Here is a 57671-nt window from a genome sequence, read left to right on the forward strand (position 1 = left end):
CTCTGACGTGATGAACAGGTCTTTCAAACCTAAATCAATACCCACCGTCTTTTTTCTGATTGGCATTGGTTTAGACTCAAATTCACAGAGCATGGAGGCAAAATACCGTCCGGCCCTGTCCTTGCTAATTGTGATGCTGGAAGGCTTTGAAGGTAGCTCTCTGCTCCACTTGATAGCCAGTGGCTCTTTACTCTTGGCAATGAACAACTGACCGTTTTTCATACTGAAAGCAGAAGCCGCAAAAGTAGCACTTTGCTTTGAATGCTTCTTTTTGAAAGTCGGGTACTTTGCTCTACCTTCCCAGAAATTTTTAAAGGCCGTTTGTTGGTGCCGTAATGATTGCTGGATAGGCACAGAAGAAACATCTTTCAACCACTGATATTCAGAGTTATTTTTTAACTCTGTAAGCTGCTTTGAGGCATCGTTGTAATTAACGCTGTTGCCGTTTTTATAGTACTCATCAGTACGCCAGCGGAGGATATGATTGTAAACAAAACGCACACAGCCGAAGGTCTGAGCAAGTAACTTTTCTTGCTCAACGGTGGGGTAAAATCTGTATTTGTAAGCACGCTTCGTTTTCATGCTTACGAGAATAGACTAGAGCATGTAAGAATTTCAAGTATCGTACATAGCCAGCCCTCTACGGGCTGGTCGCTTGTATCCCCCACTTAGGTCAGTGGGGGTATTACGCGGATTTTGGATAAACACCAGCGTGAAAAAATAGGCAGGAGGAGGTTATCCGAGTCGCTCTAATAACACCACCCATGGCGGCATGAATGGTAGTGAGGCCAACAATGCAGGCCATGGCAGGAGGGTCTCAGTAAGTACTGGGGCCTTTTTATTCTTTCCTGCTCCAATTGATTCTGGCGTTTATTCTCATGCAGTTGATTGATATCTTCCCCAACCTTGTTCTGTCGTTTCAATAAATCCGGCTCAGGCACAGGGATACCCATTCGCTGAAGAGCCTGAACGGCTTCCGGTACACCCCAGCGGGCAGCCGTGACATAGTAATGTTCGGCCTGTTGAGAGGATTGAGCCATGCCCACCCCTAACTCATAACAACGTCCCGTATAATAGATATCAAGGGGCAAAAGTGCACCGGTGGACAGCAGCTTCTGGCACGAAAGCTCATTAATGACAAAACTGGAGCTACCCAGAGAGTTCACCGGTTCTCTATCCACCATCACGGAATGACACCCCGTTAGCAATAGAGTAAGAGCCAGCCAGATATATTTTCGAAGTAATAAATGTATCAGCATAAACATAACCCCTTAACCAGTATCTAACTATAGACTAGAGTAGGCGGTTGGTAGCTGGCAGTTGGCAGGGAACGGTGTGAAATCCTATTCCCTATTCTCCCGATGGTTACATTAGTGCATGGTTCTACCCGGCTTCAGATGCTCCGGCTCATGCTTTATTTCTGCTGATAATTAAGACCAAAGTGCGAATAAGCGGAACGGGTCACCACCCTACCCCGGGGAGTCCTCTGCATATAGCCTTGCTGAATGAGGTAAGGCTCCAGTACATCTTCAATGGTATCCCGCTCTTCACTGATGGCTGCGGCAATACTGTCAACGCCCACAGGACCGCCATCAAATCTTTCAATCATCGCCAACAGTAAACGGCGATCCATACTATCAAAGCCTTTGCGATCCACATCCAGCATATTCAAGGCTGCATCAGCCACATCCTGCGAAATACTGCCTGAACATTTTACTTCTGCATAATCCCGAACACGTCTTAATAACCGGTTGGCAATGCGGGGGGTTCCCCTGGAGCGTCGTGCCACTTCCCGGGCACCAGGCTCATCAATATCAACGCCTAAAATACGCGCGGAGCGTATAACAATGGTGGTGAGGTCTTCAACACTATAAAACTCAAGCCGCTGAACAATGCCAAAACGATCCCTTAATGGCGAGGTTAACAGGCCTGCACGGGTGGTTGCCCCCACCAGGGTAAAGGGGGGCAAATCCAGCTTAATGGAGCGGGCAGCGGGTCCTTCACCAATCATAATATCCAGTTGATAGTCTTCCATCGCCGGATAAAGCACTTCTTCTACCACGGCACTCAACCGGTGGATTTCATCAATAAACAGAATATCGTTAGGTTCAAGGTTTGTTAGCAGTGCCGCCAGGTCACCGGCTTTCTCAAGCACTGGCCCTGAGGTTGTCCGGATATTGCTGCCCATTTCATTGGCGAGAATATGGGACAGTGTTGTCTTACCCAAACCCGGAGGGCCAAAAATCAGGGTATGATCCAAGGCTTCACCCCTATTGCGGGCAGCCTTGATGAAAATTTCCATTTGCTCACGGACACTGGGCTGGCCAATATAGTCCGAAAGACTGACCGGACGAATAGCCCGATCCTGGACATCTTCTACCGGCCTCTCCTGGGCCGAAATTAGTCGATCTGCTTCTATCATAGGAAAGCCTGTTTCATGAAGAGTCCAGACTACCATTTAACGGAAGAGAGCCCTAAATATTTTAATAAAATAGTTGTTCTGGCTTGCTGAGAAAAGAGCAGCATAAGGCCATACGCACCATTGACTATAAGCCAATGACCAATAAACCAAATCTATCATTTAAACTCATTTGACAAGCGAAGAAATTAGCCTACTATCCTAGGGTTTTCCATTCACAGGCAAGCAACATCACTGCTTGTACAAAAAGGTTTCAACCACAAAAAAGTGTCATGACGCAGTCTTCTTTGGCATCCGGACTGGCTTATTCTGTGTCCGCCTCATTATTATTTGGAATAACTCCCTGGTATCTCCAGTTTTTAACGCCACTGGATGGTAACACCCTGCTTTGGAATAGAATCATCTTTTCTGCATTGTTTGGATTCATTGCGCTGATGATGACGAAGCAGTGGGCACAATTCCGTCATATTTTCTCAACCCCACGCTACCTGTTAGCTTCCATAACAGGCACTATTATCATGGTGATACAGTGGTGGCTGTTCGTTTGGGCTCCGGTTAACAATCACACCACAGAACTCTCCCTGGGTTACTTCCTACTACCTTTGACCCTGGCTCTCACAGGCAGGCTCTTATATAAGGAAAAACTCAGCTCATTGCAGCAGGCAGCGATCGTCTTTGCCTGTGTTGGTGTCATCCATGAAATTATTCAACAGGGTGAATGGCCCTGGATCGCCATAACCGTTGCGGGCCTATATCCCATTTACTTTATCCTGAAACGCTATACCGGCATTGGCACCGTACCCGGTTTTCTCTTCGAATGCCTGCTGTTTTCACCCATCGCTATTTTTATGCTGGCCTCGGATTCAGATTTCCTCAGCCTGATTTCCAGCAGGCCGGATTTTTGGCTGCTTTTACCCGGCCTTGGTTTTTTATGCAGCATTTCCTTCTTTCTATACATTGCTGCCTCCCGGGCTTTGCCTGTCAGCCTTTTTGGCTTACTCACCTACCTCGAACCGACGATTATCTTTGTGGTGGCCATTGCTATCTTAAAAGAACCCTTCAGCGGTTCACAGTGGATTACCTATGGATTGATTAGTATTGCTGCGGGATTGGTGAGTCTTGATTCAATAAAGCTCTTGAAGCAAAAGGCTGCACTTCAGTATTGATATCCTAGAATTGATGGGGAATAGCATAAGCAGTCTATTCCCTGTGACCAACATTAAATCATACTTTTCAGGGACTGCCTGATCAGTTCCTCACTGGTAATGCCATCACTGTATATTTTGCCCACCACCTTACTGGCCTGTTGTGGCTTATAACCCAGGGTAATCAATGCAGATACGGCTTCCTGTTCCACATCTGCCGAAACAGTACCCACAGGTTCCATACCCAAAGGTGTACCATCCAGCAGTGGGGCCGGTGCCCAGTTATCCAGCTTATCGCGCATTTCTACAATCAAACGCTCCGCCGTTTTCTTTCCGACACCGGGAAGTTTGACCAGGGTGGCGCTGTCGTTTTCATGGACACAACGAACAAATGCTTCGCCCTCGATTCCCGACAGAATAGTCAGTGCCAGCTTTGGCCCCACACCATTCACCTTAATCAGTGTCCTGAATAACTCCCTTTCGTTCCTGTTGGTAAACCCATACAGCAGCTGGGCATCCTCACGAACAACAAAGTGTGTGTATAAAGTCACTTCAGCACCGGCATCAGGCAGTTTATAAAAAACTGACATGGGCGCTTCCACTTCATAGCCTATTCCAGCAACGTCCACCAGCAGCCCCGGTGGATACTTTTCAATTAAGATGCCCTTAATTCTTCCAATCATGCCAATTCCAGTTTCCTGATTATTACGACAGTTATCCTCTCGCTCCCAGCGTCCCAAGTATCTCGCAAAACATAATGCGGCATGCACAAAGCAGGCTTGTTGCTGTTTTTTTAACCACGGAGGCACAAAGGCACGTTTTTTTATTTTCAAACAATAAATCTCTGTGCCTTTGTGCCTCCGTGGTTAATCAAAATATCTTTCGCGACACCCTGGGAGCGAGCCTAAATCACTACAGCCCCTAACACCCTTGTCAGTACCCCTAACTATGCTTCCAGTTCGGGAACTGAATCCCTAAACCATACTCTAATTCATCCTGAAAACACTTATACCTTTCAGCGTACAGCATGTATAACTTAAGACTATTTCTGAGCTCACTATGGAAGTACCTGGCGGCTGCGGAACTGGCCAGTGACTACCATCCCCACGGGGATAGTAAGCAATACCGTCACACCCTCAAAAAACCCCTGGCCAGCATGCAGGCTATACTGGACCGGCATCATCAAGTCAGGCCCCGGCTCGATAAACCCGCAAAAAGCTTTGCCCAATACGTCCGGGGATACAGCAGCCTTCCCTTAAATGACAGGGCACTGGTTGCCTTGCGCAGCGCTTACCTCAATAAAGCACACTATCTTTTGCCCGGGATTGTTGCCGCTGCCCTGGATCACGGGTTAACGCCAAGTGATATCAAGCTTATTGCCAATGGCCGCTTTGCTCCGGGCTGGAGTCATAAGGAACAGTTACTGATTCAAGTAACCGACGACCTCTATCGAAAGCAGAAAATAGAGCTGCGAACCTGGAAAAGGCTATGCCACTTTTACAGCCCCGATCAGATACTGGACATCGTATTGAGCGCTGCGGCCTTCCATTTGTGCTCTCTTACCTAATAAAACGACGGTTACGCCGCCCCGTGGCGCCAGCCATCCTCACCATACTGGCCCGTGTATGTGCATGACAAAGTGCCACAGCCAAGGCGTCCGCAGCATCGGCCTGGGGGGTATCATCCAGGCCAAGGATGGATTTAACCATATGCTGCACCTGAAATTTATCAGCCGAACCTTTGCCCACAACGGCTAATTTAACCTGTCTTGCAGAATACTCCTCAATTTCCAGGCCATGATTCACCGCAGCAACAATAGCAGCTCCCCTGGCCTGCCCAAGCTTCAAGGCAGAGTCAGCATTCTTTGACATAAAAACCTGCTCTACGCCGATACTCCGGGGGCAGTACTGTTCGACAACCGTTGATATGCCCTCATATATTTTCTGTAAACGCTCGGGCAGAGCCGCATCCTTAATACGAATACAACCGGAAGCAATATAGGTGCAACGGGAACCCAGCTCCTCTATCACGCCATAACCCGTAATCCTGGACCCCGGGTCTATGCCCATAAGAATGGCCATCCAATACTCCAGATTCCTCCCATATTTACTCTAAGAGGCTGTTTGAAATTAAATAGACGTAAAAAACCAATCTATAGAATACTGTAGGTGCATACAAAATTACAAAGACCTCACAGGGCATTACCAAAGTAACCTAGGAACACCGCAGAAGTGGGTATAAGCTGTTTTGTGATAAGCGGAAGGTTGGTTACACAATGAGTGAAAATATTCGGGTGCTGGTTACATTAACATCCATCATTACTCTTTTTTTTATGGTAGCAGTCACCATAAATCTCTGAATCCAGATAAAAAGTAAGGGCCAGTTAAATCAAGGACAGGATTTAATTAAAAAACACTCAGTAGCAGCAAAACACGGTGAGCCTGGCAAGAGCAGCGAACCACTCCTGCCATCAATCCGCTTAAACCGGAATCAACCCAGCTGTTCCATCACCTCTGCCGGAATATCTGCATTGGTATAGACATTCTGGACATCATCAAGGTCTTCCAGACGATCCACCAGCTTCATGACTTTTTCAGCACCTGCCAGATCCAGCTCAGTCTGGGTGGCAGCAATCATTGCTACCTCACCACCGGCAGGTTTCAGGCCCGCAGCCTCCAGGGCTTCCTTCACAGAAATAAAATCGGTCCACTCGGTAATGACTTCAATGGAGCCATCATCGTTAGCAACAACATCTTCAGCACCTGCTTCCAGGGCTGCTTCCATCACTGCGTCTTCGTCAGTACCTTCTTCGAAGTAAATCTGGCCTTTCTTGCTAAACAGGTAAGCAACAGAACCATCAGTACCCAGATTACCCCCATGCTTTGAGAAAGCATGGCGTACTTCTGCCACGGTCCGGTTACGGTTATCAGTCAGGCACTCCACCAATACCGCAATACCCCCACTGCCATAACCCTCGTAGATTACCGCTTCCATGTTGGTATCTTCACCACCACCGGCACCCCGGGCGATAGCACGATTAATGGTGTCGCGGGTCATATTAGCGCCCAGCGCCTTATCAACCACTGCACGCAGACTGGGATTATCATCAACATTAGGACCACCCTGTTTGGCTGCAACCACCAACTCCCGGATAATCTTGGTGAAAATTTTCCCCCGCTTGGCATCCTGCGCTGCTTTACGGTGTTTAATATTGGCCCATTTACTGTGACCTGCCATAGCACAACCTCATCACTCAACCACCGATGAAAAACACCGGTGGATTTTAACTTAAATCACGTAAAAATCAGCCCGTAATTATTAATGGCTGACTGCAGATGCCGGATCACGACGGATACGAAGGTTCAGATCCCGCAGTTGGTTCGCATCAACCGTTCCCGGAGCCTGGGTCAACAGACAGGCGGCAGACTGGGTTTTCGGGAAGGCAATCACTTCACGAATATTGTCAGTGCCGCACATGAGCATCACCAGACGATCCAGGCCGAACGCCAAACCACCGTGAGGAGGCGCACCGTACTTCAGGGCATCCAGCAGGAAGCCAAACTTCTCCCGCTGCTCTTCTTCATCAATATTCAGCACACGGAATACGGTCTGCTGCATGGTTTCTTCATGAATACGTACAGAACCACCACCTACTTCGTAACCATTCAGAACCATATCATAAGCTCTGGACAGCGCTGTTGCAGGATTGGCCATCAGTTCGTCTGGCGTGCAGGTTGGGGCAGTAAACGGATGGTGCAGGGCCGTGAGGTTACCTTTATCGTCTTCCTCAAACATGGGGAAGTTAACCACCCAGAGAGGTGCCCATTCACGGGTGAACAGGTTGAGGTCAGCACCCAGCTTGCAACGCAGTGCACCCAGAGCTTCATTAACAACCTTCTCTTTATCTGCGCCAAAGAACACAATATCGCCATTCTGGGCTCCAACGCGTTCCATAATCTGCATGGTCACGTCTTCACCCAGGAACTTGATGATAGGAGATTGCAGACCATTAGCACCATTTTCAATGGCATTCACCTTGATCCAGGCCAGGCCTTTGGCACCGTAAATGCTGACGAATTTAGTGTATTCATCAATCTGCTTACGGCTCAGCTCAGCACCACCGGTTACTTTCAGGGCTGCCACACGGCCTTTAGGGTCTTCAGCCGGGCCTTTGAATACTTTGAATTCGATGCTGGCCATCAGGTCAGCCACATCTACCAACTCCAGAGGAATACGCAGGTCTGGCTTATCGGAGCCATAACGACGCATGGCTTCTTCATAGCTCATCTGTGGGAATTCACCCAGATCTACGCCTTTAATATCCTTAAGCAGTTTTTTCACCAGACCTTCAGTCAGCCCCATGATCTGCTCTTCTTCCATAAAGGAAGTCTCAATATCGATCTGGGTAAATTCTGGCTGACGGTCAGCACGCAGATCTTCGTCACGGAAACACTTGACGATCTGATAGTAACGGTCAAAGCCAGACACCATCAGTAGCTGCTTGAACAGCTGTGGAGATTGGGGCAGGGCAAAGAAAGAGCCTGCATGGGTACGGCTGGGAACCAGATAATCCCTGGCACCTTCAGGCGTAGCCCTGGTCAGTACAGGAGTTTCAATATCCAGGAAACCATGAGCATCCATATAGTTACGGACAGCACGGGTAATCTTGCTGCGTAGTACCAGTTTTTCCTGCATCTCGGGACGACGCAGGTCAATATAACGATGTCTCAGGCGAACATCTTCACCCACATCAGAGTATTCATCCAGAGGGAATGGCGGTGTCTGGGCACTGTTAAGAATCTCCAGCTGCTTACCCAGAACTTCAATCTCACCCGTTCCCATATTGGTATTCACGGTACCTTCAGGACGGGGACGAACACGACCGGTTACTTTCAGCACATATTCACTGCGGGACTTGTCCGCCAGGGCAAAGGCTTCTTCCGTATCCGGATCAAAAACCACCTGAGCAATACCTTCACGGTCACGCAGATCCAGGAAAATAACGCCTCCGTGATCACGGCGGCGATGCACCCAACCGCAAAGGGTGACCTCCTGCCCGTCATGGGAAAGATTCAGTTCGCCGCAATAATGGCTGCGCATAATATACCTCAAAACAAGGGGGTTAATTCAGTTCTAACAGGCTTAATAGATCAAGTCTGCCAAACCATCAGTCACTCGTAGCAGCGCAAGAGCCACATCCACTCTTGCTGTCTTTACTTGGGCAGTGGTTATCACTGGATGCCAGATTTTTCTTTTTACCACCCTTGAAATCCGTTTCATACCAGCCACTGCCTTTCAACCTGAAAGCCGGTGCACTTAACAATTTTTTCAAATCAGCCTTGCCGCAGTCGGGGCAGTCAGTCAATACCGGATCACTGATTTTCTGAATAGCTTCAGTGACTTCACCACAACTCTGACACTGGTACTCATAAATTGGCATGTAAGCGTAATTTCCTTCGTCTGCTGCCACAAGGGGTTGTCGAGAATGGGCCTATCAGCCCCAAAGATCAAACCCGGGGTTAATTTGCCGTATTTTCACTATAAAAAAGCGGGAGATTATACCGCAAAGATGGGACTCTGCGAGAGAACTGATTTCTGAATTACCGATTCACGTCAACAAAAGTCATAGTTTCGCAGCTTGTCAATTTTTTGTCATTAACTTGTCAAGACAAGTATGCAAGACTGACGCCTCAAAACTTCAAGAGCGGTTTTAACCGCCCCAAAAACACTTAAAAAATAAGGGCTACTAGCAGCCCTTAACAATACTAACTGCATAAGAAAACGGGATATACGATGAGGGTATTTAAGCTATCAGCCCTGGGGGCGGCGGTACTTGCAGCAACCGCAGTAACCGCACAGGCTGATTTTTTAAACGACAGCCACTTTGACATTAAGCTGCGTAATGCTCATTTTGACCACAAAGTGGATGATGCTAATCCTGGCGCAACGAAGCAAGATTGGAGTCAGTGGTCTCAGGGTATCGAGGCTAACTTCAAGTCCGGATACCTGGCTGATGTCATCGGCTTTGATGCCTCTTACTACGGCGCCTTAAAACTGGATCATACCGGCATTGAAAAGCACGGCGATATGGGTGGACAGCTGCTGGGCAAGGGTGGTGAAGGTTACCACAAACTGGGTCAGGCTTACGTAAAGGCCAAGCTAGGCGATGAGCACCTGGGCTTTTATGGTCAGGCCGGATACATGTCAGGCAGCAAGGGCCTGATTCTGGGTTCCGGTTCCCGTTCAACACCCAGCTCTTACCGCGGCCTGCATGGAGAAGTCAATGTTGATGATTTCTCTTTCTACGCCAGCTATGTTGACCGTATAGGTTTCAGAACCGAAAGCAGCTGGGATAAATTCACCACCGCAGCCGGTGACATTGTAGATAACGCCTGGCAGGTGGGCGGCACTTACAACGCCAACAATTTCACCTCTGAACTGGTTTACCTTGAATCCAAGGACTACCGCAAGGAGTACATGCTCAACCTGGGATACACCTTCGACATCAATGAAGATATGAAACTGGTGGTTGACGGTAACTTCCACCGGGATCAGGAAAACGGCAACCTGTTTGGCAAATCTTATATTGATAGCGACGGCAAAGCCCAGAAGACCGGTACCTTTGATGACAAAGCCTACCATCTGAACCTGAACACCCAGCTTGTCTATAAAGGCCTGGGCGTTATGCTTTCCTACGCTCAGACAGATGCCGAGAAAACCGGTGAGCTGGGTTACTTCAACTACATGTTTGCAGACAATGAGTACGGTGCCAGCCCATCACAGGTTAGCCGTTATGTTTCTGACTTCATGTACGACGGTGAGAAAGTATGGCAGTTATCCGCCAGCTATAACTTCGCTGACCTGAGCGTACCGGGTCTGGATGCCACCCTGAGCCATACCCGCGGCTCTAACATCAAGGATCCAACCAAAGACAAGATGAGCAGCGAACACGAAACCGACCTGATTGTCAGCTATGCCATTCAGGACGGTACCTTCAAGGGTGTTTCCTTCAAGGCCATCAAAGGCTGGCATACTGCCAACTATGACAGCAAGAAAGATGTGGATACCGAGCACCTGAGGGTCTACCTGGACTACACAATCAATGTATTCTAAAGACTAAAAACAGCTCTGTTACACCAAAAAACGTCGCTTGAAAGCGACGTTTTTTATGTTCGTAGCGTAGCAAAAATGCTTAAAGAAAATCCCTTAATGGGTAAGATCGGGCGTATTCATGGAACCAGAGAGCTGATTGTTGCAGATACCCCACTAACACTGATTTATGTTGCAGAAAAAGAATTGATCAACATACTCTTTGTCTCTCATCATCGGCAACGATGGTCCTGATAACCAGTCTCTATATTTTTTCAGTGAAATAAATGAACCTGCTGAAAGCAGGCCATTATCATATTTAAAAAACGAGGTAGGTGTTCAAGGTCAGATTGTGACTACTACAAATCAGCATCCGGTGAATGATTTGAACATTATTGGTTCCAAAACCATCAAGCCCTGGAATGACGACTAATTTCCCCTTCAGTCCTCTCCCGTTCCTTTTCAGACTCAGCCACCATTGCCAGAGCCTGAGACTCTAATGCCTCAACCGCCTGAAGCAAAGCCAGCCTCTGGCTAGCCCGGGCTGATTCAGTGATCACATCTTCCTGACGGCTTGCGGCAAGATTGATAGCCACCCTGTCTCGCTCATTTTCATCCAATTCTGGCAGCAGTTCGGATAATGTCCGGGATAACCGTGAGTCGGCAGCCTGCACAGTAGCACCAGGCTTCCCCTCATCCGCAGTAGCAGCCTCCCGCAAAAGGTCTGTGAACACCGTCTCAAACCGGCTCATTGCCTCGGATAGTTTATCGGTTAACTGGTCAACTGGCAGGTCATTCAGCACCTTTTCAGTGAACGCCTGAACATCCTCCAGATCAGCAGTACCAAAAAGAGCCAGAACTTCATCAGGCACGTTAATTCCAAACCGGTTCAACTCCAGTGCCAGCCGTTGCTCACTTTCCAGTTCATCATCCCGCTTATGCTGGTTTCTTATTTGCTCTTTTCCCAACTCACTTAATTCTTTCTTTTCCTCCCTGAGCCGCTGACGATCTTTAGCATTTTCCAGAGAGAGCTCATGGTTTTCTACCGAACGTTTGGCACGTTCATCCTCACCGGTTCTGAGAGCCGATGAATCAAAACGCTGCTTAACCCCCTCTGTGACAGCAAAAATCCTGTTCAAATCACTCTGAAGTTCAACGCTCAGTTGTTTTTCATTAGTGCTGATCAGCCCTCTGAGCGTATTAATCCCCACATCCAGCTCGTCAATTTCTGTATCCAGCTGCGCTATTTCCTGCTGGAGCTGGGCAATAGCGGCCTCCAGCGCCGAGTTATCCCCTCCGGCGTCTGCACCTTGTAACTCTTGCTGCTTTTGCTCAAGCAGCACTTGTTTCTCTGACCGTAAATCCGTTTTTTGATTCCATAATGCGAACTTGTCAGCCAGATCCATTCTTTGAAAAATAACGTCCCTTGCCCTCTCAATCTGACCGTCATACTTGGTTAAAAGAGAACCCAGCGCAGCATCTATGCTTTCAGCCCCCGCCATAGTTTTCATATCCGACACAGCCCCTTTGATCAAAAGCAGAATCGATGCAGTATCAGCCACATCCAGTGCCGCAACGTCAATATTACTGAACTGCTTGATAGCCGCCTGAATACCAGAAAGACTGGTTTTAACGGCAAACTCGGTGAAGTTCTGTCCCGTCAAGGAGGACTCTGCCGGAGGAGGATCAAGGTTTGGCAAGTCCCCTTCCCCGGACTCTGAAGCAACCCCGGCCACCACCTCTGAGGTGGTGGCCGTAGCGTAGCCTATAGAGACTTTTTCACCAGAGGCAACTCCTGGCATGTCACTATTGGCAGGTATGGGTGTATTTTTACCTGAAGGAAGAATCCCCCCGTTATCTACTGGTCCAGACATATCAGCTCCTCCCTGAATGCTGACTGATTACTTTTTTTAAACGCTTTATCTGCTGACGCTCATGTTCCCATTGATCACCCTCATTCACCAGGAATTCTGCCTTTTTCAAAAAATCTGACGCTTTCTCAAAGTTATTAAATTCAATCAGGCATTGAACCTTGCAAATATGAGCGCGGGGATCTTTTTTATCGATACTTTCCGCTTGCTCAAACACCATGAAAGCCCGGTCAAATTGTTTTAAGGCCATTAAAGTTGCTCCCAGGCCCAGCAGGTAAGTATGGGCATGATGATCCATGAGCGATAGATAGTGAAATAAAGTGAGCGCATCTCCATATCGTCCTGCGCAATAGTGGCTATAGGCAACCCGATAAATGGTATTCATTTTTTCCTGGTTTAATCCACGGAGTTCTTTAAGGCAACCACCACCGGCAAGAAAGGTTAGCTGAGAAGGATAATCCCCGGAATCCGAATGATCAGAAGGCAAGTTTGGCGCCATTCTCACTGTCTCCCTCTATTTTTATCGTCACTTCCTTTTATTATAAGCGTTCTTAAAGCCAGCCCTCATAGATATTAGTCTACGCATATAAAATCTCATTAATTTCAAAAAGTTATCAATTTACTTGAAAAACTGCTAATTACTGTTTTACTAGTTAGCGATGAAATAACAATGTCAATTATTAATAGAAATTAATAGCTATAAAATGCGGCCACCGCTAATAACACAAAATGGAGTCCAATCCTGATGAAACCTGCCGCTTTTCTCGCGATAAGTGTGCTTTTTCCACCATTGATAGCAGTCAAAGACTCTTACGCCGATGCCAACCCCTCTGCATTTGAGCGCCCTGCTTTTGCGGAATATCAGCCTCTTGAAAGCCAGGAGATACTAATCCCCGCTTATTACACGGGGCTTGATGACAACCATCCTATTTGTCAAAAGGATAGGAGTCACAAGCTATGCCTGGCCTTGAGCGCTGAAGAAAATGTTTACAGACCTGATAGTGAAAGAGCATGGAAGGCGGGAATACATTATGACTTCAGTGAAATTATCACGCCTGGGCTAACCCTGGATTACTATTTTCCAAAAGCCGTAGATAATGAATGGATGAGCAAAAAGAAAAATGAGGAAAATCAGAATAAATATAAACACAGTATAAAATTAAGATATGCTTTCCAAACACAAGCATTAAAAGGATTAAGCCTTAAATTTGAATACTCCCAACACTATAGCAATCAAAACACTGACTCTCAAAAAAACAATGATAAAATAATGCCTTATAAAGATAATAATAAGTCGGACATGGGGCTATATATCAATTATACAATTAATGTCTTTTAATTGTTTTTTCAATTACCCTTGCATAATTCCCTGTTTTTAGATAAGAATTAATCAGTACGCCTGTGGGGAGGTTTCAGAGTATGTAAACCCATACTTTTTAAGGATGGAGAAACCGAGGCGACAATTAATAAACAGCAAGGAGCTAAACAAAATGAAGCTTGCACGTTTAAATGCCCTAAGCGCTGCAGTGATGTTAGCCTCAACCGCTTATGCTAACGATTTCATTGATGACGCCAGCCTGGATATCCACCTCAGGAATTATTACAAACATGACCTGAAAGATGATAAAGGTGTCAATGATAATAAGTCACAAATTGCCTGGACACAGGCAGTACGTATCAATCTGAGTTCTGGCTATTATGCCAACCTTGTGGGTGTTGACCTGGGTGTCCATCATGCCCTGAAACTCAGAGGTACAGATGGACGGGGGGATACCGGTCTCCTTTTGGAAACCACAAATAGTGATGGAAAAGAATATGTGGGTTACGGCAAAACATCCTATGCCATTAAGTTCAACCTAATGGATATGGGGGTTGCAAAATACGGTCGTATGTATATGGATACTCCATTGCTGAGCGACTCGGATTCCCGGTCATTACCCAGCCTCACCGAAGGGTTTTATGCAGAAGGCGCCTTTGGGGCTGCCAGTGTTTACGGCATTATTGCTTTAAAAGAAAACCCCAAGGGTCAGTCTGGCTTTGATAACTATGGCTATGTCAAGGGCAATGATAAGGATAAGCAGTCCGTCCAGATCATTGGTGGCGGCTATGATTTTGGCCATGGCTTCTATGCCAACCTGGCCTATGGACAACAGAAGGAAATTGCCAAAAAGTACTTTGCAGATCTCAACTATTCCACCGAACTTGAGGGGGTCGGGGTTGATGTGGGCATCCAGTATGGCAAAAATTCAATCAGTGGCAAGTCCAAAGACGATATAGACAAAAATGTCGCCAAGTCGGACACCAACCAATATGCCTGGGGAGCCAAGGCAATAGCTACCTATGGAGCAGCTTCCATTGGGGTGACCTATACCGATGTCGAAAAGACCGATATTGGCAGTTACCAATTTGAGTGGGGCATGACAGAAATGTCAGATGGAGATCAGGTCATGGACTCCAGCGGCTATTTTGGCTACAACGCTCTACAATACAGTGATTTTAACAAGAGTGGGCAAAAAGCCTGGGGTATTAATGCCAGTTATGACTTCGATGCACTGGTAGAGGGACTCAGTGTCTACGGTGCCTATGTAAGCGGCAAGGTTAATGAAAAAGGCAATGTGGGCAGTGATGACCCCGACAGCTGGACAGAAAAAGAGTACAACCTGGGCGTATCCTATGCCGTTCCCATGGTGGAAGGCCTTTCCGCCCATGTCCAGTATGCCCACAACACTCAGGAAGACAAAGGCACCCCGAAAAATAACCAAAAGAAAGATGTTGTCACTACAGACACCCGGGTTATCATCAAGTATGACTTGGCTGTTTTCTAGGCAATAGCCATAACATACCTGTCTTCCAAGACTTTCTTTCGAAACAACCATGGCTTACCCCTGATAAGGGTAAGCCTTTTTAATTCAAAAATTTTAAATATCAGCTATTTATTTCACGTTAATAAAAAAATTAAATGACATGCCATAATATCCAAATCTGTTAAAAACAGTTAGCACAAAAAATAAAGGAGGCATAAGCCTCCTTTATTAATTAGTGATCACTGCCCCGATATTAAGAAACAGCAAATTCCTTAAGCTTCTTAAGAGGCCTTACTTTCACCTGGACAGTAGCAGGCTTGGCCGCCACATCCATCAACTCACCTGGCTTGAAAGGATTAGGCACACCTTTACGGGCCTTTTGAGCGGGCTTTTTCTTGGTGACTATTTTCAATAGCCCCGGCAATACAAACTCGCCACATCCACGCTTCTTTACATGCCGCTCGATAATATCACCCAGCTGCTCCATCACCGCATTCACTTCCTTACGACTAAGGCCAGTATTCTCTGCGATTTCTGCCAGCATTTGAGTCTTATTATATCTTTCCTTAATGACGGATGACTTTTTAGCTGCCATGCTACTCTCCTGATGAATTTCCATTTTTTCTAGGATGTGTAATTCAGTTAATTAACCAAATTACGATCTGCCACTACACCAGGCTGATTTAGGCACCTCTCTGTAAACACCACAGAACCCACTGCAGCAAGTTAAAGAATACATACCCTGTTAAGTTTATGCTCTTTACACCTATAACTTAAACAGCACAGATCCGAGGCACATAGGAACACTATAATATCAGCATTTTTATACGTCGAGCATTTTTTTACTGCTTTTCAAAAGGTTTTTTTGGTATACGACAAAAATATTATCTAAATCCATATAGCCCATCGATTATATATACTGCTTATACCGAATAAAAGTATTTTCATCGGCTATTTTCTTGTACTAAAAAATCAGCAATAACTATATTTCAGATTCACGATAACAGCGTGGTCATCCATATAACAAGCATTACTCATCACAATGGTTTGAGCTCTCAGCCAGATAGAGTTACATTAAAACAGGAAAAGACATTGTATTTAGCGCAGCAGCCAATGCTTGTTTATCCCATGACAGTGATATCAATACACTGCATGCTATAGTTGACTGCTTCGCATCAATCTTCTTCATGAGAGTTTACATAATAACGAAAGGGACCATGTCTTGAAGCACTTGAAATTCATTCATGCCCTAATGGGCATATTATCACTGGCATTATTTGTGATCTTATCAACTGTTCCAGCAGTTGACTTGCCCGTGGGAGAACTACAACTACCTGAAGGCAAGCATGTCTATATCGCATTGCTATCCGCTGCGATTGGCAACCTGTTTTTGGGATGTTATATCACCATCCGCGCCAAACCGAAGCAGTTTATACAATGGATCGCATCCTTTTTAACCCTGCTCAGTGTATTTAGTGCGGTCAATGCCCTGCTTTACCCCCATATCCGGCTATCCGGGCTGCCACTGGAGCAGATAACACAGTTTTTGATTGTACTGGGCGCAACCCTGCACCTGATCATCAACCTGGATGCATTAAATCCTTATAACCATCCAGTAGCTACGGATGACCACAGGGAAACCGGCACCGTTAAATGGTTCAATATTACTAAAGGCTTTGGCTTTATCACCCGTGACCGGGGGGACGATGTCTTTGTACACTACCGGGCGATCCGGGGTGAAGGACACAGAACCCTGACAGAAGGGCAAAGAGTGGATTTTGTGGTGGTCAAGAACAACAAGGGGCTACAGGCAGAAGATGTTATTGCGGCAGCCAGAGGTCGGTAATAACCAGAAAAAAACGGGGATGGAGAATAGCTATACGTCTATTCTCCACTAATCCACTCAATAGTGTGGCGGCACTTCATTGGCCGGAGCCTCAACTTTGGAATTATCCAATACAGCTCGATACAGCGCTTTCAATTTTTCCATTTCCTCCCGCAGCTGAATAATATCCAGCTGCTGCCGGGTCACCACATCATTCAGCTGGGCAATGGTATCTTCCTGAAAGCTTAGTTGTGTTTGCAGGTCAATTAACACATCATCCATAATGCCGCCCCTTATCATTCAATGGCTGAAATGATTCACCCAGTAAAGGCACTAATCGAACCATGACCTCATTAACTTCATTCTGTCCATAAGGCTGTGCAGGAAATCGCCCCCAAACAGGCCCGGGCCAGGCCTTATCACTGCTATAGCGAACTATATGATGGACATGAAGTTGCCGCACTGCATTACCCAACGCCGCCACATTCATTTTTTCACCCGCAAAGTGTTCCTTGAGGGCACGAGCCAATCCTGAAGACTCTTGCATAAACTGTTGCTGCTGCTCCCCGGTTAAGTCATGCAGCTCTTCCATACCCGCAATCCTTGGAACCAGGATAAACCAGGGATAGTTAGTATCATTGAGCAGCAATAACCGGCACAGAGGAAAATCGCCCATAATAAAACAGTCCTGAACCAGCTGCTGATCCAGCTCGAATAATGGATCCATACTTCATCCCGAAAAATAAATCGCTACTATAGCAGCTATTCCCGTGACATCAATTAAATCACTGCAACAGCAAGGCTTACAGTAAATTCCAAATGGAGTGATTTCGCACAAAATAACGTCTACTTTTGATAGGGATACTTTATCAATGGCTGTCTCTCATGGCTTATCCATTCCAAAAAAGTCGTAAGCATCTTTGTGCAAACAGTTTAATTACTACGATTTCTGAAAGTTATGAGCAAATTCCAGATGTCCGACCAAACAAGGATTCCAGAAAAATAACAATACATGATGCCTCCATGTCCGCTTTTGCCATGATGCATCTCAAGTACCCATCGCTCCTCTCGTTTGAGCGTGATAAAACAGAGCAAGAAGTAAGGCATAACCTTGAGCACCTGTATCAGATAAAAAAACGTGCTCCCTGTGATACCAGTATGCGGGAAATCCTGGATCCAATAGATCCCGTAGAGTTCAAAAAGCCTTTTAAGACATTGCTGTCTAACGTCCAAAGGGGCGGATTACTGAAGGCATTCGAATTTCACTGCGGGAACTTGAAAAATCACTACTTGCTCCCGATCGATGGAACTGGGCTATTTTACTCCTGCAATAATAAAAAACCTTGTCAGGAGTGCTGTACTAAAAATAAGGGAAAGGCCAACGAAGCTCACTACCACCAGTTAATGGCAGCATGCATTGCTCACCCGGATCAAAAAACAGTCTTGCCATTGGCACCGGAAGCCATAGTTTGCCAGGACGGTTCGACCAAAAATGACTGTGAAAAAAATGCCATTAAACGGTTGTTTGCCACCATACGAGAGCATCACCCACGTCTAAAGTTCGTTATTCTTCTGGACAGTCTTTATGCTGACAACCCCACTGTCCAACTGATTAAGAGTTATGGCTGGCATTACATCATTGTCGCGAAAGATGGCAACCATGCCTCGCTGGTTGAAGCGATGGATGAGCTGGATAAAGAAGGAAAAGTTCACCGTGCTGAAAAAGTTAATGAAGAGACTGGAATTAAGTGGTGGTTTCGCTATGCCAATGACGTCAGGCTGAACAAGGCAAAATATGCAGAACAGGTTAATGTGCTTGATTTTGTCGAAACCGATAAAAAAGGTAAACAGCATATCTGGTGCTGGGTGACTGATATTCCGCTTAACGAAGAAACCATAGAACCCGTCATGAAAGGAGGGCGCTGCCGATGGCATATTGAGAACCAGACGTTTAACACCCTGAAAAATCAAGGCTACGATCTCGAACATAACTACGGTCACGGTGAGAAGCACTTAGCCACAAATCTGGCCTATCTGACGATGCTTGCTTTTCTCGTAGATCAAATACAGGAACTGTGCTGTCCCCAGTTTCAGGAAGCTTTAAGAACCCGCTCAAAAGGAGTCCGTATAGCATTATGGAAATGGATACAGGGCTATTTTTTGCATTGGCTGATAAAAACGTGGGAGGGGCTTTTTTACACAGTAACTCATGGTATTGAAGAGAAAAGGGTGATTCCATTCGATACATCATAACCGGCCATATCGTAGCTACGTTCAGGGGTGACATTTTTTCTTTAAAGCTCCGCTTTGTTAATTGGCGGCTCAGTTTTGATCGGCTTCATTATTTTTGCTGCCTTATTGTCAATACCAACGATCATCGACGTTCATCATGCGGGAATAGCTGCTACTATAGCTGAGCCAACTCACTACCGCACCATTACTAAGGTGAAAAAAAAACAGCGACCCCTTAAAATGCCTGTTTGTTTTTGATTGGATACCGGTTAGAACACACATGCGAACCAGTCAGTATTTGATTCCTACCTTAAAGGAAACCCCTTCCGATGCCGTGGTTGTCAGCCACCAGCTGATGCTGCGCGCCGGAATGATCCGCAAACTGGCCTCCGGCCTCTACACCTGGCTGCCAATGGGCCTGAAGGTTCTGAAGAAAGTCGAGCAAATTGTTCGTGAAGAGATGAACCGCGCCGGCGCCCTGGAAACCCTTATGCCGGCAGTACAACCGGCCGAGCTCTGGCAGGAAAGCGGTCGCTGGGAACAATACGGACCGGAGCTGCTCCGCCTGAAAGACCGCCATCACCGGGACTTTGTCATTGGACCTACCCATGAAGAAGTCATCACGGACCTGATGCGTAATGAGCTAAAAAGCTATAAGCAACTGCCCATCAACCTGTATCAGGTGCAAACCAAATTCCGTGATGAAATCCGCCCTCGCTTTGGTCTCATGCGTGGCCGTGAGTTCCTGATGAAAGACGGCTACTCCTTTCATGCCAATACTGACTGCCTGAAGCAGGAATTCCAGAATATGCATGAAACCTACTGCCGGATCTTTGAGCGGCTGGGCCTGGATTACCGTGCTGTGGAAGCAGACAGTGGCTCCATTGGCGGCACAGGTTCCAGGGAATTCCATGTACTGGCCAAATCCGGGGAAGATGCCATCGTCTTCAGCGATGGCAGTGATTATGCCGCCAATATTGAAAAAGCCGAGGCACTGGCTCCCACCGAAGAGCGGGCAGCCCCTGCCCAGGAAATGGCGCTGGTTGATACCCCTGACGCCAAAACCATTGAGCAGTTGGTCAGCCAGTTTGACCTGCCTATTGAAAAGACCGTTAAAACCCTGATTGTTGCAGCCGCTGAAGAAGCAGAAAGCGACTATATTGCCCTGCTGGTTCGTGGTGATCACGAACTCAATGAAATTAAAGCGGAAAACCTGCCCGATGTGGCATCCCCCCTGCGATTTGCCACAGAAGAGGAAATTTGCAACATCATGGGGGCTGGCCCAGGCTCCTTAGGCCCCGTTAACAGTAAAATCCCCTGCATTGTTGACCGCTCCGTTGCTGTCATGTCTGATTTCAGCGCTGGCGCCAATATTGATGGCAAACACTACTTTGGCATTAACTGGGAGCGTGACTGCCAATTTGACCAGGTGGAAGACCTGCGCAATATCGTTGAAGGCGATCCAAGCCCCTGCGGTAAAGGCAAGCTATTTATCAAGCGGGGCATTGAAGTAGGCCATATCTTCCAGCTGGGCACCAAGTACAGTGAAGCCATGAATGCCACTGTCCTGAATGAAAATGGCAAAGCCGTTACCCTGGCCATGGGCTGCTATGGCATTGGCGTATCCAGGACAGTAGCCGCAGCCATTGAACAAAACCACGATGATCGCGGTATTATCTGGCCCGATGCCATTGCACCCTTCCAGATTGCCCTGGTGCCTCTGAAAATGGAAAAATCGGAAGCTGTCCGTGAAGCGGCCGAAAAACTCTACAAAGAGCTGACTGAAGCCGGTTATGAAGTGCTTATGGATGACCGCAAGGCTAGCCCTGGCGTAAAATTTGCCGATATGGAACTGGTTGGCATTCCCCATCGTGTGGTTCTTAGCGACCGTGGACTGGCCAATGGCATGGTGGAATACAAGCACCGCACCGCCACAGACAAGGAAGATATTGCCCTGGATGATATCCTTCAACTGCTTAAGGAAAAGGCAGTACGCTAACCCCCTGAACCTGGCAGTAGCATGGATCATGCTACTGCTCTTTCTTTTTATTTATCCTTCCCCCACCCCGGGGCAGCAACCTGACAGAAAACTCCATAACCTGCTCAAACAGGCTGCCAGGGAAATTTCCAGCTTTGGCGACCCCTTTGATGCTGAAGTCTGGCTAACGGACATGTCTGGACGAATGGAGCCGTTTATAAAAAATCCGGAACAACGCATTACCTTACTAAAAAAAATTCATCAGGAAGCCAGGCGAAATCAATTACCTCCAGAGCTGGTTCTTGCTGTCATTCAAACGGAGTCAGCCTTTGATCGCTTTGCGGTATCTTCTGCCGGAGCCCAGGGACTGATGCAGGTCATGCCTTTCTGGAAAAATGAAATTGGTCACCCCCGGGATAATCTCACCGTTACTGAAACCAATCTCCGCTATGGCTGCCAGATTTTAGGTGATTACCTGAAGAAAGAAAAAGGCAACCTGACCCGTGCCCTGGCACGATATAATGGCAGTATCGGCCAGTACTGGTATCCCGAACGGGTATATAGCAACCTGGAAAAGTACTGGACTACCCCACAGTAAAATCAAACATTTCCTGCAAAGGCACATCAACCACACTAACAGCGGTTACCTTGGCCATCCGCGGCCCCTGATGTAACCATTTCTCAAGTTCGGCCAACGGCTCAGGTTCACCGCACATGAGGACTTCAACCCCACCATCAGGCAAATTTTTTGCCCACCCGGTAATCCCCAGAGTCATGGCCTGCTGCCGGGTTGCCCCCCTGAACCAAACGCCTTGAACGCACCCTTTCACCAGGGCACGTCTGCATTGTTTAGCCACCTGCTTTTACCTTTTGCTGCTGTTCACTGATATACCCCTTAATACTTTCACCGGTCTGCGGTCCATAAAGCGTATCAACCAGCTTGCCTTCCGGATTAATAATATAGGTTGCGGGCAAAACCTGAGGGGATTTTACACCGAGCAGAGGTAACGGATTTTCCTCTATAACAGGAAAAGCAATAGCCATGGACTTCACTTTGTCTTTAAGCGGCTGCCCCTTCTCTTCATCAAAGTCATAGCCAACCACTCTAATTTCACCTTTACCGGACAGACTGTTGAGGTGGGGTATTTCCTCCCGGCAGGGATCACACCATTCTGCCCATATATTCAGGGCAAGCCATCGCCCCTGGCTGTCCTTCAGGTTGATTTTCTGGCCATCAATCGCATTGAAATCCGGCTTCTGGCAGCCTGCAATAATTATGAAGAGAAAAGCAACCCATCCCCCCCTGAAGAAACGCATCTGCCTCATAGCCTGGATTCCTGTCTTTAACTTGAATTCAATGGTTAACGTCGACACCCGTCCAGCATACGAATATAGTTCATTCGCTCAAAGACTTCAGGATTACTGACGGACTGCTGACTCATAACCCCCTGCATTTCCCTGATGGACTCAAAACCCCGGCGCTCCATCCAGCTCTCCAGTCCATTCAGAAGCGTTGTCAAATAACCTGCTCCATTTTTAATCAATGCAGAGGCCAGCATCACCACATCAGCTCCAGCCAGTAGATACTTGACAATATCTTCGTGATCGTGAGCCCCGGTGGTCGCCGCTAAGGAGGCCTTGATCTTGCCATGAAGCACAGCCATCCATCTCAGTGGCACTCTAATTTCACCGGAATGGCTCACAGGCCAGTGGGATTCAACCTCCAGGGTCTGCAGATTAAAATCCGGCTGCAACATACGGTTAAACAGCACCAGTGCATCAACACCCACTTCATCAAACTGCCGGGCCATATTGCCAAAAGCGCTGAAATAGGGATCCACTTTCATGGCTATGGGTATCTTGACAGCCTGCTTAACACCCCGGGCAATCTCCAGGTAAAGCGCCTCAACATCCCTGCCAGAAATATCCAGACTGGGTGGGTTATAGTAAACATGAAGCTCTATCCCTTGAGCTCCCGCTTCTTCTACCTGCCTTGCGTAGTCTATCCAACTACCAGCTTTACAGCCATTCAGGCTGGCAATCACTGGAATATCAACAACAGAACGTGCTTTTTGAATCATTTCCAGATAGCGTACAGAACCGGAATGGAAACTATCTCCCCCTGGCATAAACGACAGAGACCCAGCAAAGGCGTCATCCCGACTAAGGGATATCATCTCCTCCAGCTCCTGTTCATGCTGCAGCTGCTCCTCAAACAGGGAGTACAATACCACTGCGGAAGCTCCTGAGTCTTCCAGCCTTCTAATACTATTCACAGTAGACGACAGCGGACTTGCTGCTGCCACTAACGGATTTTTCAACTCCAGCCCCATGTAACGGGTGGTTAAATCCATTGTTTTGTTCTCCCCATAAACACAAAGCCAACGTGATATTGACTCTATTTTATAACTTGATCAGTGAATTGCAGGCTCCCGGGACAGAACCAGGCCAACACTTAAATGGCGTATTTTACCCATAACATAACAATCAGCATAGGCAAGTACCTGAGAAAGTCAGAAACCGGCTGTCACTTTATAAATAATCTGGAAGATCTACTGTGAATTCACTCACATGGCAGTTCTTATATATTGACATTACAACCCTTGATCAATATACAATCAAACTCACCAGAGCCGCCACTGCAAGCAGTTATTTTCCCATCAGTAGCTGTAGGGCATTTCAAAAAAGACAATTGCCAAAAAATGAATGGTGGGTTAGTTATATTTATATTTATTTATAGCCCCCCTACAAATAAAAATATGATATTACCTGTTTTTTTATTTTTATTGTAAGTTATATTCCTGTTGTCAAATAAATCAGGTTTACAGTAATGATTAATATGAAAAAACCAAGCAGTTTCAATACAGTTTGGACAGGAATTGTCTCGTTTATATTTTTTTTATGTACCCACCACGCTATCGCTGCCCCAGCAGAAGACAACCCTTTATTAAAAGATGTGGTTTTAACAAAACACGGTGAACTCACAGCTACTTTTGCTGACAAAAGAGTTGCTATATTCAGATATGAAGACCCTAATAAAAAACAAGATTTTTTCAATGAGATTATTTTCACTAATCTAGAAAATACAGAAATGCTTGGCTTCAGGATCAAGCTTGGAGCAGATGACTTACTATTCCCTGGTCCAGACGCTTATATGGATGCAAGCCAATTACCATCAGATGCAGTTACATATCAACATCTGCCTTCAGCAATATGGAGTATTATGGAAGCATTTGCAAGATCCACAGCGAAAAAACAAAAAGAATTATTTGAAAAATTGGCTTTTAGAAATTTATTAAATCATGAAGAAAGTAGTGAAGAAGAAGACGATGATGATGAAGATGAAGATGATTCAGCGATTAAAAATAAAGAAAGAAAAACAGTTGATCTTGATGATTTAGTTAAAAACGACCTACTTCCTGAATATTTAGTGGAAAAACAAGATAATGAGGAGTATCTAAAACTAGTATCAGTAACAGCCAAAGCAGGAAGTGATGACACTATTGAAATAAAAGCCGATGATAAGCTTTTCCACCAGACGTTCAAAGCCACTAAAGGGCTTCTGGCAGAAAATTATCCTGATGAAGATATAGAGATTAGCACTTTAACAGTTCCAGTCACTACCCCTGAAGAAGAGCAATCTCCTTTTAACTACTTACTTTCAAAGCTTGAAATCGCTCTAGGTTTTAGCCTAACTCCCGAACCTACATTAAATGTAGTCCTTGACCCAAAAAACTATGATTTGTTCAAACAAGACTTACCAACAGGAGTATTTATTCCGATTATCGCCATAATAAATCGCTTACCCGAAGATAAGACTAAAGAACAACTTGAATTATTAACAGTAACTGAAGCTAAACGTTTTGTGAATAAAGTAACTGAATTCCATGAAATAGCCCGAGAGCTGTTACCAACTCGGACAGAAGATGGAGTTTCCCATAAGAAAAAAGACGAAAGTGAAGAAGTAGAAGAAACCCCTCCTAGTAAAAAAACAAAATCATCAAAGGGTCGCTCTTCAAAGAAAATAGTAGCTGCTGAGTAACTCATGGCGCAAGCCTTGGGCTAGTCCGCTAAATTATTTTTGACTAGAATAGGGTAATTCCTAATCACCGGATAGGAACTACCCTATTCACTATTATCAAAGCAAACTAGTACTTCGCCTTTGTGGAGGAAATCCTTCCAAAATTGCAGAAACAGCCCGATTTATTTTTTCAGTTCGTTCTCCAGGCGTTGCCTTATCTATCACCCTTGAACGGGAGCGGCCTCGCCAGGTTAGCTCCCTGCTTTTTGGATCAATAATATCAATCACCAGGCTACCTTCTTCATACTCAGTCACACGGGTTTCAGATCTTAGCCCCATTCCCCAGGTGTTAAAGCCATAGCCCATGGAAGTGGTAATATGCTCTTCGTTTCTGCGGGTTTTGACAGCGGTAAAATAGCTAACCAGAAAGTCAGCCTGACCTGGATTATCAACCATCTTGAAGCCTTTTGCCTTAAGCTCCTGATCCACTGCCTTCCTGACTCTCTTATCCATCAGCCCGTCCAGCTGGTATGCTTTTTCTTCCACCTCTTCACTTTGATCAAGCCAGGCATAGCTCTTCATCCCGGTCAGTATGGCAGAGGTATCATAATCCCAGTCTACATTGGGACCTGCACAACCCGTTACCAATAGAACCAGTAAGAACATTCCCGTCAATTGTATTTTTTGGTATCGCATTTTAGTGGCCCCCTATCAGGAATACCGGATCATGGCTATTCTACTGAATATTTTCTGCGAATAGGGAATTACACAGTCCCCCTTACAAAAGATTTGCAGTACATCAAAAGTCATTGGTACTCTTTCTCCCAGAATAATGATAAGGGTTCCTGCCATGAGCATCACAATTTACCATACCCCCCGTTGCTCCAAGTCTCGTCAGACATTAGCCTTGTTTCAGCAGCACGGAGTTAAACCAAAAGTGGTTCTCTATGTGGTAAAAAATAACAAAGCCTGTATTGGCAGACCCCTTGAGTCAGTACTGGAGATTATTTAACCATGGCCTTGTCGTTAGCAGCCAAGGCTGGTGCAGGTTTCAAACTATGCCTGGGACTTTACCTGAGCCTTATAGTGACACTCCTGATGCAAACAGGACTGGCAGACTTACCGATCTCCACCCGCTTGACACTCATGGTAATACAGGTTGTACCATTATTATTACCTCTTCCGGGGTTGGTTAAAATGCACCCCAGATCATCAGCCTGGCTCTGTTTTATTCTGTGTTTTTACTTTATTGGCGGTGTTCAGAAAGCCTGGATCAGCCCCCAGATCATTTATGGCTGGCTTATAACAGGCTTAAGCTGCGCTTTATTTATAGTAGCCATGATGTTTACCCGCTGGCGGGGGAAGCTGGTCAATCAGATGGATGGTCAATAATACCCATAGCCTATAGGAGCCAGTCAAAAGACATTGGCTCCCCCCTTCAGTACTTCATAGTAAATTCACTTACCTGCTTTCCACTGCCTCTACCCACCCGCTTATATAGCTAATCCTCATCAAAAATGATAATGACTTATTAAAATCATATGAAGTATCACCATCGTTTTCCAAATCCTTAATAAGTTTAATGTGATCCTTAATGGTCTTATTATTTCCTTGCTCTTCATCAAGCCTGCTCTTCATCGTTCTCAACAGATGATTCTTACCCATACCGAACTTCGGTATTTTTTTTACTGCACCTTGATGATCCCTTTTGGTAATTGCTCTATTTGCTGCTAAAGCCAGTCTTTTTTCAACCCTTCTTTCTAATCCATCTTTGAAAGGTTCAAACAAACTCCTTATTATACCATTGACTTTTTCTCCATAAGATAACCATTCTTTTTCCTTATCCACCCTAAGTTTTGAATCTAATGCAATCCGACAATAACTCTGAAGCGATGCACTAAGACTCCTAAGAACCTCCTTAAAAATAGCATATTTTCCATCACAATTATCCTGATCTCCTATTAATCCTATTATTTCAACTGATTCATCTTCATCATCATATTTCCTTTTAGCTCCCTGTTTTTTATCCATAACTGAAGATACCCCAGAAACATCACAGCTACTTACAGATACCACTTTTGTTTCTGGATATAATAAGCCAGACAAAAGAGGATCAAAGTCAGTACCATTACCTGCTGTTTCTTGTTTTCCGAATAAATACTCTATTGACAACAGTGCCAGCTTTTTTGCAATACCACCCTCTTTCTTCAAATACGAAAACCTGGCTTCACTGTAGCTACGTTGAGCATCTCCAAGCATCTCCTTCCGTTTTTTTACAGATGCCTTATAAAAACAATAAGTATTTCCAGGTAAATCACATTCCTCCTGTAGCTGTAATAATGCTGCATATGCAACAGGTTTCTGCGCTATAAAAAATGGATACTGCTTGCCACTTTCCACTACCCCTTCAATAAGATGAAGGGTCAATAAATATTGCATATTACTATTTTCAGGAACCTTCAATTCCATCCAGGATAATGCAGCAGAAATTCCATTACCGGCATGTATATCCAGTTTATGCCATTGAATACTACTACCCGTATCATTTCCTGCTCCTCTCCTCACAGTACCGTTTTCCAAGTAAACATGCTGCTGAAACCTGATAACAAGATAAGCCCCCTGCCCAACATCTAAAAAACCAAAGTCGTCCAATTGATCACCAAAAACCCTTTTTAAACTGTCATATTCTTTGTAGCCAAGATAATAATCAGCATACTTATGAGGATTGATATTTTGACTATCAAATAAAACTACGGAGTTTTCTTCATTCTTTATCCAGCTATTATGCTGATCCTTTGTATCAGCAATATACTCAAAACAAAATATTGTTCCAGGTTTTTCACAACTACTTAGTCGTATGATTAATTCCGGAGAAACAGCAAGCACACTGCCAACTGGCAGTATTAATAAAATAAATATAAATAATAATTTTTTTAGAATAAATGGTATAAAAATCACTTTCATGATGCATCATCCAGTTAAAAGTGCCGGATTGATATACAGGCTTATTACACTCTTTAGAAGCTCCTTAAAGCCCGATATCTATAAGACGGATCACAAGAAAAAGGTGAAAATTTGATTGTGAAAAGATCAGCACTATTTAATAAACAAAAGCCGGTTTTCAAACTAATAGACTATGGCTCTATTGAACCCAGACAATTATAGAAGATCACCGACTCTTCTTCCCTATATTAAAGTGCTTCCAATATAACCTTTGACAAAGAACGGGATTCACTCACCTTTGAAGGAAGCTTCTTAATCCTTTCAGGTGTTATCCCTCCATCCTGTAACCTGTTAATGATCACCCGACTTCTGCTATCTGCCAGCTTATCCAGGGATTCACCACCATAAGGCCAGTTTTCCAGTAGCCACCGTTCCGCCACGGCTACTCTCTGCGCTTCGCTTTGACTGCTAATCTCGGGCATTTTTCTTTTCTGGGTACGCAGATACATTTGCTCGATTAAATTATTGCGAATAGCATCCGGTATCGCCTGGTCAGGGTGACCGGCAGCCGCCTTATTCATCACCCCATAAAGCTCATGCAGTGCATCTTCCAGTTCAAGTGCCGAAAGTGCTGGCCAGTCCAATTGCCTGGAGGCATGTCCTTCAACAGCTATGGCAAGGCCAGGCCTTTCTTTTAACGCTATAGTTAAAGTCTGCAAATTTTTGACAGAGTCCTCCTCCAGAACAGACTTACCTTCAGCAAAAGTCACTTGGGGTGATATTTTGGATGACACTTCCTTAATCCTGGAAAGGTAAACAAATGGCTTGGCAGCCACTACCTTCCAATGTGCATTAATGGCCTGGGCCAACATATCCTTTGACGGTGCAACATCTTTTTTCGTCTTTTTTATTGCAAAGGAGGTTTGGATAATACCCCGGGAGTCCGTAAGTAATGCTAATGTCAGGCGGTGCACCCCTTCATTATTTTTAAACACGCCGGAAGACAAACCCTGAAGTGTAAGCGAGCCATCACCCTGGAAGGAATCCAGGGTTTCTGTGCCATTAAAAGATAACCGGACCCGAGTCCCCGTCAAATCATAGCTTCCTACGAAAGCCGGAATTACCCCCTGACCGGCAACCGCCGCGCCCAGTGTGAGTTGATAACGGTGTGTGGCAAACTCTTCTGCTCCGGAAAAGCTGCCATCCATCTGGATAGTTTCCCCTTTTTGAAGCTTGCCATTGAGGGTGTACGACAATGCCTTACCCTGAAACAGAACGCTAAGCTCTGAAGCATTCACTCCCCACAGCGCTTCCGTATTAAGTTCAGCATCCTTAAAAATCGCACTGTTTATACCGACTGTTTCACTTAACCGTAATATTAATGCCAGAGGCTGCATTACACGGCTACCGGTTTTAATAGTGGGCTTTTCAAAGAATAATTTATCCACCTGCCAACGGTTGCTATCCGATGAATAGGTAATATCTTTTAATTCAACACTGTCCCAGTTAACGGATAGCTCTTTATCAATCATACCGCCTTCACCGGTATGACCCGTCCCTTTCATTTCCATGGCACTTCCTGCCTGCCAGTGAAGGTTAAAGCGACCATCAAAGTAACCTGCCAATGCCACTTTAGCGCTCTTTTGATACCAGGAACCAAAACTATTCAGGGATAGATTTTCAATGTCCAGAACACCATCCAGTGTCTGACTCTCACCAGCCAGTTTACCATTAAACTGCCAGTCAGCCCCTTGCAATTGACCTGTTGCCACCACCTCGGCCTGCTCTTTATTGACTCCCTTAAGAGCAAGCTTCTGAACCTTTATCGAGCATGATGGATAACAGGCGTTATTTTTTTCATTATCAGAAAGCCATCTAATGGTCGCTGAGTTAAATAATAAATCAGCGGACTCCATCCCGTTAAAGATAACCCATGGCTGTTTCTGCGCTTTCAGCTGTTCTCTATGAACCGTAATTTCTGAATGGTGGAATTCGATTTGTGATAATTGAAATCCATCAAGAACCAGGGAGAACCATGAAGGGCTTAGCTCCATATTTCTTGGATTAATAGTTAACCCCTCACCCAGGGTTAACCGGGCTCCGGTTAATACAAGCTGTCCCCGCCATGGGTTATAGTGGCTATCCTCATAGGACAGCTTTATCCCTGACTGGTTATAACCCCGTTCCAGGTATAGGCTGGCAACCCTGCCCATATTTTGCCAGGCTATAACAGTAAGCCCTGCCAGCAGCAGGAAAATCCCCCCGGCAATTAACCACCAACCAGAACCCCTCGGCTGTTTTAACAACATGAAACACCGTTTGTTAGTGCCTGATGCCAACATCCCGTTCAGACAGGGGAACTACCAGCCCATCACTTGTTTAACGAAAGGTATGGTCAGTTTCCGCTTGGCTCTTAATGAAGCCCCATCAAGCTTATGCAATATTTGAAACAGGCTACCCATCTCCCGGCTACTTCTGTAAATGATGTAACGGGCAACTTCCTCACTCATCTCCAATCCCCGCAGGTGAGCCCGAAGCTGGAGGGCCGAGACCTTGTCATGGTCAGTCAGCGGCTGAACCTGGAAAACCAGCCCCCAACTCAGGCGAGAGACCAGATCCGGCAGCTGTATCCCCAGGGACTTGGGAGGTTTGCTGGCAGCAACCAGCAGGCGGGTTTTCGCATCTCGCAGGCGATTAAACAGGTCAAACAGTCCTTCTTCCCACTCAGGAATACCTGCCACCTCACCAATATCATCGATACAGACAAGCTGAAGCCGTTCCATACCTTCCAGCAACTGTGGAGAGTAATTTACCAGTTCAGACATGGGTAGATAGATGCTTCGGCCCGCCTGGCGATCCACCTGATGACAGGCCGCTTGCAGAAGATGGCTACATCCAACACCGTTGTTACCATAAATAAAAATAAACTGCTCCGTATCCACAGAAGGCAGTTTTCTATCCATGTCCAGCAGATTAACCAAAGCATCATTAGGCCCACCAAAAAAGTTGGCGAATGTTGCATCGTCTCTAAGCTGGACGCTGAGTGGCAGTTGCACAGGCAGACTCATATACGACATTTAATCCGTAATGGGATCTCAAAACAGCTGGAGATACCTCTGGTGCAGGGCTGTACATCATAATTCCAGTACCATGCCCAGTGATCAGGGAGTATAACCACCATGATCCAATTCTGTTCAGAAAGAATCACTTTTCTCTGAATCAGCGCTCATTTTAGGAGTTCCTTCACAATTAGACATGAAAACACTCCCGGGTCACCGGTTATTTTTCAGGCGGATCCGCATGATAAAGGTGACTTACCTTATAATTCCGGTGAAGGTGACGCAAGAGTACCATAATAATGGCCGCCAGTGGCAGAGCAATCAACATCCCGACAAATCCGAAGAGCTGACCACCGGCCATCAAGGCAAAAATCACTGCAACTGGATGCAGCCCAATTTTATCTCCCACCAGGTAAGGCGTAAGGACCCAGCTCTCCAAAAGCTGGCCAATCAAAAACACCAAAGCGACAAAACCCAGAGGGACAAGGCTATCAAACTGAAAAAAGGCCACCAGAATAGCTGTGACAAATCCTATAACAAACCCCATATAGGGAATAATACTTGCGACACCTGCCAACAACCCGATCAAGATGGCAAATTTCAGGCCCACCAGAGACAGCCCAATACTGTAAATGATGCCCAGTGCCAACATGACCATCAACTGGCCTTTAAGAAAAGCGGCCAGAACCTCATCACACTCCTTTCCCAGGCCGACAATAACGGGCTCCAGGTTTCTGGGTATCATTATACGGATATTGTCTACCATTCTGTCCCAGTCACGAAGCAGGTAGAATGTAACCACTGGCACCAGCAACAGATTCGCAATGACCTCAACCAGGGCAATGGAGGAGCGGGTCACCGAAACCCCAAGGTGCGCCAGGATTCCTCCCGCTTTTTGCCACTGCCCGGCTATATTTTTAGCCATTTCACTCAGATCAAATAATTTCGGATCCAGTTCCAGGTAATCTTGCACTACAGGCCAGACATTGGTTCTCAGCCATGCCTCCCACACAGGGAGCATTTGAATAACCCCTTTCAGCTGCTGGAAGACCATTGGAATAACAATTAGCAGAATCAGGATGACCACCAGAAAAATCGCTAAAAACACGATTCCCACCGCCGGGGCCCTTGAAATCCCCGTTTTTTCCAGCCGGTCAACCAGAGAGTCCCCCAGGTAAGCCAGCACCAGACTAACAGCAAAGGGAGCAAGCACCGGCCCGAGGAAATGGATAAACAGGCCTGCAATCAATAAAATAACGGCAAGCATCCAATGTTGCTGAGTAGTCATGGAATAGTCTCTCCTACCCATCGGGGCACTGTTGGCAGGTTATTTTTTAGTATCCGGATCGCCCCCAAACCATCATAGAGTGGACACTACTGGCGATTAGCAAACAGGTTATAAGCAACATCATTGTACCAGTTATTACCCCAGCCGAGGAACTGCAGGACACGATCCAGGCTACCTGGGACATTTGGCGTTTTCCTCTTTTTTATCCACGCCCTTGAAAAATCAGCGACCAAGCCAGCGATAATAAAGCGGTGCTGTTGTATCACCTGATACAGAAGCCTTTGTTTTCTCAAGCCGTTTCAGCTTCCTACCCAAGGCAATGGCATCTGCTAACTGACTCTGGTAACCATCTATACTCAACTCAAGCTCCAACTCTGAACCAGAAACGCGCCTGACCTGCACAGACCTGACCGCCGTGAGTTTTTCCAGATATGAGGTCAGAGCCGCATAATCTTTAACACTATTAATCGACTCTATGACCAAAACCGATTTTCCCTTGGAGTCAGCCGAGACAATAGCGTAGTGCCTGGCCAGGGTACTACCCACCAGATCAGCCGCCACCAACGCCAGCTGCTCATGATTTAAACCCGCTATTTCAGCATCTTGCCGCTGCCCCCTGAACACTAGGGACAAGCGGCCATTATAAATCCCGCCTGCCTCGGACAACCTTCCCGCGAGTATTGACTCCGAACCATAACGAACCGATGCCTCTTCAAGTTTGGAGGTGAACAGTCCCCAGACATCAACGGGAGAAATCACCTGGGCATCCTCAAAATCCATAAGCGGAAAAATCAGTGGTAATGCCCGCCTGGAAAAGCGGCTCTCAAGGGCCTTCACCAAAGGGTTAGCAGCGACCCCTCTTTGGATATTCCGCCCGCTCCCCTCGTCGATAGCAAGCCAGGTCAACGTGGTGGGTCGGTTAGCCCCCCAGATGGCTATTCCCGAGTCCCTGAGCAGACGGTTCACAGCGTCTTCTACAAAAGTAACCTGTAAATATTGCTGCAATTGACCCGACGTGTTTTCCCTTCTGTAGCTATAACCTTTGACATAGCCATCCGGATCAGCCATGGCCTTCTTTAACGCATCATTGGCCAGTGCCCGTGTTTCACCGGTGACATTCACCAGCACCCGTCCGAGTGCCTCTCCCATTGCCTTCTTTCGGTCACGATCTCCCTGAGATTCAACAGGCACTTCCGTTTTATAAAGACCGGAAACCTGAGCGGCTAAAACCTGCCCGGGCAGTGCATAAAACACTGCCACCAATAGCACTGAAAAGAACGCGACCCGAATTGATAGCCGCCTTTTCCATTGAGAACTAATCACTATGTTCTTCCAATAAAAAAACATTTGCCTGACAACCACAGACATGCCAAATGCCCCAACATCCCACCAGGGGGTTATTCTGCCAGTGACTACCTCTTGGTCACAAGTCCGAAAGTCACTATTAAACAGGTTTGTCATCGATGCCACAGACTCCTAGAATAGCGAACTCTGATCATTCATCCCAAATCAATGGTGCGGATTCACTTCCATGAACAAAACCGACCGCCAGCTTTCCACCAAGAAGCCTCTCAGCTATAAAGACTCAGGCGTTGATATTGCCGCAGGCAATGCCCTGGTAGATCGTATCAAACAGGTAGCCAAATCCACCGCCCGCCCTGAAGTCATGGGGGGACTGGGTGGCTTTGGCGCACTTTGCCAGATCCCCTCCGGCTATAAAGAGCCTATTCTGGTTTCCGGTACTGACGGAGTGGGTACTAAACTAAAGCTCGCCATGGAACTCAACCGGCATGACCGGATAGGCATCGACCTGGTGGCCATGTGTGTCAATGACCTGGTGGTCTGTGGCGCTGAACCCCTGTTCTTCCTGGACTACTATGCCTCTGGCAAGCTCAATATAGACATTGCAGAACAGGTCATCAAAGGTATAGGCAAAGGCTGCGAGCTGTCAGGATGCGCCCTCACCGGCGGTGAAACCGCTGAAATGCCAGGCATGTACCACAATGAAGACTATGACCTGGCAGGCTTCTGTGTGGGAATTGTAGAAAAATCTGAAATTATCGATGGCTCCCGGGTCACTCCCAGTGATGTACTTATTGGCTTAGGCTCCAGTGGTCCCCATTCCAATGGTTACTCACTGATTCGAAAGGTCATAGACATCAACGACCAGGATCTTAATCAGCTTCTGGAAGGAAAGCCACTGGCGGACTGGCTGCTTGAACCTACCCGTATCTATGTGAAATCACTGCTCCAGCTCCGTAAAGAGCTTCCCATACATGCCATGGCCCATATTACCGGTGGTGGCTTAACCGAAAACCTGCCCCGGGTTCTTCCTGAGGGTTGCCAGGCAGTCATTGATACACAATCCTGGGAAATTCCCGCTATTTTCCAGTGGCTTCAGACAATGGGTAACATCGAGCCCTCCGAACTTTACCGCACCTTCAACTGCGGTATTGGCATGGTTCTCTGTATTCCGGAACAATACAGCGCATCCGCAGTCGAATTACTGCAATCAATGGGAGAAGAGCCTATGGTTATTGGTCATATTGAAGAGGGATCTGACCAACAGGTGCTCTTCAAATAAAGCGTTAGAGACAGTATATAGATAGGGACTTCCGGCAACCGGGCCGGAAGTCATTGCCTGTGTTATAGCTTTTCACCAAAAGAGATAATCGTGCACAAAAGTAACCGAGTGGTTGTATTACTATCTGGCAACGGCAGCAATTTGCAGGCACTTCTGGATCAGCAGCCCAATTACAGTTATGAAGTCGTCGGCGTCATCAGCAACCGTCCCGACGCCAAAGGTCTTCAAAGAGCAGAACTTGCTGGTATCCCTGCCATCACCCTGGATCATAAAACCTTTCCAGGCCGGGAGGATTATGACCAGGCTTTAATCACCCGGATTGATCAGTTCGAGCCCGGGCTGGTTGTACTGGCTGGCTACATGCGGATTCTTACTGGAAGCTTTGTCAGGCATTACAAAAACCGGCTGATGAATATTCATCCGTCACTACTGCCAGATTACAAAGGACTCGATACCTATAAGCGGGTTCTCAATGACCGGCAACGACAGCACGGTACAACCGTTCACTTTGTTACCGAAGCACTGGACAGTGGCGCCATCATCGCCCAGGCCACTCTTGAGATAGCCGCCAGTGATGATGAGCAGTCACTGTGTAAAAGAGTTCAACGTATGGAGCATAGAATCTACCCCATTGCTGTGGATTTTTATACCAGTGGCCGACTATCAATGGATGACACCCGAATCCGTCTTGACAACATCCCTCTGGGAAAGAAAGGATATCAATTGGACGAACAAACCCTGATAGAGCAGCTATGACCCAAAATGGCCACCCAACAAAAAGCAGGATGCTTTCTGCTCTCAGTTCCGGATGCCCCTCTGGGGCATCAATAAAGCCAGCGGACCGGAATCCGAAGAGTGCTATGGCACGCAGGGCAGGACTTGCGTTTTTTCTAACCCTCACACTAACAGGCTTACCCTGCCTGACATTCGCCGCCAGCAGTCCAGAGACCAGCAAGGTCATAACGTCCCAAGGCACCACAACCCAGCCAGCCAAAAGCGGGTCAGTCCTGCTCAAGCCCTATACAGCGGAATTAAAGGCCAGTATGAAAGGTTTGCCCATCAGTGGCTCTGGCAACCGGGAACTAAAACAGAACAAAGAGGGTCACTGGGAGCTTAACTTTGATGCCAGCTCGGGTTTATTCGGTATCAGTGAAAGCAGTGAGTTCAGTTTAAGTGACGGTACCATAAAACCAGAAGCTTACCGCTATAAACGTTCAGGCATAATCGGCAGCAAACCGGAAGAAAAAGCCCTTTTTGACTGGAAGCAATCACAGGTTAACTGGGAAAATGATGAAAAGCACTGGGCTATCAAACTGCAAACAGGAGCCCTTGATAATCTATCCTACCAGACCCAGCTGCGTATGGACCTGGCCGCTGGCAAAAAAGAGCTGAACTACCTGATTGCAGACGATGATGAAGTATACCTGAGGAGTTTTGTTATTGAGGGTGAAGAAGTACTGAGCACGGATGCCGGTAAACTCAATACCGTCAGGGTTAGAATCAAGCGGGACAATAACAAGCGTGAAACCTGGATCTGGTTTGCCAAGGACTGGGACTTTTTCTTTGTCAAACTCCTGCAAAAGGAAGGCGGTTCGGAGTATACCGTGGAGCTAAAAAACGCCAGTATTGACGGTAAGCCCATCAAAGGGATATAGCCCTTATGGTTGATGGGAAATCACATACCCTGTGCCCTGAACCATCAATCTTCAACCAATAATCCAGCCCCTAGGGGCTGTTGATGTTTTATCGCGTGCTCAGCCAAAGCCAGCGCTTTCGTGGCTAGGCGTAGCAGCGTAGGAATGCTCATGCCTTTCAAGCTGCTGCAACGACGGCACGGAAGCGCTGGCTTTGGCCCTTCGGGTGGCTCGTAAAGCGGCCTTCCGACTGCGTTAAACTGGCTTGACGTAGAATAACTACGCGCTGCACCAGTTCGCCTTGCGTAAGGCCGCTTTACGAACCACTGAGCTCGCGATAAAACATCAACAGCCCCTAGCAGCGTTGTTTATGTTATATTTTCTCCATTTCTTGAGTACTCCCTGATATCTAGAGGATCATATGCGCTTTCTTCACACGATGCTACGGGTGGGAAACCTGGATCAATCCATTGCGTTTTACACTGAAGTCCTAGGCATGAAACTGCTCCGGCAGCATGACAATGAAGACTATAAATATACCCTGGCCTTTGTGGGTTATGCCGATGAGTCAGAGCAGGCTGTGATTGAGCTGACCTATAACTGGGGTACAGACAGCTATGAACAGGGAAATGCCTTTGGTCACATTGCTATTGGTGTAGACGATATTTACAGCACCTGTGAATCCATCCATAAAAGTGGTGGTACAATCACCCGTGAACCGGGTCCTGTTCTGGGTGGAAAAACAGAAATTGCCTTTGTTGAAGATCCGGATGGCTACAAAATAGAACTCATCCAAATGAAGCAGGCCTCCCAAGGGCTAGGCTAACAAAAAAGGCACACTGGCAATAGCCATCACTGGCTCATATAAATTCGGGTCAGTGAAAATCCGGACTTAGCAGATACGACTAATTCATTTACTCTCAATAACCTGTGCAACGACGTCCTAATATCCATATGGCTGCTGCACAAGCTTGAATAGATGGAATGCGTTACCGGCGTCCTCGCTGGAAATGCATACGGATACCTCTAACTGCTAAGGCTTGGAAAGGTATGTATTCCCAGGCTGGAGAGGGTGTCGCGAAACCCTCAGCACAATGTCCTGTTTTTTTTGGAACCACAAAGGACACTAAGTACACCAAGGCTTTTCTTAAAATGCTTCGTGCTCTTCGTGTCTTCGTGGTTTAAAAAAGCCTTTTGCGACAACCTCTGGAGCCTGGGAACGAGTCTACATATCAAACGCATTGATGAAATAATGTACCAGACCAGGTATCCACAACACTAATTCGGGGGAAACTGTTTAAGGTAATGCGTAGATCAAAACCGGTTTTGGCTGCACTACTGGCGTTGCCACTTGTTACAAATTGTTCAAATAGCACTTCAGCCGATAAAGTTTCAACAGTGGCTTCCCACAGCAGTCAAACAACAGAGGCAGCACCTGCCAAACTGGACAATGCTGAAGCCATGGCGACCATGACCGAGATTTTAACTCGCAAGTCACGCCGTTACTGGGGAGATGATAAGCATGCAGAACCGAAAGAATATGTAAAGTACACTAATAATTATCGAACACGGGTTTTTATCAATTTCCAGCAGGGAGAGGTTCATGTTGAAACCCTGGATCCGCAGGACCTTCGCCATGCCATCATTGCAACCCTGCTAACCCCTGAAAACCCGGAAACCGTTGACTTGTTTACCGATAAAAGCATTCCTCTCGGGGAAGAACCCCTGCTATTCGGCCAGGTACTCGACCAACATGGCAAGCCTATCCGCTGGCAATGGGATGCCAAATATTTTGCCGACTATCTGATGGAAAATCAGCTACAGAAAACACCATCACCTTACGGCGTCATTTATCGTGTCAGAATCAGCCTGGTTAAAGATCACACACTTAAACGACAATATCAGTATGCAGGCATCATAAGGCAATATGGCCACTACTATAATATTGACGAAAGCCTGATTTACGCCATTATCCATACAGAAAGCCGGTTTAACCCCTATGCCATCAGTAACGCCAATGCTTATGGACTGATGCAAATTATTCCGACCTCAGCAGGACGGGATGTATTCAAGCGCATCAAAAATAAAACAAATGAGCTTCCCAACAAAGACTACCTGTTTAAGCCCCAAAACAATATTGAAATAGGTACAGCTTATCTACATATACTGGATAGCCATTATCTTAAGGATATTGAGAACCCCCTGAGCCGGAAATACAGTGTTATTTCGGCATACAATGGCGGCGCAGGTAATGTACTTGCCACATTTGCCAAAAATAGAAATAAGGCGATTACCAAAATTAACAGCATGGAGCCAGCAGAGGTTTATCAGGCACTGGTAAGTCATCACCCCAGAAAAGAGTCTCGCCAATACCTGAAAAAAGTCACCCTGACACAGCAGGCTTTTTACCAGCTCTATGCGACAAATGATGGATAGACTAAATAGCCATATCACCGGCTTTAATTCGACCTGTTTTCTTCAAAACCTGATGAATCACTAAGCTAATAGCCGCAGGCAAAGCAAAACACATCAATAGGATGCTCCCCCAGGCACTGGTTCCCATCGTTTCCAGAGCGGCCAGAGGTCCTACTAACCCTGCGGTTCCCATCCCGGCACCCACTGGACTATTCTCCAGCAAAAAGACGGTGGTCGCCAAAGGCCCGAGAACAATAGAGGAAAGTATGGGAGCTACGCTAATCCAGGGATTTCGAACAATATTGCCAATCTGTAGCATGGAGGTGCCTAATCCCTGGGCAATTAACCCCGAATAACCATTATCTTTATAGCTGGTTACAGCAAAACCAATCATATGACAGGCACAACCAACGGTGGCAGCACCCGCTGCAAAACCGGAAAGCCCAAGGGAAATGGCAATGGCAGCACTGGATACCGGCAGTGTCAGTAAAATCCCCATGCTGGCTGAAACCAGGATTCCCATAGGGACAGGATGAAGGTGGGTCATGGCATTAATCATTGCACCGGTGGCAGCCATCACCTGGGCAATCACAGGAGAGATAATAAACCCGACGCCCCCTCCAACTATCAGCACAAAAGCGGGAACCAGGATCATATTCAGCCGCGTTTTATCCCATAACCACAGCCCGGCCAACGTTCCTGCCAGCGCTGCCACCAGTGCTCCTGCGGGGTCACCAATAGCCAAATGGGCAGTAGCAGACACTGTACCGGCACCCATGGCACCACAAGCTAAGGCTGATACCACTATCAGGGGCGGTGCATTCAGGGATAACGCCACCCCGGCACCTATGGCAGGCCCCATCATATACTGCGCGATAGCTCCCAACTGGGATAGCAAAGCAAGTCCACTATAGCCCCCCAGCTGTTTTAAGATCAGCCCGATAATCAGGGATGAAAACAAGCCGGCAGCCATACCATTGAGCACCCTGACCAAAGTCGAACCAAACAGTGAGAGCCGGTCATTCAGGCGGGAAACCCAGGGAGAAAGACAACTGGAGAAAGACATTCTGTTACTGCGCTCCACAGAAGCATATTAGATTCTGTTAAAATGACTATGGAGCGCTTTTTATCATAGATAGCATAAAAGCAAAACCAGCTTCCAGGAAAGAAAACATAACATCCAGCAGTCACTTCCTTAAATGTTTATATGTACGTTGTGCATTGCCAGTATTTAATACCGAGGGAGAACGTTCAACTCTTTTTATGCTAGTTGTAACTTCAGTACCTTCCTTCTTTTTATAATAACAATAATAAACTACAGCTCCAGTCCCGACGATAAACAACCCTAGCATAACAGTCTCAACAGATATCGGAGTTATTGAGGTAAAAGTTTCAGACAAACCACAATACCTCAGCATACCACCTAAACAGGAATAAGAATAAGAAGGCCAATGCCAAAATAGTTTATCAAACCATAATACCCAGGTGTAGAAAGTAGCTACCTCTCCCTCATAGATTGCAACAGCAGCCGGGCAAGACTGGGCAGCAGGGCATGGGGGGCAGGGCTGGGGAACAGGGCACGGTGGGCATTGCTGCGGGCAGGGAATAAACTGAGGGCTGCATGGCAGACATTGTGGTGGTGGCTGAACACATTGGTCAGATAAGACAGGCGAGCATGCCTGAACTACTCTTTCTCCCTCAGCAATTTCAACAGCAGGAGGAGTTGGGGTTGAGGTAAAAAAAGATCTCCCGCAACCTCTAACCAAATCAACCCCACTACCCAATAAGGTTGCTAAAAAAAGATAAACGCCACTGTAAAATGAAAACTCAGAATGAACCTTATTTGCTCGTCCTCCTGTATTAGCAGGCTGACGCTTCACCCTTTTGGAATTAACATCTGCCACAACGATGATATCATTTGCAATATCTGACGGAGTAAAACCATCTCTACTGATAGGGCATGGTACTTTTTCAGTAAAGACTGATAAATCCCCAATAAATAACCTGTATTTTTTAAGATCCTTTTCTTTTAGCTTTTTACACAAATGGTACACTGTTTTATTTTCTTTATTTTTCTTGAAATAACATAACAACTCATAACCACCTCAGCAATTCCCGCAGACTTGATTAAAGCCCTTAATAACAAGGGCTGTAGCTTGGTAGCCTCTTGCTAAAATCGCAGACTATCCGGTAGAATTTCACCACAATAATAATAACGATGCTCATGTTGTGCCGCTAACGAAACCAAGAACCATTGCTGAAAAACTGCTCAAAATAGTCTCTGATGAAGCGGGTCAAATTCCAGACTTTCGCAAGAAAAGCCAACATGACAAAATTGTCCTTCATGATGCGGTCATGAGTGGCCTGGCAGTCATGCACCTGAAATACCCTTCATTACTGGCTTTTGATCAGGATTGTGTCAATAACCCAGATAGGCTCAAGAACTTAAAGTCGATGTACAATGTCAGCTGTGTCCCCAGTGATACCTATCTGAGGGATCTGATTGACCCTATCGAAACACGCTATTTAAGGAAGTTCTTTACCCGCCTGTTTGCCTTTGTGCAACGATCTGGGCGGCTTAAGCAGTTCACTTATTTTGAGGAAGGGTATCTTGCGCCTATCGATGGTACGGGGCACTTTTGCTCAGGGAAGATTAGTTGTCCTGAGTGTTGTGTAAAAAAGCCAGGCAGCAAAAATCCGCAATACTACCATCAGTTACTGGCCTGCTGTCTGGTAAAGCCGGGCAAGAAAGAAGTATTACCTTTAATGCCTGAACCCATCATCAAACAAGTTGATGCGTCAAAGAATGATTGTGAGAAGGTAGCGCTCAAGCGGCTATTGGCGAATTTATCCAGAGAGCATCCGCACCTGCCACTGGTTCTGACTTTTGATGACCTGTACTCAGATGGACCGACCATCAAGTTGGTAAAGTCCTTTGGCTATAGCTTCATTATGGTGGCAAAGGATTCAACCCATGAGTCGTTATACCAGGCCGTCGATGAGCTGGATTGTGCAGACAAAGTGGTGCGCTATGAATATACCGATGATAAAGGGTTTACGCACTGGTTCCGGTTTGTGAATGGTGCCCCCATTAACAAGTCACACCCGGATGTGCTGGTTAACTTTCTCGAATATATAGAAATTGATCCAGAGGGCAACAAGAAGTACGTCAACACCTGGGTCACGGACATTGAGCTTTCAGCCGAGAACGTGAATAAATTCATGCGAGGAGCACGCGCTAAATGGAAAATTGAAAACGAAACGTTCAATACACTGAAAACACAGGGCTACCATCTCGAACACAATTACGGGCACGGAAAGCAGCATCTGGCCAGCAATCTGGCATGCCTGACTTTTACGGCCTTCCTCATCAACCAGATAGAACAACTGTCTTGCAAGCTCTTCCAGGAAGCGCTCAAGATAAAAAAGTCTAAAAAGGCATTCTGGCATGCCATACGAGGGCTGTTTGACTGGTTCTGCATTGATAACTGGACAGACGTATTTACAGCTATCATTGAAGGGCGAAGTGTGAGCTTGAAGTTGCTGACTGTCGATACGACATAGAGCGTTGATGTTAGCCCTGTGACCTGTGTTACCTGTCATTAAAACCGACTGCCGATATAGCAGCAGTCTGGCTCTGTTCATCCGCGATAAAATCATTTTTAATTAACTGAAAATGTGCCAGCCGGAATCTGGTTTGCGGGAATTGCTGTAACCACCTTCAAAATCTTTTCTTAACATATCAACTGCTTTCTTTTTTTTAATAAATCTTACGATTTCCTCAGTCATAACAGTTTTATCAACAGATGTATTTTCCCGAATATAATTTTGGACAAGATAGGCCGCATCCTCTGACCATCGAGCAAAAAAACAATCGTCACCATCATTAGCAAATGCATTCACCTGAATCACAAAGGATAAAAAAAAACACAAGATAAATAATAAATCATTCCAAAACCATCCAATCAGCAAAACATCTTTAATTTCACTTTTATTTCCTTATGGAAATTGTTTTTAAAAACCCCCAAATCCCAGTAGAAGTTGAGCCAGCCCCATCATTTTTTTCACTTCCATCTCTATATTTCTTTAAAAATAGCGTTCTATTCAAATCAACATAAAGCAATAACCCTTCAAGATCTATACGCCCTGGATTAGAAATAATTAGAAAATTTTTTCCTCTGTTGTTCTTTTACAATCTACACGAACGGAAAATCTGTCATCTGGAGGATAAAATAAACTATGATCATCTGAATTAACCAACCTTATATCTTTTGTTTCTGCTGGCCTTTCCATTTTTACTTTTAGATCACATACCAGCATCTCCTCTCCCACTGTCTCGTAATTAGTTAAATTTTCTGGATGTATTTTAACCAATCTAACCTTTCGTTTTAACTTATCTATATGTTTTTTCCTATCGCTGGTTTTCCAGGCAGGGGTACAGTGTGCTTCGAGATGCCCTTTTACTGGTGCGGCAAACTCCCCAAGTGCATTAACATCATTATACAAAGAATCTATACAAATCATACCCGGATGACGAAGTACAAAAAACTGTTCCTGATATAATTTTCCAGATATCCGAAAAATCACTTTCCTACCTTTTCTTAGCTGTTCTGGAACCTCAAATAAAAACCACTCTTCTTTACTTTCAAAACTAGAAGGTAAATTCTTAGATATAAATTTACTATTATCTTCTGCTGATAAAAGATCAACAGAACATGAACCACTTGTTTGATATTCTAGCCATACAATCAGCATCTTTTCACCTTTATCAACATCCACTTCTTGCCAATAATGAAAGCTTTTCTCATCAGGGCCACCCGAAGGATTAGCCTGACTAGCAAGTCTTACTCCCTCTGAACGTGATTTCGATTCACTTTCAAGTACCTCTCCAGCAATATCTATATGCTGAACTGTTATTTTTCCTCCTGGAGGCCAGCTATTCCCGTGACATCAATTAAATCACTGCAACAGCAAGGCTTACAGTAAATTCCAAATGGAGTGATTTCGCACAAAATAACGTCTACTTTTGATAGGGATACTTTATCAATGGCTGTCTCTCATGGCTTATCCATTCCAAAAAAGTCGTAAGCATCTTTGTGCAAACAGTTTAATTACTACGATTTCTGAAAGTTATGAGCAAATTCCAGATGTCCGACCAAACAAGGATTCCAGAAAAATAACAATACATGATGCCTCCATGTCCGCTTTTGCCATGATGCATCTCAAGTACCCATCGCTCCTCTCGTTTGAGCGTGATAAAACAGAGCAAGAAGTAAGGCATAACCTTGAGCACCTGTATCAGATAAAAAAACGTGCTCCCTGTGATACCAGTATGCGGGAAATCCTGGATCCAATAGATCCCGTAGAGTTCAAAAAGCCTTTTAAGACATTGCTGTCTAACGTCCAAAGGGGCGGATTACTGAAGGCATTCGAATTTCACTGCGGGAACTTGAAAAATCACTACTTGCTCCCGATCGATGGAACTGGGCTATTTTACTCCTGCAATAATAAAAAACCTTGTCAGGAGTGCTGTACTAAAAATAAGGGAAAGGCCAACGAAGCTCACTACCACCAGTTAATGGCAGCATGCATTGCTCACCCGGATCAAAAAACAGTCTTGCCATTGGCACCGGAAGCCATAGTTTGCCAGGACGGTTCGACCAAAAATGACTGTGAAAAAAATGCCATTAAACGGTTGTTTGCCACCATACGAGAGCATCACCCACGTCTAAAGTTCGTTATTCTTCTGGACAGTCTTTATGCTGACAACCCCACTGTCCAACTGATTAAGAGTTATGGCTGGCATTACATCATTGTCGCGAAAGATGGCAACCATGCCTCGCTGGTTGAAGCGATGGATGAGCTGGATAAAGAAGGAAAAGTTCACCGTGCTGAAAAAGTTAATGAAGAGACTGGAATTAAGTGGTGGTTTCGCTATGCCAATGACGTCAGGCTGAACAAGGCAAAATATGCAGAACAGGTTAATGTGCTTGATTTTGTCGAAACCGATAAAAAAGGTAAACAGCATATCTGGTGCTGGGTGACTGATATTCCGCTTAACGAAGAAACCATAGAACCCGTCATGAAAGGAGGGCGCTGCCGATGGCATATTGAGAACCAGACGTTTAACACCCTGAAAAATCAAGGCTACGATCTCGAACATAACTACGGTCACGGTGAGAAGCACTTAGCCACAAATCTGGCCTATCTGACGATGCTTGCTTTTCTCGTAGATCAAATACAGGAACTGTGCTGTCCCCAGTTTCAGGAAGCTTTAAGAACCCGCTCAAAAGGAGTCCGTATAGCATTATGGAAATGGATACAGGGCTATTTTTTGCATTGGCTGATAAAAACGTGGGAGGGGCTTTTTTACACAGTAACTCATGGTATTGAAGAGAAAAGGGTGATTCCATTCGATACATCATAACCGGCCATATCGTAGCTACGTTCAGGGGTGACATTTTTTCTTTAAAGCTCCGCTTTGTTAATTGGCGGCTCAGTTTTGATCGGCTTCATTATTTTTGCTGCCTTATTGTCAATACCAACGATCATCGACGTTCATCATGCGGGAATAGCTGCCTGGAGGCATTATTAAATTCCAGCCATCTGCACCAACTCCATTTAAATATGCCATTCCGTCCGCTTGCAAAGAATCAACTTCTTTTATTCCACTTAACGAACATTCCAATCCAGGATTAGTCAACATATTTTCAAAATAAAGCTTAAATTCTTGACCTTCAAGAATCCTCTTCATATCGCTCATTCTTTTTTTCTGTTTTTCTTCTTCTAACGAAAGATTTTCTAGTTTTTCACGCAAATGCTCATGGAGAGCAACAGCATCCTGATTGCTTGCTAAATACCACCCCACAAGTTCTTGAAATGTATTTTCCATTTTTTTAGAACGTGTTATAAGTGTTTGTCGTCTTGTATCTGTATCCTGGTCTACTAATCGATTACCCAAATCAGCTATTACAGGTGATGTCCTATCTACTGTCTTCTGTAGTTTATCAAGATTATGTTGCATTAAGTTTATATCAGCCTTCATTTCACCTCCATCTTTTTTAACTTGCGCCATATCCTTTGTCAAATGATCCATAGCCTTTCCACCTTCCTTTACTCCCTCACCAACATTAACTAAAACTCCTTGTATTTGCCCCACACCTTTTTCAATATTTTTAACAACACCATCCATGTTCTCTGTTCGTTCAGCCATCAAAGAAATATTATCCTGCATTTGCTTTTTAAGCTCTTCTTTCTCCCTATTCGAAAATATTGCCATAGTCTTTCCTTTTACAGATGTAACCACACTCATAGTATCCTTCCCTCTGGCAGATTTATTAAATTTCAGAGTGCCACTCCCATCCTCACTAAAATCATCTCGATCTGCTGCAAAACATAAAGTCATAGTAAAAAATAATAAAAAAAACAAAAAAACAAAACTGAAAGCACTTCTTTCTTTTTTTATAAATAAAAAATAATACATAAAAAAACCCAAATAAAACATAAAATACAACCATGAACTATATAAGCAGCCAAAAATATTGGCTAATAAAAAATACGTATATTAAAATAAAATACACAAACATTAAAATATAATAAATAAAAGTCACTCGCTTAATAATTTCAACGAAAATCGAGTCAGACACTTTATAAAAAGCCACAAAAAAACTTCTAATTTAGTGCAAATTCTTTAAGCAAACTTCATTAAAAAAATAAATTTAATGGTTTTTCATAATTAAAATCCACCAACTAAAATTCAAAGAATTATATCTACAGCCTGGCACATCATCAGCTATTCCCGCATGATGAACGTCGATGATCGTTGGTATTGACAATAAGGCAGCAAAAATAATGAAGCCGATCAAAACTGAGCCGCCAATTAACAAAGCGGAGCTTTAAAGAAAAAATGTCACCCCTGAACGTAGCTACGATATGGCCGGTTATGATGTATCGAATGGAATCACCCTTTTCTCTTCAATACCATGAGTTACTGTGTAAAAAAGCCCCTCCCACGTTTTTATCAGCCAATGCAAAAAATAGCCCTGTATCCATTTCCATAATGCTATACGGACTCCTTTTGAGCGGGTTCTTAAAGCTTCCTGAAACTGGGGACAGCACAGTTCCTGTATTTGATCTACGAGAAAAGCAAGCATCGTCAGATAGGCCAGATTTGTGGCTAAGTGCTTCTCACCGTGACCGTAGTTATGTTCGAGATCGTAGCCTTGATTTTTCAGGGTGTTAAACGTCTGGTTCTCAATATGCCATCGGCAGCGCCCTCCTTTCATGACGGGTTCTATGGTTTCTTCGTTAAGCGGAATATCAGTCACCCAGCACCAGATATGCTGTTTACCTTTTTTATCGGTTTCGACAAAATCAAGCACATTAACCTGTTCTGCATATTTTGCCTTGTTCAGCCTGACGTCATTGGCATAGCGAAACCACCACTTAATTCCAGTCTCTTCATTAACTTTTTCAGCACGGTGAACTTTTCCTTCTTTATCCAGCTCATCCATCGCTTCAACCAGCGAGGCATGGTTGCCATCTTTCGCGACAATGATGTAATGCCAGCCATAACTCTTAATCAGTTGGACAGTGGGGTTGTCAGCATAAAGACTGTCCAGAAGAATAACGAACTTTAGACGTGGGTGATGCTCTCGTATGGTGGCAAACAACCGTTTAATGGCATTTTTTTCACAGTCATTTTTGGTCGAACCGTCCTGGCAAACTATGGCTTCCGGTGCCAATGGCAAGACTGTTTTTTGATCCGGGTGAGCAATGCATGCTGCCATTAACTGGTGGTAGTGAGCTTCGTTGGCCTTTCCCTTATTTTTAGTACAGCACTCCTGACAAGGTTTTTTATTATTGCAGGAGTAAAATAGCCCAGTTCCATCGATCGGGAGCAAGTAGTGATTTTTCAAGTTCCCGCAGTGAAATTCGAATGCCTTCAGTAATCCGCCCCTTTGGACGTTAGACAGCAATGTCTTAAAAGGCTTTTTGAACTCTACGGGATCTATTGGATCCAGGATTTCCCGCATACTGGTATCACAGGGAGCACGTTTTTTTATCTGATACAGGTGCTCAAGGTTATGCCTTACTTCTTGCTCTGTTTTATCACGCTCAAACGAGAGGAGCGATGGGTACTTGAGATGCATCATGGCAAAAGCGGACATGGAGGCATCATGTATTGTTATTTTTCTGGAATCCTTGTTTGGTCGGACATCTGGAATTTGCTCATAACTTTCAGAAATCGTAGTAATTAAACTGTTTGCACAAAGATGCTTACGACTTTTTTGGAATGGATAAGCCATGAGAGACAGCCATTGATAAAGTATCCCTATCAAAAGTAGACGTTATTTTGTGCGAAATCACTCCATTTGGAATTTACTGTAAGCCTTGCTGTTGCAGTGATTTAATTGATGTCACGGGAATAGCTGGCACATCATCTTTTTAATTTTATGCACCAGGCTCTATTCATATCATCTTGCGCTATTGCTCAAAAACATCCATTTCTGTTAAATGATTATCAAGCCTGCTCCAACCAGCTTAACCAGGCTTCCATGCCTTCACCGGTGGTGGCAGAAAGTCGAATAACCTGAATATAGGGATTGACTTTCCGGGCATTCTCTATGCACTGTTCAACATCAAAGGCGACATAAGGCAACAGATCAATTTTATTGATAATCATCAGTTGAGATGCTGCAAACATATTGGGGTACTTCAAAGGCTTGTCCTCTCCTTCCGTTACGGAAAGGATTGCCACTTTATATTTTTCCCCAAGATCGAAGCCACTGGGGCAAACCAGATTGCCGACATTCTCGATAAACAGCAAAGAGCCTTTTTCAAGCTCCATTTTATGGCAGGCATCGTGAACCATCTGGGCATCCAGATGACAGCCCTTGCCGGTATTCACCTGCAATGCCTGAGTGCCGGTTGCCCGGATACGATCAGCATCATTGGTGGTTTGCTGGTCACCTTCGATAACTGCACAGGAACGTTTTTCCTGAAGCCGCTTTAGAGTTTCCACCAGCAATGTGGTTTTTCCGGAGCCAGGGCTGGATACCAGGTTTAATACCAGCTGTTCACCTTCCCGGAAATGCGACCGGTTGTGGCTGGCCAGCTGGTTGTTTTTATCCAGCACATCCCGCTCTATCTTCATCAACCGGCGCTGGCTGATGCCCGGTACATGATTGCCAGCCTCACCCTGGCCATAATGGAGATTCCTTCCTTCACTCTCATCATGATGATGGTGATGCCCTGTACCATGAGTAACCGGTTGATGCGACTCCCGGGGATAATAGTAGTGATGATGATGCTGAACGATTACCGTCGCTTGTCCATGCGTATGGGAATGCCCATGATGATGGGCATGGTTACCGCTATGTTCATGGGAGTACTCATGAGAATGCTCATGGCCTTCAATTTGGCTGTCACCACAACCACAGACACCACACATATTATTCCACCTCAATTTCCTTGATACGCAGTTCATCACCCTGCGTCAGTTTTAGATTAAATCCGGCACACTTCGGACAGGGAGCCCCACGTATCTCCAGCGGGATAGCCTGCTCACAATCCAGACACCATGCCTCTCCCTGAGGTTTGGTGATATGAAGCACTGCATGCTCTGCCAGTGTTTCCCGGGAAGCTATTTCAAAGCAGTAACGAATGGTTTCAGGGTCAGCACAGGACAAGGGGCCTATTTCCAGCCAGATTCCCGTGATTCGCTGGACAGGGTCACTATCGCTTTGTTTTCGACACTGCTCTTCAGCCAGGTCTATAACATTGATAGCCAGGGACATTTCATGCATAGCAACATCCCCTAGCAAATACGCGGCAGCAGCTCACCACGAGGCATCTCCATATAACGACTACTGCCCCAGGGTGACTGGACAATGACTTTATGTCTTTCAGAAGCGCAGACCTGACCAATACAACAGGCGTCGTTATCGAATGTACGTAGCACTTTAAGCGTTTTATCAATATGCTCCTGGGGGACAGCAATCACCATGGTTCCTTCATTGGCCAGTTCATAAGGCTCAAAACCATAGATTTCACAAAGCCCACGCACTTCATCCAGCACAGGAATCTGCTCTTCGGCCACATTGATCTGGACTTGAGAAGCAGAACACCACTCATTCAACACCGCTGCCAGCCCGCCACGGGTGGCATCCCTGAGGGCATGCAAGGTAATACCCGCATCAATCAGTTGCCTGACTCGGGGCCAGAGGGTGTCGCAATCACTCACCAGCTCTGATTCCATCCTTAACTCATCCCGGGCCATCAGGATACAGCTGCCATGGCTGCCAATATTCCGGGAAACAATAATCGCATCGCCATCCTGAAGGTTACTGGCCGATAGCCCTGGATATTGTATAGTGCCAATACCACTGGTATTGATAATCAGCCCTTCCAGGGTTCCCCTTGGCACCACCTTAGTGTCACCACAGACTATTTGAGCACCGGATTTCTCCAGCTCTGTCGCCATGGTTTTAACAATATCCGTGAGTTCCTCAAAGGAGAACCCTTCCTCAATCACAAAGCTGCTACTGAGATATTGGGGTTCAGCCCCCACCATAGCCAGGTCATTTACAGTTCCTGCCACCGCCAGCTTGCCAATATTGCCACCGGGAAAAAACAGGGGGGAAACGGTAAAGCTGTCGGTAGTAAAGGCAACCGGGCCTGCCATGGGTAACACGGCAGCATCCTCAGCTTTCAACAGAATGTCATTGCTGAAATACCGGTAGAACAGTTTTTCCACCAACATGCCCATCTCTTCACCACCACTGCCGTGGCTTAATTGAACGGTTTTCATCATCAGATTGTCTTGTCTGCCATATCGGAGTAGCGGAAATAGGCGTTGCAGGCTCCTTCGGAGCTCACCATACAACTACCCATGGGTCGGGACGGGTTACAGGCCTTGCCAAAAGCACGACACTGATTGGGCTTTGCATGGCCCCGCAGGATATCAGCACAGATACAGACCTTATGGTCCTGAATTTCCTTATGGGATAGCCGATCTGAGAAAATCAACTCGGCATCACGGTGGGCAAAACGATCCTGCAACTTTAAGGCTGAGCCGGGAATATCGCCGAGTCCACGCCAGCGGAAATCAGTTCGCAGGGTAAAAGCCTGATCCATCTTACTCTGTGCTGACTGGTTTCCCTCCGGGGTAACAGCTCTGGAATACTGAATGGCTAACTCCGGCTTGCCTGAACATTTCTGCTTAACAATCTCCAGAATCGACTCCAGCACATCCACTGGTTCAAAACCACTGACCACCACAGGAATATCAAACTTATCCACCAGCGGTTGATAAATTTTGGCACCGGCCACCACACTGACATGGGATGGGCCAATGAGGGCATTAATCCTGGCACCGCCATCGGCCATCACTGCCTCAACCGCAGGCGGCACCAGCACATGATTAATATGAAAATAAAGATTGCTAAGCTGCTGTCGTTCAGCCAGTTCCAGCAACACCGCAGTCATAGGCGTGGTGGTTTCAAAGCCAATGGCAAAATAAACGACTTTTTTATCCGGGTTATCCCGGGCAATGGTCAGGGCATCCATGGGATCGTAAACAGATCGCACATCCCCACCCCTGGATCGGCACTCTGCCAGGCTTCCCTTGGAGCCAGGCACGCGAATCATATCGCCCAGGGTCACCAGGATCACATCCGGGGTTTCCGCCAGCTCCACAGCATGATTTATCCGCTCTTTGGGCATGATACAAACCGGACAGCCCGGGCCATGGATAAATTCTATAATCTCCGGTAGCAGCTGGTTTAATCCATACTTCATAATGGTGTGGGTATGACCGCCACACACTTCCATAATATTGACCGGTTCATCCAGCTGTTCTGCCAGAACCGAAATCTTTTTAACCAGCGCCCTGATTACCGCCGGATTCCTGAATCCGGTATACAGGGAATGAGACTTGTCACTTTGAATACTCATACCAGCATCGCCTTAATTTCTTCTTCCCCCATTTCCTCCATCAAATTCTGATACTCCCTGAGACTGGCACGGGCATCCTGCTCATCAATCTTGCTAATGGCAAAGCCCACATGGATCAACAGATAATCACCTTCAGCCAGGGACTCCGTTAATAAATGGGTGCTAACCTGTTTCCGAACTCCCATGGTATCAACCAGGGCCGTACTGTCCGGGTATAGTTCAATAATTTTCGAGGGAATACATAAACACATAAAAAAACCGAAATAAAAGCCTTGATAGTAAAAACGTCACTGGGAGTCTTTATAGTCCCATACCCCGTTCCCAGGACTCCCTTCTGTGCAAAACCCGGTACAGAAGGAAACACCCGTATGCACTGCCAGCGAAGCACCGGGAACGAGGCGAGGAATCTATATAAACTTAATCCTGACAGGCCCCAGACATAAGACCATGCCAAAGCTGGCCTGCCGAAATCCCGCCATCATTGGGAGGCAGTTGTTCTGATGTCAGTAATGAGCGCTTTTTAGATTGAAAGAGCATTGCCAGGTTATTCATCAGGATACGGTTCTGAAAAACGCCACCACTGACTACCACTGAATGGTTTGGATAGCAGTGAGCAATGTCACCGATCATCCGGGCAATAGCTGTCAGCAGGATTACTGCACAGTGGCCAGTGGTTTTTCTGGTACGCTGATCAATGGCCCAGTCCAACAGACGATGCCACTGAATAACCCCATCACTGCTTAAGTTAAACCGGGCTTCAGGATGACTTGATATGACTGCATCAATAGCCGCAGCTTCCAACCGTAGCCCACACTCACCTTCAAAATCCACGGTATCAACTAATCCTAATAGACTTGCCCAGCCATCAATCATTCGTCCCATGGATGTGGTTAACGGGGAAAGCCCGGGGCTCTGCCAAACCTTATACAGGTTGTTTAACCATGAAGCCGGTTTACCCTTAAAGGCTGGCAGATCAAGTGCCTTAATCTCATCAAGACTGTAATACTCCAACAACAGCCCCAGCAAAATTCTCGCGGGTTCCTTGATGGCCCGTTCGCCACCAATGAGCCGGAACGGCTTTAAGTAGTGGCAACGCTTAGCCTGACGAATATCCACCAGTAATACTTCACCACCCCAGATCACACCGGTATTCCCGTCCTTGCCATCCGGCGATGGGTCACCATATCCCGTGCCATCAAAGGCAAATCCAAGCACTTCCCCGGTTAACCGGTGTTCAGCCATCACTGCCAGAATATGGGCATGATGATGCTGCACCTGGAGATGGCTAAGGGAGCGTTCCTTACTCAGGTCCTGAGCCATTCGAGTAGTGATGTAATGGGGGTGTTTGTCTGAAATAACCGTCGCAGGCTCAATTTCAAACAATTGTTCAATGTCGTTTAAATGCCTGCTAAAGCTGGCTTCCATCTCCAGGCTATCCAGATCCCCTTGATAAGGACCAACCACCATCTGTTTACCCCTGGCCAGGGCGATACTATTTTTCTGCTGAACTCCCAGAGCCAGTAATGGTTTATCAACAGCCTGTTCCAAAGGCATCACCAAAGGGGCATAGCCTCTTCCCAGTCGCAGCACTTGACGACGCCCTCCAGCAACCTGTACCACACTGTCATCACAGGCATGCAAAATATTGCGGTTATGATCCAGCACATAATCAATATGCTGGCCCAGTTGCTCTATCACCTGGGAGAACCTGGTAGCAATCGGCATACCAGATACATTGGCACTTGTGGCCACCAGGGGGAATTTAAGGGATTCCATGAGCAAATAATGTAAAGGTGAATAGGCCAGCATGACTCCCAGCCAGGGAACACCGGGAGCAATACTCTCTGCAAGGGCAAGCTCCAGCCTTTTCTGCAACAATGTAATTGGCCGTTCCGGCGACTCCAGTATCTCCTGTTCCAGGGGGTCAATAACAGCAAGGGACGCTGCCATCTCCAGGCTATTCACCATCACCGCCAATGGCTTTCTGAGGCGGCGCTTACCTGCCCGTAACCTGGCCACCACCTCTTCATTGGTGGCATCACACATTAAATGAAAGCCACCAATGCCTTTTACTGCCACAATTTTCCCGTCCTTCAGGGCTGCAACAGCATGCATCAGGGCTTTATCCCTGTTTGCCAGCAAATTACCCGATGAATCAGTGAACCTTATCTCAGGACCACAGTAATTGCAGCTCACTGGCTGGGCATGGTAGCGACGATCCAGGGGATTACCATAAGCTTCCGCACAGGCAGGACACATGGCAAAGTCCGCCATACTGGTCCATGGCCTGTCATAGGGCAGTTGTCTTACTAAACTGTATCTGGGGCCACAATGGGTACAATTAGTGAACGGGTATTGATAATGCCGGTTGCCAGCTGTAAAAGTCTCTTCCATACAATGGGAGCATACCCCTTTATCCGGAGATATACTGATACTGTCCAGATCAACGGTATCACTGGAAGTGATCACGAACTCGCCATCATTCTGCAATGGCATACTGTCGACGGAAACCCGGTCAATACGACTCAATGGTGGCGCATCTGTTTTTAGGGCAGTGATAAAACTGTCTGCGGCAGATAAACCACCTTCAATCTCAATATAAACACCCTGGCCATTATTCAGGATAAAACCGGACAATTGCCGTTCTATTGCCAGGCGGTACACTGTCGGTCGAAACCCTACTCCCTGTACAATGCCCCAGACCCTGATTTTCCGGCGAACAACTTTGTCTTCAGTTATTGACACCGTCAGGCCACCTCTTCAGCTGCTTGCAACAAGCGCTCACAGTGGCTGTATATACTTAGCTTACCAGGACGACAAAAACCCGCTAACGTCAAATTACACTGATCAGCAAGAACCACTGCTTTTTTCGTAACCGCAGAAATGGCGAATAGCGCTTCCACTCCCGCCACAATCGCCTTCTGAACCATCTCAAAACTGGCCCGGCTGGTCACTAAAACAGCCCCGCCACGAATATGATTGCGGGCCAGATATCCAATCAGTTTATCCAGGGCAATATGACGACCCACGTCTTCCCTCACTGCAACCAATTCTGCCTGATCTGTGATCCAGCCTGCGGCATGGGTTGCACCGGTTTCCTGGTTTAACCGCTGTTGTTGCTTCAGGCAGTCAAATGCATTGTCAATCTTTAAGGCATCCAGGGTTAAGTGCTTTTCCAGTACTGGCAGCTCTCTACTCACATGGGATAGTTGCTCAGTGCCGCATATACCACAACCAGTGGTTCCAGCCAGATTTCGTCTTCTTGACTTGAGTCGTTGAAAACAGCGGGAAGATATTTCAACAGCCACTTCGACCCCTGAACAGGCAGGAACAATATCAATACCCCGTATATCCTCAAAACGATCAATAATACCTTCGGTGAGAGAGAAACCGATTGCCAGGTCCTCCAGATCCGAAGGCAGTGACATTAATACCGCATGGGAAATACCGTTATAGACTATGGCAACCGGCACTTCCTCAACCAGCTGATCGGTATTGAATGACGTACTTTGTTGGTGGCGAATGCGACATACCGGCATCGCCTGGCAACTGGAAATAGCAGAAGCCTGATCCATATTATCCCCTTACTGCCCAAATTCTTGGGCTGTTCAACTAGGCGCCTTGGGGGAAATTCCCAGTCGCTTCATTCTGGACAGCAGCGTGGTTCTCTTAATGCCCAGCCGCTGAGCTGCCCCCCTGGGACCGGCCACCACGCCATTACAGGCTTTTAAAGCCTGAATAATGGCTTCCCGGTCATGTGGACCTTGATCAAAACTAAAAGAGTCGTATGAGCAGGTATCGTCAGGCTCAGCCTGATTAAGACCGGGTAGCGCCGATAAGGTATCCTGGCAGGTTCGTGCTTCCTGGTAGGAGACATTCAGGACATTACCCCGGGTTAGGATTACTGAACGTTCAATAACGTTGCGTAACTCCCTGATATTGCCCGGCCAGGGCTGGGCACATAGCCAGGTCATATCATCTTCTGAAATACTGGTGATATTCCGGTTCATCTTCCGGGAAATGTCTTCGGTAAAGTGCTTGACCAGCAAGGGGATATCATCCCTTCGCTTGCGCAATGGTGGGAGCATGATGGGAAATACATTCAGGCGATAATAAAGATCACTTCTGAATTTTTTGTCCTTAACCATCTTGAGCAGATCGCAATTAGTGGCAGCAATCACCCGTACATCCACAGAAACAGGTTGATAACTGCCAATCCGCTCCACCTCACTTTCCTGTAATACCCGCAGCATTTTAGGCTGTAAATCCAGCGGCATATCACCAATCTCATCCAGGAACAGGGTACTCTGGTCCGCTCGTTCAAAGCGACCGGCCCGCCGTGCCAGGGCTCCGGTAAAGGCCCCTTTTTCATGGCCAAAAAGATCACTCTCAAACAACCCGGAAGGCACCGCAGAACAGTTCATTTTCACCATCTCGCGGCTGCTGCGCTGACTAAGCCGGTGAATGGCCCTGGCCACCAGTTCCTTGCCTGTACCGGTCTCACCAAGAATCAGCACAGTGCATTGGCTATCGGCCACCATCGATGCTTTTTCCAGCACCTGATTCATGACACTGCTCTGGCTAATGATTTCGCTGAACACTTGGTGTTTATGAACCCGGGTATCCAGGGAAACACGGTTTAAAGGCATGGCCGATATGTGTTCTTTCTGATACACCTGCACACTATGCAGGGTCATTGCCGTTCTGGCGGCAATTTTCTGTAGCAACGCGAGATCACAGGAATGAAAGAAACCACACTCCCGATGACCCAGCCGGATAACACCATGGGGCTGGTTTCTGAAAATCAATGGCAAAATACAGATGCCGTTCAACTCATCCTGAGTGTTATTGCAGATAAATTGAGGTTCCAGTGTATTCAATGCTTCCAGCTCATGGGCACACTTGTTGCCTGCATCCTCAATAGTGTAGGCAACTCGACTGTCCTTACCAGGTCGAATGGTGTAACACTCAAACACATTCAGTTTTTTTGAAAAGTATTTAAGGCTCACATACTCAATGTCAAAATAGGTTCGAAGGGAACCCGATAAATCAGTAATCAAGCTCTCAATGTTATCCTGACTGATCACCGCATTGGTGACATCCACCAGAATCTGGCAATAGTCACGCTCTGAACGAAGGGCCACAGCCTGCTGGCTATAACGCTCCCGGCGCAACACACTATTGAGAATCGTGGTAATCAGGTATGAAAGTTGTTTCAGCTTTTTCAGTATCTCATCCGAGAAAGCCCGGGCCTGATAACTGATATATTCAATCCCACCCAAATGGGTACCTGATGTCAGGGGGAACTGACAATAGGATTGCAGGCTGGAATAAGGTTTTAAGGACTTGAGGACTGGAAAGTGAGTGGTGAAATATTCACCTTCCATCAAATTGATAATTTCCCGTT

General features: G+C 46.1%; 56 protein-coding genes (2 of these 56 only partly in view). 20 read left to right on the forward strand and 36 right to left on the reverse strand.

The window, feature by feature from the left end:
• The 3 genes from MJ595_RS21545 to ruvB all read right to left on the reverse strand — a co-directional run.
• Positions 1-582, reverse strand: partial view of a transposase gene (locus tag MJ595_RS21545; RefSeq protein WP_263080185.1) — the 5' portion only. The gene continues 546 nt to the left of window position 1, outside the view; only the first 582 of its 1128 coding nucleotides appear in the window; it begins with the start codon at positions 580-582; its stop codon lies beyond the left edge, outside the window.
• Positions 583-749: 167 nt separating this feature from the next.
• Complete coding sequence (locus MJ595_RS21550) at positions 750-1259, reverse strand: hypothetical protein (RefSeq protein WP_263080187.1); 510 nt, start codon at positions 1257-1259, stop codon at positions 750-752.
• 155 nt (positions 1260-1414) lie between these two features.
• On the reverse strand, positions 1415-2422 hold the full coding sequence (gene ruvB / locus MJ595_RS21555; RefSeq protein ID WP_263080188.1) for a Holliday junction branch migration DNA helicase RuvB: 1008 nt from the start codon (positions 2420-2422) through the stop codon (positions 1415-1417).
• Between the two features lie 269 nt (positions 2423-2691).
• Between ruvB and rarD the strand changes: the two genes are divergently transcribed.
• Complete coding sequence (gene rarD, locus MJ595_RS21560) at positions 2692-3585, forward strand: EamA family transporter RarD (RefSeq protein WP_263080190.1); 894 nt, start codon at positions 2692-2694, stop codon at positions 3583-3585.
• A gap of 53 nt (positions 3586-3638) precedes the next feature.
• Here rarD and ruvA read toward each other — a convergent pair whose 3' ends face one another.
• Positions 3639-4247, reverse strand: coding sequence for a Holliday junction branch migration protein RuvA (gene ruvA / locus MJ595_RS21565; protein ID WP_263322558.1), 609 nt, complete (start codon positions 4245-4247; stop codon positions 3639-3641).
• A gap of 344 nt (positions 4248-4591) precedes the next feature.
• Here ruvA and MJ595_RS21570 point away from each other — a divergent pair, with 344 nt between their 5' ends.
• Entirely contained in the window at positions 4592-5131 is a 540-nt protein-coding gene (locus MJ595_RS21570; RefSeq protein ID WP_263080191.1) for a carboxymuconolactone decarboxylase family protein, read from the forward strand.
• Here the strand turns inward: MJ595_RS21570 and ruvC are convergent.
• From ruvC to MJ595_RS21590, 4 genes are all read right to left on the reverse strand, one after another.
• The gene (gene ruvC / locus MJ595_RS21575) at positions 5124-5645 is read right to left on the reverse strand and encodes a crossover junction endodeoxyribonuclease RuvC (protein ID WP_263080193.1); all 522 of its coding nucleotides are present in this window, start codon (positions 5643-5645) and stop codon (positions 5124-5126) included. The genes MJ595_RS21570 and ruvC overlap by 8 nt on opposite strands.
• 409 nt (positions 5646-6054) lie before the next feature.
• Positions 6055-6801, reverse strand: a complete 747-nt coding sequence (locus tag MJ595_RS21580) for a YebC/PmpR family DNA-binding transcriptional regulator (protein ID WP_263080194.1) — start codon at positions 6799-6801, stop codon at positions 6055-6057.
• An 81-nt stretch (positions 6802-6882) separates the two neighbouring features.
• A complete protein-coding gene (gene aspS / locus MJ595_RS21585) occupies positions 6883-8664 on the reverse strand; it encodes an aspartate--tRNA ligase (RefSeq protein ID WP_263080195.1) in 1782 nt (593 codons plus the stop codon).
• A gap of 67 nt (positions 8665-8731) precedes the next feature.
• On the reverse strand, positions 8732-9004 hold the full coding sequence (locus tag MJ595_RS21590; protein WP_263080198.1) for a zinc ribbon domain-containing protein: 273 nt from the start codon (positions 9002-9004) through the stop codon (positions 8732-8734).
• Positions 9005-9357: 353 nt separating this feature from the next.
• On the opposite strand from MJ595_RS21590, the gene MJ595_RS21595 reads away from it, so the two are divergent.
• Both MJ595_RS21595 and MJ595_RS21600 read left to right on the forward strand, forming a co-directional pair.
• Entirely contained in the window at positions 9358-10677 is a 1320-nt protein-coding gene (locus tag MJ595_RS21595) for an OprD family porin (protein ID WP_263080199.1), read from the forward strand.
• 75 nt (positions 10678-10752) lie between these two features.
• Entirely contained in the window at positions 10753-10908 is a 156-nt protein-coding gene (locus MJ595_RS21600; RefSeq protein ID WP_263080200.1) for a type II toxin-antitoxin system RelE/ParE family toxin, read from the forward strand.
• 155 nt (positions 10909-11063) lie between these two features.
• Here the strand turns inward: MJ595_RS21600 and MJ595_RS21605 are convergent, their stop codons facing one another.
• Positions 11064-12527 carry a hypothetical protein gene (locus MJ595_RS21605; RefSeq protein WP_263080202.1) on the reverse strand — a complete coding sequence of 488 codons (1464 nt, stop codon included), beginning with the start codon at positions 12525-12527 and terminating at the stop codon, positions 11064-11066.
• Between the two features lies 1 nt (position 12528).
• Positions 12529-13023, reverse strand: a complete 495-nt coding sequence (locus tag MJ595_RS21610; RefSeq protein ID WP_263080203.1) for a SycD/LcrH family type III secretion system chaperone — start codon at positions 13021-13023, stop codon at positions 12529-12531.
• 246 nt (positions 13024-13269) lie between these two features.
• Between MJ595_RS21610 and MJ595_RS21615 the strand changes: the two genes are divergently transcribed.
• Together MJ595_RS21615 and MJ595_RS21620 are read left to right on the forward strand one after the other, a co-directional pair.
• Entirely contained in the window at positions 13270-13863 is a 594-nt protein-coding gene (locus MJ595_RS21615) for an OprD family porin (RefSeq protein WP_263080204.1), read from the forward strand.
• Positions 13864-14014: 151 nt separating this feature from the next.
• Positions 14015-15349 (forward strand): OprD family porin, encoded by a 1335-nt coding sequence (locus tag MJ595_RS21620; protein WP_263080205.1) that lies wholly within the window; start codon positions 14015-14017, stop codon positions 15347-15349.
• A 232-nt stretch (positions 15350-15581) separates the two neighbouring features.
• On the opposite strand, the gene MJ595_RS21625 is transcribed toward MJ595_RS21620, so the two are convergent.
• Positions 15582-15923 (reverse strand): HU family DNA-binding protein, encoded by a 342-nt coding sequence (locus MJ595_RS21625; RefSeq protein ID WP_263080206.1) that lies wholly within the window; start codon positions 15921-15923, stop codon positions 15582-15584.
• A 990-nt stretch (positions 15924-16913) separates the two neighbouring features.
• Between MJ595_RS21625 and MJ595_RS21630 the strand changes: the two genes are divergently transcribed.
• Entirely contained in the window at positions 16914-17174 is a 261-nt protein-coding gene (locus MJ595_RS21630) for a cold-shock protein (protein WP_263322559.1), read from the forward strand.
• 57 nt (positions 17175-17231) lie between these two features.
• Here MJ595_RS21630 and MJ595_RS21635 read toward each other — a convergent pair whose 3' ends face one another.
• Both MJ595_RS21635 and MJ595_RS21640 read right to left on the reverse strand, forming a co-directional pair.
• Positions 17232-17435, reverse strand: a complete 204-nt coding sequence (locus MJ595_RS21635; RefSeq protein WP_263080207.1) for a SlyX family protein — start codon at positions 17433-17435, stop codon at positions 17232-17234.
• A complete protein-coding gene (locus MJ595_RS21640; RefSeq protein WP_263080208.1) occupies positions 17428-17880 on the reverse strand; it encodes an HIT domain-containing protein in 453 nt (150 codons plus the stop codon). Before MJ595_RS21640 ends, MJ595_RS21635 begins: the two co-directional genes overlap by 8 nt.
• 158 nt (positions 17881-18038) lie before the next feature.
• Between MJ595_RS21640 and MJ595_RS21645 the strand changes: the two genes are divergently transcribed.
• From MJ595_RS21645 to MJ595_RS21655, 3 genes are all read left to right on the forward strand, one after another.
• Complete coding sequence (locus MJ595_RS21645) at positions 18039-19406, forward strand: transposase (RefSeq protein ID WP_263078002.1); 1368 nt, start codon at positions 18039-18041, stop codon at positions 19404-19406.
• A gap of 259 nt (positions 19407-19665) precedes the next feature.
• Positions 19666-21384, forward strand: a complete 1719-nt coding sequence (locus MJ595_RS21650; RefSeq protein WP_263080209.1) for a proline--tRNA ligase — start codon at positions 19666-19668, stop codon at positions 21382-21384.
• Positions 21344-21961: a lytic transglycosylase domain-containing protein gene (locus MJ595_RS21655; protein ID WP_263080210.1), complete on the forward strand. Its 618-nt coding sequence runs from the start codon at positions 21344-21346 to the stop codon at positions 21959-21961. Before MJ595_RS21650 ends, MJ595_RS21655 begins: the two co-directional genes overlap by 41 nt.
• Here the strand turns inward: MJ595_RS21655 and MJ595_RS21660 are convergent.
• From MJ595_RS21660 to MJ595_RS21670, 3 genes are read right to left on the reverse strand one after another with little or no spacing between them, the layout of a single operon-like run.
• Positions 21948-22220, reverse strand: a complete 273-nt coding sequence (locus MJ595_RS21660) for an acylphosphatase (protein WP_263080211.1) — start codon at positions 22218-22220, stop codon at positions 21948-21950. The genes MJ595_RS21655 and MJ595_RS21660 overlap by 14 nt on opposite strands.
• On the reverse strand, positions 22213-22689 hold the full coding sequence (locus tag MJ595_RS21665; protein ID WP_263080212.1) for a TlpA family protein disulfide reductase: 477 nt from the start codon (positions 22687-22689) through the stop codon (positions 22213-22215). The genes MJ595_RS21660 and MJ595_RS21665 overlap by 8 nt, the downstream gene beginning before the upstream one ends.
• 35 nt (positions 22690-22724) lie before the next feature.
• Positions 22725-23717 (reverse strand): dihydroorotate dehydrogenase-like protein, encoded by a 993-nt coding sequence (locus tag MJ595_RS21670; protein ID WP_263080214.1) that lies wholly within the window; start codon positions 23715-23717, stop codon positions 22725-22727.
• Positions 23718-24193: 476 nt separating this feature from the next.
• Between MJ595_RS21670 and MJ595_RS21675 the strand changes: the two genes are divergently transcribed.
• Positions 24194-25405 carry a hypothetical protein gene (locus tag MJ595_RS21675; protein WP_263080215.1) on the forward strand — a complete coding sequence of 404 codons (1212 nt, stop codon included), beginning with the start codon at positions 24194-24196 and terminating at the stop codon, positions 25403-25405.
• Positions 25406-25501: 96 nt separating this feature from the next.
• On the opposite strand, the gene MJ595_RS21680 is transcribed toward MJ595_RS21675, so the two are convergent.
• Positions 25502-26080, reverse strand: coding sequence for a DUF4136 domain-containing protein (locus tag MJ595_RS21680; RefSeq protein WP_263080216.1), 579 nt, complete (start codon positions 26078-26080; stop codon positions 25502-25504).
• A 154-nt stretch (positions 26081-26234) separates the two neighbouring features.
• On the opposite strand from MJ595_RS21680, the gene MJ595_RS21685 reads away from it, so the two are divergent.
• On the forward strand, positions 26235-26396 hold the full coding sequence (locus MJ595_RS21685) for a hypothetical protein (RefSeq protein WP_263080217.1): 162 nt from the start codon (positions 26235-26237) through the stop codon (positions 26394-26396).
• Positions 26397-26398: 2 nt separating this feature from the next.
• Complete coding sequence (locus MJ595_RS21690) at positions 26399-26776, forward strand: DUF2069 domain-containing protein (protein ID WP_263080219.1); 378 nt, start codon at positions 26399-26401, stop codon at positions 26774-26776.
• A 69-nt stretch (positions 26777-26845) separates the two neighbouring features.
• Here MJ595_RS21690 and MJ595_RS21695 read toward each other — a convergent pair whose 3' ends face one another.
• The 5 genes from MJ595_RS21695 to MJ595_RS21715 form a co-directional block, all read right to left on the reverse strand.
• On the reverse strand, positions 26846-28348 hold the full coding sequence (locus MJ595_RS21695) for a hypothetical protein (RefSeq protein ID WP_263080220.1): 1503 nt from the start codon (positions 28346-28348) through the stop codon (positions 26846-26848).
• 227 nt (positions 28349-28575) lie between these two features.
• Positions 28576-30636, reverse strand: a complete 2061-nt coding sequence (locus MJ595_RS21700) for a hypothetical protein (RefSeq protein WP_263080221.1) — start codon at positions 30634-30636, stop codon at positions 28576-28578.
• 51 nt (positions 30637-30687) lie between these two features.
• The gene (gene hda / locus MJ595_RS21705) at positions 30688-31395 is read right to left on the reverse strand and encodes a DnaA regulatory inactivator Hda (RefSeq protein WP_263322560.1); all 708 of its coding nucleotides are present in this window, start codon (positions 31393-31395) and stop codon (positions 30688-30690) included.
• Positions 31396-31606: 211 nt separating this feature from the next.
• Positions 31607-32674 carry an AI-2E family transporter gene (locus tag MJ595_RS21710; RefSeq protein WP_263080222.1) on the reverse strand — a complete coding sequence of 356 codons (1068 nt, stop codon included), beginning with the start codon at positions 32672-32674 and terminating at the stop codon, positions 31607-31609.
• A 222-nt stretch (positions 32675-32896) separates the two neighbouring features.
• Entirely contained in the window at positions 32897-34135 is a 1239-nt protein-coding gene (locus MJ595_RS21715; RefSeq protein ID WP_263322561.1) for a DUF2066 domain-containing protein, read from the reverse strand.
• 70 nt (positions 34136-34205) lie between these two features.
• Here MJ595_RS21715 and purM point away from each other — a divergent pair, with 70 nt between their 5' ends.
• The 5 genes from purM (at position 34206) to MJ595_RS21740 (ending at position 39328) form a co-directional block, all read left to right on the forward strand.
• Entirely contained in the window at positions 34206-35258 is a 1053-nt protein-coding gene (gene purM, locus MJ595_RS21720) for a phosphoribosylformylglycinamidine cyclo-ligase (RefSeq protein WP_263080223.1), read from the forward strand.
• A gap of 108 nt (positions 35259-35366) precedes the next feature.
• Complete coding sequence (gene purN, locus MJ595_RS21725) at positions 35367-36014, forward strand: phosphoribosylglycinamide formyltransferase (protein WP_263080224.1); 648 nt, start codon at positions 35367-35369, stop codon at positions 36012-36014.
• A 104-nt stretch (positions 36015-36118) separates the two neighbouring features.
• A complete protein-coding gene (locus MJ595_RS21730; protein ID WP_263080225.1) occupies positions 36119-36913 on the forward strand; it encodes a DUF3108 domain-containing protein in 795 nt (264 codons plus the stop codon).
• A gap of 400 nt (positions 36914-37313) precedes the next feature.
• Positions 37314-37718, forward strand: coding sequence for a lactoylglutathione lyase (gene gloA, locus MJ595_RS21735; protein ID WP_263080226.1), 405 nt, complete (start codon positions 37314-37316; stop codon positions 37716-37718).
• Between the two features lie 572 nt (positions 37719-38290).
• Positions 38291-39328, forward strand: a complete 1038-nt coding sequence (locus MJ595_RS21740) for a murein transglycosylase domain-containing protein (protein WP_263080227.1) — start codon at positions 38291-38293, stop codon at positions 39326-39328.
• 1 nt (position 39329) lies between these two features.
• Here MJ595_RS21740 and MJ595_RS21745 read toward each other — a convergent pair whose 3' ends face one another.
• Both MJ595_RS21745 and MJ595_RS21750 read right to left on the reverse strand, forming a co-directional pair.
• Positions 39330-40373, reverse strand: a complete 1044-nt coding sequence (locus MJ595_RS21745; protein WP_263080228.1) for a PTS sugar transporter subunit IIC — start codon at positions 40371-40373, stop codon at positions 39330-39332.
• A gap of 121 nt (positions 40374-40494) precedes the next feature.
• Positions 40495-41400: a hypothetical protein gene (locus tag MJ595_RS21750; RefSeq protein ID WP_263080229.1), complete on the reverse strand. Its 906-nt coding sequence runs from the start codon at positions 41398-41400 to the stop codon at positions 40495-40497.
• A 136-nt stretch (positions 41401-41536) separates the two neighbouring features.
• Here MJ595_RS21750 and MJ595_RS21755 point away from each other — a divergent pair, with 136 nt between their 5' ends.
• Complete coding sequence (locus MJ595_RS21755) at positions 41537-42871, forward strand: transposase (RefSeq protein WP_263078000.1); 1335 nt, start codon at positions 41537-41539, stop codon at positions 42869-42871.
• A 102-nt stretch (positions 42872-42973) separates the two neighbouring features.
• On the opposite strand, the gene MJ595_RS21760 is transcribed toward MJ595_RS21755, so the two are convergent.
• On the reverse strand, positions 42974-43279 hold the full coding sequence (locus tag MJ595_RS21760; protein ID WP_263080230.1) for a hypothetical protein: 306 nt from the start codon (positions 43277-43279) through the stop codon (positions 42974-42976).
• 189 nt (positions 43280-43468) lie between these two features.
• Entirely contained in the window at positions 43469-44086 is a 618-nt protein-coding gene (locus tag MJ595_RS21765; RefSeq protein WP_263080231.1) for a hypothetical protein, read from the reverse strand.
• Positions 44087-44366: 280 nt separating this feature from the next.
• On the opposite strand from MJ595_RS21765, the gene MJ595_RS21770 reads away from it, so the two are divergent.
• A complete protein-coding gene (locus tag MJ595_RS21770; RefSeq protein WP_263078002.1) occupies positions 44367-45734 on the forward strand; it encodes a transposase in 1368 nt (455 codons plus the stop codon).
• A gap of 108 nt (positions 45735-45842) precedes the next feature.
• On the opposite strand, the gene MJ595_RS21775 is transcribed toward MJ595_RS21770, so the two are convergent.
• The 10 genes from MJ595_RS21775 to MJ595_RS21820 all read right to left on the reverse strand — a co-directional run.
• On the reverse strand, positions 45843-46811 hold the full coding sequence (locus MJ595_RS21775) for a hypothetical protein (protein ID WP_263080233.1): 969 nt from the start codon (positions 46809-46811) through the stop codon (positions 45843-45845).
• Positions 46812-47247: 436 nt separating this feature from the next.
• Positions 47248-48615, reverse strand: coding sequence for a transposase (locus tag MJ595_RS21780; protein WP_263078002.1), 1368 nt, complete (start codon positions 48613-48615; stop codon positions 47248-47250).
• A 215-nt stretch (positions 48616-48830) separates the two neighbouring features.
• Complete coding sequence (gene hypB, locus MJ595_RS21785; RefSeq protein WP_263080234.1) at positions 48831-49760, reverse strand: hydrogenase nickel incorporation protein HypB; 930 nt, start codon at positions 49758-49760, stop codon at positions 48831-48833.
• A 1-nt stretch (position 49761) separates the two neighbouring features.
• The gene (hypA, locus tag MJ595_RS21790; RefSeq protein ID WP_263080235.1) at positions 49762-50115 is read right to left on the reverse strand and encodes a hydrogenase maturation nickel metallochaperone HypA; all 354 of its coding nucleotides are present in this window, start codon (positions 50113-50115) and stop codon (positions 49762-49764) included.
• An 11-nt stretch (positions 50116-50126) separates the two neighbouring features.
• Positions 50127-51122 (reverse strand): hydrogenase expression/formation protein HypE, encoded by a 996-nt coding sequence (gene hypE / locus MJ595_RS21795; protein ID WP_263080236.1) that lies wholly within the window; start codon positions 51120-51122, stop codon positions 50127-50129.
• The gene (gene hypD / locus MJ595_RS21800) at positions 51122-52264 is read right to left on the reverse strand and encodes a hydrogenase formation protein HypD (RefSeq protein ID WP_263080238.1); all 1143 of its coding nucleotides are present in this window, start codon (positions 52262-52264) and stop codon (positions 51122-51124) included. Before hypD ends, hypE begins: the two co-directional genes overlap by 1 nt.
• The gene (locus MJ595_RS21805) at positions 52261-52515 is read right to left on the reverse strand and encodes a HypC/HybG/HupF family hydrogenase formation chaperone (RefSeq protein ID WP_263080240.1); all 255 of its coding nucleotides are present in this window, start codon (positions 52513-52515) and stop codon (positions 52261-52263) included. Before MJ595_RS21805 ends, hypD begins: the two co-directional genes overlap by 4 nt.
• A 166-nt stretch (positions 52516-52681) precedes the next feature.
• Positions 52682-55009: a carbamoyltransferase HypF gene (gene hypF, locus MJ595_RS21810; RefSeq protein ID WP_263080241.1), complete on the reverse strand. Its 2328-nt coding sequence runs from the start codon at positions 55007-55009 to the stop codon at positions 52682-52684.
• A gap of 2 nt (positions 55010-55011) precedes the next feature.
• Positions 55012-55839 (reverse strand): formate dehydrogenase accessory sulfurtransferase FdhD, encoded by an 828-nt coding sequence (fdhD, locus tag MJ595_RS21815; RefSeq protein ID WP_263080242.1) that lies wholly within the window; start codon positions 55837-55839, stop codon positions 55012-55014.
• Between the two features lie 33 nt (positions 55840-55872).
• Positions 55873-57671, reverse strand: partial view of a sigma 54-interacting transcriptional regulator gene (locus MJ595_RS21820; protein WP_263080243.1) — the 3' portion only. Its footprint extends 283 nt past the window's final position; only the last 1799 of its 2082 coding nucleotides appear in the window; its start codon lies off the right edge, out of view; it ends in the stop codon at positions 55873-55875.

The organism is Endozoicomonas sp. Mp262 (genome assembly GCF_025643335.1).
Lineage (GTDB): Bacteria > Pseudomonadota > Gammaproteobacteria > Pseudomonadales > Endozoicomonadaceae > Endonucleibacter.

Coding starts and splice junctions, on each gene's coding strand:
- MJ595_RS21615 (WP_263080204.1), top strand. CDS start 13,270: ATGAAACCTGCCGCTTTTCTCGCGATAAGTGTGCTTTTTCCACCATTG.
- MJ595_RS21650 (WP_263080209.1), top strand. CDS start 19,666: ATGCGAACCAGTCAGTATTTGATTCCTACCTTAAAGGAAACCCCTTCC.
- MJ595_RS21620 (WP_263080205.1), top strand. CDS start 14,015: ATGAAGCTTGCACGTTTAAATGCCCTAAGCGCTGCAGTGATGTTAGCC.
- MJ595_RS21645 (WP_263078002.1), top strand. CDS start 18,039: ATGGCTTATCCATTCCAAAAAAGTCGTAAGCATCTTTGTGCAAACAGT.
- MJ595_RS21690 (WP_263080219.1), top strand. CDS start 26,399: ATGGCCTTGTCGTTAGCAGCCAAGGCTGGTGCAGGTTTCAAACTATGC.
- ruvB (WP_263080188.1), bottom strand. CDS start 2,422: ATGATAGAAGCAGATCGACTAATTTCGGCCCAGGAGAGGCCGGTAGAA.
- MJ595_RS21605 (WP_263080202.1), bottom strand. CDS start 12,527: ATGTCTGGACCAGTAGATAACGGGGGGATTCTTCCTTCAGGTAAAAAT.
- MJ595_RS21670 (WP_263080214.1), bottom strand. CDS start 23,717: ATGGATTTAACCACCCGTTACATGGGGCTGGAGTTGAAAAATCCGTTA.
- gloA (WP_263080226.1), top strand. CDS start 37,314: ATGCGCTTTCTTCACACGATGCTACGGGTGGGAAACCTGGATCAATCC.
- MJ595_RS21610 (WP_263080203.1), bottom strand. CDS start 13,023: ATGGCGCCAAACTTGCCTTCTGATCATTCGGATTCCGGGGATTATCCT.
- MJ595_RS21685 (WP_263080217.1), top strand. CDS start 26,235: ATGAGCATCACAATTTACCATACCCCCCGTTGCTCCAAGTCTCGTCAG.
- MJ595_RS21550 (WP_263080187.1), bottom strand. CDS start 1,259: ATGCTGATACATTTATTACTTCGAAAATATATCTGGCTGGCTCTTACT.
- MJ595_RS21710 (WP_263080222.1), bottom strand. CDS start 32,674: ATGACTACTCAGCAACATTGGATGCTTGCCGTTATTTTATTGATTGCA.
- MJ595_RS21700 (WP_263080221.1), bottom strand. CDS start 30,636: ATGTTGTTAAAACAGCCGAGGGGTTCTGGTTGGTGGTTAATTGCCGGG.
- MJ595_RS21695 (WP_263080220.1), bottom strand. CDS start 28,348: ATGAAAGTGATTTTTATACCATTTATTCTAAAAAAATTATTATTTATA.
- MJ595_RS21625 (WP_263080206.1), bottom strand. CDS start 15,923: ATGGCAGCTAAAAAGTCATCCGTCATTAAGGAAAGATATAATAAGACT.
- MJ595_RS21780 (WP_263078002.1), bottom strand. CDS start 48,615: ATGGCTTATCCATTCCAAAAAAGTCGTAAGCATCTTTGTGCAAACAGT.
- MJ595_RS21770 (WP_263078002.1), top strand. CDS start 44,367: ATGGCTTATCCATTCCAAAAAAGTCGTAAGCATCTTTGTGCAAACAGT.
- MJ595_RS21635 (WP_263080207.1), bottom strand. CDS start 17,435: ATGGATGATGTGTTAATTGACCTGCAAACACAACTAAGCTTTCAGGAA.
- hda (WP_263322560.1), bottom strand. CDS start 31,395: ATGAGTCTGCCTGTGCAACTGCCACTCAGCGTCCAGCTTAGAGACGAT.
- aspS (WP_263080195.1), bottom strand. CDS start 8,664: ATGCGCAGCCATTATTGCGGCGAACTGAATCTTTCCCATGACGGGCAG.
- MJ595_RS21655 (WP_263080210.1), top strand. CDS start 21,344: ATGATATCCTTCAACTGCTTAAGGAAAAGGCAGTACGCTAACCCCCTG.
- MJ595_RS21730 (WP_263080225.1), top strand. CDS start 36,119: ATGGCACGCAGGGCAGGACTTGCGTTTTTTCTAACCCTCACACTAACA.
- MJ595_RS21745 (WP_263080228.1), bottom strand. CDS start 40,373: ATGTCTTTCTCCAGTTGTCTTTCTCCCTGGGTTTCCCGCCTGAATGAC.
- MJ595_RS21775 (WP_263080233.1), bottom strand. CDS start 46,811: ATGTTTTATTTGGGTTTTTTTATGTATTATTTTTTATTTATAAAAAAA.
- MJ595_RS21715 (WP_263322561.1), bottom strand. CDS start 34,135: ATGACAAACCTGTTTAATAGTGACTTTCGGACTTGTGACCAAGAGGTA.
- ruvC (WP_263080193.1), bottom strand. CDS start 5,645: ATGGCCATTCTTATGGGCATAGACCCGGGGTCCAGGATTACGGGTTAT.
- MJ595_RS21665 (WP_263080212.1), bottom strand. CDS start 22,689: ATGAGGCAGATGCGTTTCTTCAGGGGGGGATGGGTTGCTTTTCTCTTC.
- MJ595_RS21590 (WP_263080198.1), bottom strand. CDS start 9,004: ATGCCAATTTATGAGTACCAGTGTCAGAGTTGTGGTGAAGTCACTGAA.
- fdhD (WP_263080242.1), bottom strand. CDS start 55,839: ATGGATCAGGCTTCTGCTATTTCCAGTTGCCAGGCGATGCCGGTATGT.
- MJ595_RS21675 (WP_263080215.1), top strand. CDS start 24,194: ATGATTAATATGAAAAAACCAAGCAGTTTCAATACAGTTTGGACAGGA.
- MJ595_RS21805 (WP_263080240.1), bottom strand. CDS start 52,515: ATGTGTTTATGTATTCCCTCGAAAATTATTGAACTATACCCGGACAGT.
- MJ595_RS21580 (WP_263080194.1), bottom strand. CDS start 6,801: ATGGCAGGTCACAGTAAATGGGCCAATATTAAACACCGTAAAGCAGCG.
- hypA (WP_263080235.1), bottom strand. CDS start 50,115: ATGCATGAAATGTCCCTGGCTATCAATGTTATAGACCTGGCTGAAGAG.
- purM (WP_263080223.1), top strand. CDS start 34,206: ATGAACAAAACCGACCGCCAGCTTTCCACCAAGAAGCCTCTCAGCTAT.
- hypB (WP_263080234.1), bottom strand. CDS start 49,760: ATGTGTGGTGTCTGTGGTTGTGGTGACAGCCAAATTGAAGGCCATGAG.
- ruvA (WP_263322558.1), bottom strand. CDS start 4,247: ATGATTGGAAGAATTAAGGGCATCTTAATTGAAAAGTATCCACCGGGG.
- MJ595_RS21595 (WP_263080199.1), top strand. CDS start 9,358: ATGAGGGTATTTAAGCTATCAGCCCTGGGGGCGGCGGTACTTGCAGCA.
- MJ595_RS21640 (WP_263080208.1), bottom strand. CDS start 17,880: ATGGATCCATTATTCGAGCTGGATCAGCAGCTGGTTCAGGACTGTTTT.
- hypE (WP_263080236.1), bottom strand. CDS start 51,122: ATGATGAAAACCGTTCAATTAAGCCACGGCAGTGGTGGTGAAGAGATG.
- MJ595_RS21600 (WP_263080200.1), top strand. CDS start 10,753: ATGCTTAAAGAAAATCCCTTAATGGGTAAGATCGGGCGTATTCATGGA.
- hypD (WP_263080238.1), bottom strand. CDS start 52,264: ATGAGTATTCAAAGTGACAAGTCTCATTCCCTGTATACCGGATTCAGG.
- rarD (WP_263080190.1), top strand. CDS start 2,692: ATGACGCAGTCTTCTTTGGCATCCGGACTGGCTTATTCTGTGTCCGCC.
- MJ595_RS21680 (WP_263080216.1), bottom strand. CDS start 26,080: ATGCGATACCAAAAAATACAATTGACGGGAATGTTCTTACTGGTTCTA.
- MJ595_RS21570 (WP_263080191.1), top strand. CDS start 4,592: ATGTATAACTTAAGACTATTTCTGAGCTCACTATGGAAGTACCTGGCG.